This window comes from Methylobacterium oryzisoli, assembly GCF_046557895.1.
GTDB classification, from domain to species: Bacteria; Pseudomonadota; Alphaproteobacteria; order Rhizobiales; family Beijerinckiaceae; genus Methylobacterium; species Methylobacterium oryzisoli.
The window spans coordinates 39,926-95,871 of the sequence record NZ_JBKIBX010000012.1; the positions used below are offsets into that span (position 1 = coordinate 39,926).

At 73.7% G+C, this 55,946-nt stretch carries 46 protein-coding genes and 1 pseudogene (1 of these 47 cut by a window edge); 26 read left to right on the plus strand and 21 right to left on the minus strand.

Translation table 11 applies throughout. From position 1 onward, the window contains the following. Window positions 1-69: 69 nt before the first annotated feature. On the minus strand, window positions 70-756 hold the full coding sequence (locus ACKUB9_RS13765) for a Crp/Fnr family transcriptional regulator (protein ID WP_238239275.1): 687 nt from the start codon (window positions 754-756) through the stop codon (window positions 70-72). 248 nt (window positions 757-1,004) lie between these two features. On the opposite strand from ACKUB9_RS13765, the gene ACKUB9_RS13770 reads away from it, so the two are divergent. Next, a complete protein-coding gene (locus ACKUB9_RS13770; RefSeq protein ID WP_407522843.1) occupies window positions 1,005-1,721 on the plus strand; it encodes an MgtC/SapB family protein in 717 nt (238 codons plus the stop codon). A 13-nt stretch (window positions 1,722-1,734) separates the two neighbouring features. Here the strand turns inward: ACKUB9_RS13770 and ACKUB9_RS13775 are convergent, their stop codons facing one another. The 4 genes from ACKUB9_RS13775 to ACKUB9_RS13790 all read right to left on the minus strand — a co-directional run bounded on the left by ACKUB9_RS13775 (window position 1,735) and on the right by ACKUB9_RS13790 (window position 7,198). Next, entirely contained in the window at window positions 1,735-3,075 is a 1,341-nt protein-coding gene (locus ACKUB9_RS13775) for a nucleotide sugar dehydrogenase (protein ID WP_407522845.1), read from the minus strand. A gap of 123 nt (window positions 3,076-3,198) precedes the next feature. Continuing rightward, window positions 3,199-4,437: a patatin-like phospholipase family protein gene (locus ACKUB9_RS13780; protein ID WP_407522847.1), complete on the minus strand. Its 1,239-nt coding sequence runs from the start codon at window positions 4,435-4,437 to the stop codon at window positions 3,199-3,201. A 263-nt stretch (window positions 4,438-4,700) separates the two neighbouring features. After that, window positions 4,701-6,014 (minus strand): SLC13 family permease, encoded by a 1,314-nt coding sequence (locus ACKUB9_RS13785; RefSeq protein ID WP_407522849.1) that lies wholly within the window; start codon window positions 6,012-6,014, stop codon window positions 4,701-4,703. 215 nt (window positions 6,015-6,229) lie between these two features. Further along, window positions 6,230-7,198, minus strand: a complete 969-nt coding sequence (locus tag ACKUB9_RS13790; RefSeq protein WP_407522851.1) for an AEC family transporter — start codon at window positions 7,196-7,198, stop codon at window positions 6,230-6,232. Between the two features lie 209 nt (window positions 7,199-7,407). On the opposite strand from ACKUB9_RS13790, the gene ACKUB9_RS13795 reads away from it, so the two are divergent. Continuing rightward, a complete protein-coding gene (locus tag ACKUB9_RS13795) occupies window positions 7,408-8,460 on the plus strand; it encodes an HpcH/HpaI aldolase/citrate lyase family protein (protein WP_407522853.1) in 1,053 nt (350 codons plus the stop codon). Window positions 8,461-8,649: 189 nt separating this feature from the next. Further along, on the plus strand, window positions 8,650-9,030 hold the full coding sequence (gene hspQ / locus ACKUB9_RS13800; protein WP_407522855.1) for a heat shock protein HspQ: 381 nt from the start codon (window positions 8,650-8,652) through the stop codon (window positions 9,028-9,030). A 96-nt stretch (window positions 9,031-9,126) separates the two neighbouring features. On the opposite strand, the gene ACKUB9_RS13805 is transcribed toward hspQ, so the two are convergent. Then, window positions 9,127-9,897, minus strand: a complete 771-nt coding sequence (locus ACKUB9_RS13805) for an invasion associated locus B family protein (protein ID WP_407522857.1) — start codon at window positions 9,895-9,897, stop codon at window positions 9,127-9,129. Between the two features lie 210 nt (window positions 9,898-10,107). Between ACKUB9_RS13805 and ACKUB9_RS13810 the strand changes: the two genes are divergently transcribed. Both ACKUB9_RS13810 and ACKUB9_RS13815 read left to right on the plus strand, forming a co-directional pair. Beyond that, entirely contained in the window at window positions 10,108-11,406 is a 1,299-nt protein-coding gene (locus ACKUB9_RS13810) for an AMP-binding protein (RefSeq protein ID WP_407522859.1), read from the plus strand. Between the two features lie 180 nt (window positions 11,407-11,586). Beyond that, window positions 11,587-11,928, plus strand: coding sequence for a response regulator (locus ACKUB9_RS13815; protein WP_407522861.1), 342 nt, complete (start codon window positions 11,587-11,589; stop codon window positions 11,926-11,928). 44 nt (window positions 11,929-11,972) lie between these two features. Here ACKUB9_RS13815 and ACKUB9_RS13820 read toward each other — a convergent pair whose 3' ends face one another. Together ACKUB9_RS13820 and ACKUB9_RS13825 are read right to left on the minus strand one after the other, a co-directional pair. Then, window positions 11,973-13,310 (minus strand): SCP2 sterol-binding domain-containing protein, encoded by a 1,338-nt coding sequence (locus ACKUB9_RS13820; protein WP_407522863.1) that lies wholly within the window; start codon window positions 13,308-13,310, stop codon window positions 11,973-11,975. Beyond that, a complete protein-coding gene (locus ACKUB9_RS13825) occupies window positions 13,307-14,119 on the minus strand; it encodes an SDR family NAD(P)-dependent oxidoreductase (RefSeq protein WP_410824709.1) in 813 nt (270 codons plus the stop codon). The genes ACKUB9_RS13820 and ACKUB9_RS13825 overlap by 4 nt, the downstream gene beginning before the upstream one ends. Window positions 14,120-14,219: 100 nt before the next feature. Between ACKUB9_RS13825 and ACKUB9_RS13830 the strand changes: the two genes are divergently transcribed. After that, entirely contained in the window at window positions 14,220-14,801 is a 582-nt protein-coding gene (locus ACKUB9_RS13830) for a TetR/AcrR family transcriptional regulator (protein ID WP_407522867.1), read from the plus strand. A 19-nt stretch (window positions 14,802-14,820) separates the two neighbouring features. Here ACKUB9_RS13830 and recG read toward each other — a convergent pair whose 3' ends face one another. After that, window positions 14,821-16,935 carry an ATP-dependent DNA helicase RecG gene (gene recG, locus ACKUB9_RS13835; RefSeq protein WP_407523136.1) on the minus strand — a complete coding sequence of 705 codons (2,115 nt, stop codon included), beginning with the start codon at window positions 16,933-16,935 and terminating at the stop codon, window positions 14,821-14,823. 404 nt (window positions 16,936-17,339) lie between these two features. On the opposite strand from recG, the gene ACKUB9_RS13840 reads away from it, so the two are divergent. Beyond that, window positions 17,340-17,636, plus strand: a complete 297-nt coding sequence (locus ACKUB9_RS13840) for an FAD assembly factor SdhE (RefSeq protein ID WP_407522869.1) — start codon at window positions 17,340-17,342, stop codon at window positions 17,634-17,636. Window positions 17,637-17,700: 64 nt separating this feature from the next. After that, window positions 17,701-21,270: a transcription-repair coupling factor gene (gene mfd / locus ACKUB9_RS13845; protein ID WP_407522871.1), complete on the plus strand. Its 3,570-nt coding sequence runs from the start codon at window positions 17,701-17,703 to the stop codon at window positions 21,268-21,270. A 51-nt stretch (window positions 21,271-21,321) separates the two neighbouring features. Here the strand turns inward: mfd and ACKUB9_RS13850 are convergent, their stop codons facing one another. After that, complete coding sequence (locus ACKUB9_RS13850) at window positions 21,322-23,025, minus strand: lysine--tRNA ligase (protein WP_407522873.1); 1,704 nt, start codon at window positions 23,023-23,025, stop codon at window positions 21,322-21,324. Window positions 23,026-23,368: 343 nt separating this feature from the next. Between ACKUB9_RS13850 and ACKUB9_RS13855 the strand changes: the two genes are divergently transcribed. Then, a complete protein-coding gene (locus ACKUB9_RS13855) occupies window positions 23,369-23,857 on the plus strand; it encodes a P-loop nucleotide/nucleoside kinase family protein (protein ID WP_407522875.1) in 489 nt (162 codons plus the stop codon). 108 nt (window positions 23,858-23,965) lie between these two features. Here the strand turns inward: ACKUB9_RS13855 and ACKUB9_RS13860 are convergent, their stop codons facing one another. The 3 genes from ACKUB9_RS13860 to ACKUB9_RS13870 form a co-directional block, all read right to left on the minus strand. Then, complete coding sequence (locus tag ACKUB9_RS13860) at window positions 23,966-24,973, minus strand: LLM class flavin-dependent oxidoreductase (protein ID WP_407522877.1); 1,008 nt, start codon at window positions 24,971-24,973, stop codon at window positions 23,966-23,968. A 116-nt stretch (window positions 24,974-25,089) separates the two neighbouring features. Next, window positions 25,090-25,656: a type II toxin-antitoxin system VapC family toxin gene (locus ACKUB9_RS13865; protein ID WP_407522879.1), complete on the minus strand. Its 567-nt coding sequence runs from the start codon at window positions 25,654-25,656 to the stop codon at window positions 25,090-25,092. Beyond that, window positions 25,646-25,945 (minus strand): hypothetical protein, encoded by a 300-nt coding sequence (locus tag ACKUB9_RS13870; RefSeq protein WP_407522881.1) that lies wholly within the window; start codon window positions 25,943-25,945, stop codon window positions 25,646-25,648. The genes ACKUB9_RS13865 and ACKUB9_RS13870 overlap by 11 nt, the downstream gene beginning before the upstream one ends. Window positions 25,946-26,207: 262 nt before the next feature. Here ACKUB9_RS13870 and ACKUB9_RS13875 point away from each other — a divergent pair, with 262 nt between their 5' ends. Beyond that, entirely contained in the window at window positions 26,208-26,990 is a 783-nt protein-coding gene (locus ACKUB9_RS13875; RefSeq protein ID WP_407522883.1) for an SDR family NAD(P)-dependent oxidoreductase, read from the plus strand. Between the two features lie 12 nt (window positions 26,991-27,002). Then, window positions 27,003-27,791, plus strand: coding sequence for an SDR family NAD(P)-dependent oxidoreductase (locus ACKUB9_RS13880; protein ID WP_407522885.1), 789 nt, complete (start codon window positions 27,003-27,005; stop codon window positions 27,789-27,791). A gap of 440 nt (window positions 27,792-28,231) precedes the next feature. On the opposite strand, the gene ACKUB9_RS13885 is transcribed toward ACKUB9_RS13880, so the two are convergent. Together ACKUB9_RS13885 and ACKUB9_RS13890 are read right to left on the minus strand one after the other, a co-directional pair. After that, window positions 28,232-29,119 carry an MBL fold metallo-hydrolase gene (locus tag ACKUB9_RS13885; RefSeq protein ID WP_407522887.1) on the minus strand — a complete coding sequence of 296 codons (888 nt, stop codon included), beginning with the start codon at window positions 29,117-29,119 and terminating at the stop codon, window positions 28,232-28,234. Between the two features lie 106 nt (window positions 29,120-29,225). After that, window positions 29,226-31,002: pseudogene (locus ACKUB9_RS13890) on the minus strand (ABC transporter ATP-binding protein). Window positions 31,003-31,545: 543 nt separating this feature from the next. On the opposite strand from ACKUB9_RS13890, the gene ACKUB9_RS13895 reads away from it, so the two are divergent. After that, window positions 31,546-33,939 carry a 5'/3'-nucleotidase SurE gene (locus ACKUB9_RS13895; protein WP_407522889.1) on the plus strand — a complete coding sequence of 798 codons (2,394 nt, stop codon included), beginning with the start codon at window positions 31,546-31,548 and terminating at the stop codon, window positions 33,937-33,939. A gap of 127 nt (window positions 33,940-34,066) precedes the next feature. Here the strand turns inward: ACKUB9_RS13895 and ACKUB9_RS13900 are convergent, their stop codons facing one another. Then, window positions 34,067-36,547 (minus strand): PBP1A family penicillin-binding protein, encoded by a 2,481-nt coding sequence (locus ACKUB9_RS13900; RefSeq protein ID WP_407522891.1) that lies wholly within the window; start codon window positions 36,545-36,547, stop codon window positions 34,067-34,069. 6 nt (window positions 36,548-36,553) lie between these two features. Next, entirely contained in the window at window positions 36,554-36,907 is a 354-nt protein-coding gene (locus tag ACKUB9_RS13905; RefSeq protein ID WP_407522893.1) for a hypothetical protein, read from the minus strand. 184 nt (window positions 36,908-37,091) lie between these two features. Here ACKUB9_RS13905 and ACKUB9_RS13910 point away from each other — a divergent pair, with 184 nt between their 5' ends. Continuing rightward, window positions 37,092-37,547, plus strand: coding sequence for a hypothetical protein (locus ACKUB9_RS13910; protein WP_407523139.1), 456 nt, complete (start codon window positions 37,092-37,094; stop codon window positions 37,545-37,547). 74 nt (window positions 37,548-37,621) lie between these two features. On the opposite strand, the gene ACKUB9_RS13915 is transcribed toward ACKUB9_RS13910, so the two are convergent. Then, entirely contained in the window at window positions 37,622-38,317 is a 696-nt protein-coding gene (locus ACKUB9_RS13915) for a 2OG-Fe(II) oxygenase (protein WP_407523142.1), read from the minus strand. Between the two features lie 5 nt (window positions 38,318-38,322). After that, window positions 38,323-39,477 carry a bifunctional DNA-binding transcriptional regulator/O6-methylguanine-DNA methyltransferase Ada gene (gene ada / locus ACKUB9_RS13920; protein WP_407522895.1) on the minus strand — a complete coding sequence of 385 codons (1,155 nt, stop codon included), beginning with the start codon at window positions 39,475-39,477 and terminating at the stop codon, window positions 38,323-38,325. Between the two features lie 182 nt (window positions 39,478-39,659). Here ada and ACKUB9_RS13925 point away from each other — a divergent pair, with 182 nt between their 5' ends. Next, window positions 39,660-40,112, plus strand: a complete 453-nt coding sequence (locus ACKUB9_RS13925) for a DUF3617 domain-containing protein (protein WP_407522897.1) — start codon at window positions 39,660-39,662, stop codon at window positions 40,110-40,112. 19 nt (window positions 40,113-40,131) lie between these two features. Here ACKUB9_RS13925 and ACKUB9_RS13930 read toward each other — a convergent pair whose 3' ends face one another. Together ACKUB9_RS13930 and ACKUB9_RS13935 are read right to left on the minus strand one after the other, a co-directional pair. Beyond that, complete coding sequence (locus tag ACKUB9_RS13930) at window positions 40,132-40,269, minus strand: hypothetical protein (RefSeq protein ID WP_407522899.1); 138 nt, start codon at window positions 40,267-40,269, stop codon at window positions 40,132-40,134. Window positions 40,270-40,398: 129 nt separating this feature from the next. Beyond that, window positions 40,399-40,548 carry a hypothetical protein gene (locus tag ACKUB9_RS13935; protein ID WP_407522901.1) on the minus strand — a complete coding sequence of 50 codons (150 nt, stop codon included), beginning with the start codon at window positions 40,546-40,548 and terminating at the stop codon, window positions 40,399-40,401. Window positions 40,549-40,752: 204 nt separating this feature from the next. On the opposite strand from ACKUB9_RS13935, the gene ACKUB9_RS13940 reads away from it, so the two are divergent. The 12 genes from ACKUB9_RS13940 to ACKUB9_RS13995 form a co-directional block, all read left to right on the plus strand. Next, window positions 40,753-42,198, plus strand: a complete 1,446-nt coding sequence (locus tag ACKUB9_RS13940; protein ID WP_407522903.1) for an amidase — start codon at window positions 40,753-40,755, stop codon at window positions 42,196-42,198. A gap of 197 nt (window positions 42,199-42,395) precedes the next feature. Beyond that, window positions 42,396-43,664, plus strand: coding sequence for a PQQ-dependent sugar dehydrogenase (locus ACKUB9_RS13945; protein ID WP_407522905.1), 1,269 nt, complete (start codon window positions 42,396-42,398; stop codon window positions 43,662-43,664). Between the two features lie 319 nt (window positions 43,665-43,983). Continuing rightward, on the plus strand, window positions 43,984-44,307 hold the full coding sequence (locus ACKUB9_RS13950; protein WP_407522907.1) for a c-type cytochrome: 324 nt from the start codon (window positions 43,984-43,986) through the stop codon (window positions 44,305-44,307). Window positions 44,308-44,418: 111 nt separating this feature from the next. Then, window positions 44,419-45,594: a glycosyltransferase family protein gene (locus tag ACKUB9_RS13955; protein WP_407522909.1), complete on the plus strand. Its 1,176-nt coding sequence runs from the start codon at window positions 44,419-44,421 to the stop codon at window positions 45,592-45,594. Window positions 45,595-45,605: 11 nt separating this feature from the next. Beyond that, window positions 45,606-46,847: a glycosyltransferase family 4 protein gene (locus tag ACKUB9_RS13960; RefSeq protein ID WP_407522911.1), complete on the plus strand. Its 1,242-nt coding sequence runs from the start codon at window positions 45,606-45,608 to the stop codon at window positions 46,845-46,847. Window positions 46,848-47,125: 278 nt separating this feature from the next. Further along, window positions 47,126-48,145 (plus strand): glycosyltransferase family 4 protein, encoded by a 1,020-nt coding sequence (locus tag ACKUB9_RS13965; protein ID WP_407522913.1) that lies wholly within the window; start codon window positions 47,126-47,128, stop codon window positions 48,143-48,145. Continuing rightward, window positions 48,142-50,178, plus strand: a complete 2,037-nt coding sequence (locus tag ACKUB9_RS13970) for a glycosyltransferase (RefSeq protein WP_407522915.1) — start codon at window positions 48,142-48,144, stop codon at window positions 50,176-50,178. Before ACKUB9_RS13965 ends, ACKUB9_RS13970 begins: the two co-directional genes overlap by 4 nt. Continuing rightward, the gene (locus tag ACKUB9_RS13975) at window positions 50,175-52,049 is read left to right on the plus strand and encodes an ABC transporter ATP-binding protein (RefSeq protein ID WP_407522917.1); all 1,875 of its coding nucleotides are present in this window, start codon (window positions 50,175-50,177) and stop codon (window positions 52,047-52,049) included. The genes ACKUB9_RS13970 and ACKUB9_RS13975 overlap by 4 nt, the downstream gene beginning before the upstream one ends. A 1-nt stretch (window position 52,050) precedes the next feature. Then, window positions 52,051-52,944, plus strand: a complete 894-nt coding sequence (locus ACKUB9_RS13980) for a hypothetical protein (protein WP_410825831.1) — start codon at window positions 52,051-52,053, stop codon at window positions 52,942-52,944. Beyond that, complete coding sequence (locus tag ACKUB9_RS13985) at window positions 52,941-54,845, plus strand: ABC transporter substrate-binding protein (protein WP_407522921.1); 1,905 nt, start codon at window positions 52,941-52,943, stop codon at window positions 54,843-54,845. Before ACKUB9_RS13980 ends, ACKUB9_RS13985 begins: the two co-directional genes overlap by 4 nt. 36 nt (window positions 54,846-54,881) lie before the next feature. After that, entirely contained in the window at window positions 54,882-55,907 is a 1,026-nt protein-coding gene (locus ACKUB9_RS13990) for an ABC transporter permease (protein WP_407522923.1), read from the plus strand. After that, window positions 55,904-55,946: the 5' end (the start) of an ABC transporter permease gene (locus tag ACKUB9_RS13995; protein ID WP_407522925.1), read on the plus strand. It continues 1,118 nt past the right edge of the window; only the first 43 of its 1,161 coding nucleotides appear in the window; the start codon lies at window positions 55,904-55,906; the stop codon falls past the right edge of the window. The genes ACKUB9_RS13990 and ACKUB9_RS13995 overlap by 4 nt, the downstream gene beginning before the upstream one ends.

Sequence of the window (55,946 nt, forward strand, 5' to 3'; positions counted from 1 at the left end):
CGCTGCGCTAGGTCTTTGATTTCCCGCATTGTCTGCGACGAACCGGCATCCACTTCGTCGGAAAATGCTCTAACCGTCCTCGCGCAGGGCCTCCGCCACGCGGGCCTCCAGCAGGTCGGGGCGGCGCAGGATCAGCGCGCCGCGGGTGCGGTCCACGAGGCCCTCGCTCGCCATCACGGTGAACTCGCGCGTCACCTGCTCGCGGCGGCAGCCGATGCGGGCGGCCAGCACGTGGTGGTAGGGCGGCGGGGTGACGACCCGCTCGCCGTCCGAGCCCGCCCGCGGCGAGGACAGGCGCAGCAGCTCCGCGTAGAGCCGGTGGCGCAGGTCGAGGACGGCGTGCTCCATCAAGCGGCCGTTGAGGGCGCGCACCCGCTTGGCCAGGAGCCGCAGCAGCCGGTCGCCGATGGCGGGGGCCGCGAAGACGATCTGGCGGAAGACCGCCGCCGGCACCACGCAGAGCTCGCCCCGGGTGAGCGCCGTGACGTTGGCGGAGCGGCTGACGCCGTCGATGGCGGCGAGTTCGCCGAAGAACTCCCCGCCGCGCATCTCGCCGAGGATCACCTCCTTGCCCGACTGCGTGCGGTTGAGGATGCGCACCTCGCCCGCGGCCAGGAAGTAGACGTCGGTCGAGGCATCGTCGAAATCGACCAGCACCTCGTTCGGCTCGAAGCGCCGCCAGATGCAGCGGGTCTCGTAGGGTGCGAGGTCGACGCCCGCATCCTTGAAGAATGGAAAGACCCCCAAGCGGCCCATGTGAACGCCCCCTGCCCGCGCGCGAGCGCCGTTTTGCCACGGCGTGACCGGGCTTGACCAGCGTTGGGGATAACTTTGCGCGGACTTGTCCAGGAATCGGTCTGTCCCGGAGGTTTTCGCAGGGCGAGGTGCCCCGGCGCCGGGCCTGATCGGCCCGTCGTCTTTCGGGCGCTGGCACGCGGCGGCGAATGATGCTTTAGACCAGCCGCGCTCCGCCGCCCTTCCCCAGAGCCACCGGGATCGCCCGCATGACGGCCCTCCAGGCGTTCCAGTCCGGCGCCTTCCTCGACACCGGCCTGAGCCTCGTCGTCGCCTTCGCGCTCGGCACCCTGATCGGGGCGGAGCGGCAGTACCGCCAGCGCACGGCGGGCCTGCGCACGGCGGTGCTGGTGGCGGTGGGCGCTGCCGCCTTCGTGGACCTCGGCATGCGGCTGAACGGCAATCCGGGTGCGGTCAGCATCACCGCCTACGTGGTCTCGGGCGTCGGCTTCCTCGGCGCGGGCGTGATCATGAAGGAGGGCATGAACGTGCGCGGCCTCAACACCGCCGCGACCCTGTGGGGATCGGCGGCGACCGGGGCCTTCGCGGGGGCCGACCTGATCGGCGAGGCCGTCCTCGTGGCGCTCGCCGTGCTGGCCGGCAACACGCTCCTGCGCCCGCTCGTCAACGCCATCAACCGCATCCCGATCGACGAGCGCGCCGCGGAGGCGACCTACGAGGTGCGCCTGACCACCGACGCCGAGCGCCTCGCCACCACGCGCGACCGGCTGACCGAGCAGCTGGAGGCCGCCCACTACCCGGTGCGGGAGGTCGAGGTGGAGGATCGCAGCGAGGGCGAGGTGGAGCTCGTGGCGACGCTGGTGAGCACCGCGGTGGAGCCCGAGGAGATCGACGCGGTGGTGGCCAGCCTCGAAGCCGAGCCGGGCGTGCGGCACGCCACCTGGACCGCCCGCACGACGGAGTGAGGGACGGCGGGCGTCACGCCTTCACGATCGTCGGCCCCGCCAGCCCGTGCCGGGCCATGACGTTGCGGGTGTCCACCACGAGCCGCGCGTGGCGCCCCACCAGCGCGTAGTCGACCCCGTCGTGGTCGGTGGCGATCAGCACCGCATCCGCCCCGGCCAGCGTCTCGGCCGTGAGGGGCTGCGAGCGGCGGCCGGCCAGTTCCGAATGCTCGCGGGTCGGCGGCAGCACCGGCACCAGGGGGTCGTGGTAGAGCGCGGTCGCGCCCCGCGCCTCGATCAGGCGCATCAGGCGCAACGAGGGGCTCTCGCGAGTGTCCTCGATGTTGCGCTTGTAGGCGAGCCCCAGCACCAGGATGCGGGCGCCCGAGACGGGCCGGCCGGTCCGGTCGATCGCGGCGGCGAGGCGCTCGACCACGTGGTGGGGCATCCGGGTGTTCACCTCGCCGGCGAGTTCGACGAAGCGGGCCGGCACGTCGAACTCGCGGGCCTTCCAGGCGAGATAGAACGGGTCGATCGGGATGCAGTGCCCGCCTAGGCCCGGCCCCGGATAGAACGGCATGAAGCCGAAGGGCTTGGTGGCCGCCGCCCCGATCACCTCCCAGACGTCGATGCCCATCGCGTCGTAGACGAGCTTCAGTTCGTTCACGAGGGCGATGTTGACCGAGCGGAAGATGTTTTCGGTGAGCTTGACCGCCTCCGCGGTCGCCGCGGTCGAGACCGGCACCGTCTCGACCGTGAGCGCGCCGTAGAGAGCGCCCGCGAGGCGCCGCGAGGCCGGATCGTCCGCCCCCACCACCTTGGGGATCTGGCTGGTGGCGAAATCCGCGTTGCCCGGGTCCTCGCGCTCCGGCGAGTAGGCCAGGAAGACCTCTCGCCCGACGCGCAGGCCCCCCGCCTCCAGGCGCGGGCGCATCACCTCCGCGGTGGTGCCCGGATAGGTGGTGGATTCGAGCACCACGAGCTGGCCCGGCCGCAGGCGCTCGGCGACCGCCCGCGCCGTCGCCTCGACGTAGGAGAGGTCGGGCTCCCGGTGGCGGGTGAGCGGGGTCGGCACGCAGATCAGCACCGCGTCGGGCTCATCGAGGCGCGCCAGATCCCCGGTCGCCGCGAAGGCCCCGGCCCGCAGGGCCGCGCCCAGCGCCTCGCCTGGGATGTGGTGGAAGGCCCCCTCGCCCCGGTTGAGCGCCGCCACGCGCTCCGGATTGGTGTCGAAGCCCAGCACCGGGAAACCGGCCCGCACCGCCGCGAGCGCGAGCGGCAGGCCGACATAGCCGAGGCCCACGATGCCGATCAGGGCGCGGCGCCCGGCGAGCTTCTCCGCGAGAGTCTCGGCGAGTTCGGTCTCAGGCGCCATCCTCTGCCCCGCTCCGGTCCCCGGGCGGGACTTGCCCAAGCGATCTTGCCCAAGCGATCTTGCCCGGGCGTCTTGCCCGAGCGGGTCTTGGGCGGGCGCCGGCCGCCTGTCAAACGGCCGCGCTCAGCGTATCGCGGCGCGGCGGCCCTCGGTCTCGGCCCGCACGGTGCTGGTGGTGATGGCGTCGGGGCTCCAGTCGAAGGCGGTGCCGGCCTGGCCCACGCGCTCGCCGTGGGCGAACAGCGCCCGCATGAAGTCCCGGTCGAAGGGCGCCTTGGAGGTGCGGGTGAAGCGCTGGTCGATGAGGGCGACGTGCAGCGGCAGCCCGGTGCGCGCGGCGAAGCCCTTGGTGAGCGCGATGGCGCCGGCCGTCTGCGCCCGGATCGCGGCCGAGAGCGAGCGGCCGAGGATGCTCAGCATCGTGCGAGAGGTGACCTGGAAATCCGGGGTGAGCCCGTTGTTGACCACCACGTAGAGTTCGGGCGCGGGCAGCCCCTCGGCCTCCGGATCCTGTCCCAGGATGGTGCGGCCGGGGGCGACGAAGAACGGGGCCGTGGTGCCGCCATCCGCGTGCATCTCCTGGAAGCGCTTGCCCCCGGGCCCCTCGGCGTCGATCATCACCGGCGGAAACACCCCCGGGATCGCCGCGGAGGCGAGCATCACCTCGCGGAAGAGCTTGAGGGCGGACGGCCCGCCCGCGGCCGCGATGGCGCCCATGTCCCACAGGACCGGGCGACCGCTGTCGATCTCGGTGGTGACCACGAGGAGGCGGCGGCCCTTGCGGTGCTCGCCCGCCACGTCGGTGAGGAGCGCCGGCGTGACGCTGCGCTCGATCTGGCGCTTGAGCGGCCAGGTGTCGGTCAGGCTCTCGCCGCTGCCGCCGAACTCGAACACGTCCGCGGCGCTCACCTCGGTGTAGGCCTGCTGCAGGGCGGCGTCGTAGCGGCTCCCCGCGAAGGCGAAGGGTGCGATCAGCGCGCCCGTGGACACGCCCGTGACGACCGCGAAGTCCGGCCGGGTCCCGGCCTGCGACCAGCCCTTGAGCAGGCCCGCCGCGAAGGCGCCGTTCTCGCCCCCGCCCGAGACGGCGAGCCAGGGCGCCGCACCCGCCCGCGGGGCCGCCGCCAGGAAGGCGCGGTAGGCCTGCGGGTCGTCGCCGGCCAGGCGCACGCTCGTGGGCAATCCCTCGGGCTTGGCGGCCGCGAGATCGGCCGCCGTGAACTCCACCCGGGCCGTGCTCCGCGCGCGGTCGGGCGCCGGGCCGATAGGCGCCGGGCCGGCGAGCGCCGGGGTCAGCAGCATCAGGCCGGCCAGAAGGGTTGCGGCGCAGGGCATTCCCCGCCGCCGGAACGATCCGGACATCGTTGTGGTCCTCCGCCACCCGCCTCGCTGCGTCAACGTCGGGTCCCTTGCGCCGTTCCGCCGATCCCGTTCGCAGGTGCGAAAACGCACCCGTCGCCCCTCACGGGCCGGCAGATTGTTCAGATCCCAGCCTCGATGAACCCAGTTTCCACGCAGTTCTAGAGGATACGCCGCGGCGACGGTCAAATCAACCAGCTGCCGCGGCGAGAGGCAAATCTTACGGGGGACTTGACGAGAACTTTGAGCCGGCTGACGGCCCGGGATCAGGGGGTGGCCGGGCCGATCCAGCCGAGCAGGCGGAACCACGCGTAATCGAGGGGCGCCAGGACGAGGAGGGTCACGGCGGCGACCGCGAGGCACAGGCGCAGCCCGTCGCGGGCCGGCACGCCGGCCATGCCCATCGCCACCACGATCGGGGCGGCCTGGTAGGGCATCAGCGGCGTCGCGTAGCCGATCACCTGCGTCATCACCACGGTCGCGAGCGGCAGGCCGGTCGCCTCCGCGAGCACGCGGGCGAGCGGGGTGAACAGCGCCGGGGCGGCGCTGCCGGTGACGACGGCGCTCAGCGCCAGGGCGACCCCGATCAGGGCGGCGAAGCCGAGGGCCGGCCGGGCCGGATCGAGCGGCAGCCCCGCGATCAGGCCCTGCCCGATCGCATCGCCGAGGCCGGAACGGTCGACCATCGCGGCGAGCCCCAGGATTCCCGCGATGTACAGGCAGGTGCGGATGTTGACGCCCGCGGAAAAATCCTCGGCCGTCAGGAAGCCGACCCGCGGCAGCAGGCACAGACAGGCGCCCGCAAGCCCGATCCAGGCCGGCTGGATGCCGTGGAGCGCGTCGCTCGCCCACAGCCCGAGGGTCGCCACGAGCAGGAGGCCGAGGCGGCGCTCCTCCGCCGTGAGGGGCGGCATCGGCTCGGCCGGGACCGGCCGGGGCGCATCGCGGAAGAGCGCGCAGAGGCAGCCCGCCAGCACCGCGCCCTTGGCGAGGCCGAGGATGGGCGCGTGCAGCAGGAGGTAGGACAGGTAGGAGACGCGCAGGTGGTAGGCGCTCTCCGCCGCCCCCGTCATGACGAGATTCGGCACGTTCGCCGGCAGGATGCTGGCCGAGAGCTGGAAGGTGCCGAAGCCGACCGCCAGCGCCAGCGCGATCCGCCCGCGCTCCGAGAGGCCGCAGCGCTCCGCGAGCGCCAGCACCACCGGCATCAGGAGGGCGATCCGGCCCATGTTGGAGGGCATCACGAAGGCGAGCGCGTAGGTGAGCGTCACGGTGCCGCCGACGAGGCGCGGCCAGGAGCCCGAGAGGTGCGGCGCGAGCAGGCGCGCGGCCCGCGCGGCGAGCCCGACCTTGCGGATCGCCGCGCCGATGACGAAGCCGCTCAGCACCAGCCAGAAGGCGGCCGACTGGAAGCCCGCGAACACCGCCTCGGGCGGGCTCGCGTGCAGCACCATCGCGGCGGCGAAGAACAGGAGCGCGGTGAGGTATTCGGGCAGGCGCGCGCTCGCCCAGAGCAGGATCGTCGCCCCCGCGACGAGGGCCGGCAGCAGCAGGCCGCCCGGAGCCAGAGCCGGTCCCATGAGGGGTACCTCCCGAGATCCGCCCCTCCGGGCGGCGCATCCTTCGGAGAGTCGCACGCGGCCGGCGCGGCCGACATGCGTGATTGCGCCAGCCGCACTTCGCGGGGCGCGAAGGCCCCCGCCCTCGTCGGACCCGCCCCGGGGCAGGTCCGACGAGGCTTCCGCTCCCGCCTCGTCTTCGCCGCCGGACCGGTGACCCCTTCGGCGAACGAGGCTCAGAGCCCCGCCACCAGCCAGCCGGCCCGCACCGCGAAGACGAAGCCGGTGAGCGTCAGGATCGAGGCCAGCGTGCCGGCGAGCAGGCAGGCGGAGGCGCGCTCGGTGCCGAGCCCGTACTGCGAGGAGACCACGAAGATGTTGAGGGCCGGCGGCAGCGCCGCCATCAGCACGCCGGCGGCGATCCAGACCGGGGGCAGGCCGCCGATCGCCGTGAGGACGGCGAGCGCCAGAAGCGGGTGGATCAGGAGCTTGATGACGACGAGCGCCGCTACCTCCGGCGGCGGCAGACGGGCGGGCCGCAGAGCCACCGTGAGGCCGAGCATGAACAGGGCGGTCGGGGCCGCGGTCTGGGCGAGCGAGCCCGAGATCCTGTCGAGGACCACCGGCAGCCGCAGGTGCAGCCCTCCCGCCGCGAGGCCCGCCGCCGCCGCGAGGTTGAACGGGTGGGTGGCGATCCGGACCGCGACCGTGCGGGCGGCGGCCGAAAAGCCCTGCCGCTCGACCCCCGCGAGCGCCATCAGCAGCGGCACGAGCGTGAACAGGAAGAGGTTGTCGAACACGAAGACGAGCGCCACCGGCGCGCCCGCCGCCGGCCCCAGCGCCGCCAGCACCAGGGGCGGTCCCATGTAGCCGACATTGGCGTAGGCGCCGGCCATGCCCTGGAGGGTGGCCTCGGCCAGCGAGCCGCGGCTCGCCCGCAGGCCCACCATCAGCGCCAGCCCGAAGGCGAGCGCGGTGACGAGCGTCGTGGCGGCGACGAAGCGGCCGTTCATCACCTCGTCGAGGGGCTTGTCGGCGACGAGGCGGAAGAACAGGCAGGGCAGCGCCACGTAGATGACGTAGAATTGCAGCCACGCGAAGCCCGCCGCGCCCTCCGGCCGCGGAAACAGCCGCCCGGCCGCCCAGCCGACCGCGATGAGCCCGAAGAAGGGCGCCAGCAGATCGAACAATGCCTGGAAGTCCACGTCCCCGTCCCCGCAGGACCGCCGCGCCGGGCGATCGTCCCGTCTCTCGCCCGCCGCGCCCCCGCCGCCCGGACTGGACCATCGGCGGAGCGCCCGCGCCTTTACGCTGACGCAGCCCTTGCACTAACCCTCGCGGCAGAGCCAGGGCAGCGGACGCGCTTCCCCGCCCCGCGCGGCGCAGGGCTCGCCGCCGCCAGGAGACCATCGCCATGAAACTGCCGCGCCGCTTCTTCCAGCCGCTCGCGACGGGCGCGCCCGCCCCCTTCCGGGACCTGCCGGTGCGCCTGGAGCGGATGATCCACTTCGTGCCGCCGCACAACGACAAGGTCCGCGCCCGGGTGCCGGATCTCGCGACCCAGGTCGACGTGGTGCTGGGCAACCTGGAGGACGCGGTCCCGGCCGACCAGAAGCTCGCGGCCCGCAAGGGCTTCATCGCGATGGCGCAGGCCACCGACTTCGCGGCGGCCGGCACCGGCCTGTGGACGCGCATCAATGCGCTCAACAGCCCCTGGATCCTCGACGACCTGATCGAGATCGTCGGCGCGGTCGGCGATAAGCTCGACGTGGTGATGGTGCCCAAGGTCGAGGGACCGTGGGACATCCACTACATCGACCAGCTCCTCGCCCAGCTCGAAGCCCGGGCGGGCGTGGGCAAGCCGATCCTCGTCCACGCCATCCTGGAGACCGCCGAGGGCGTGGCCAACGTCGACGCGATCGCCAGCGCCTCCCCGCGCATGCACGGCATGAGCCTGGGGCCGGCCGATCTCGCGGCCTCGCGCGGCATGAAGACCACCCGGGTCGGCGGCGGCCACCCGGATTACCGGGTCATCGCCGACCCGGTCGAGGGGGTGGCCGAGCGGGCGAGCGTGCAGCAGGATCTCTGGCACTACACCATCGCCAAGATGGTGGACGCCTGCCAGGCCAACGGCATCAAGGCGTTCTACGGCCCCTTCGGGGATTTCTCGGACGCGGCGGCCTGCGAGGCCCAGTTCCGCAACGCCTTCCTGATGGGCTGCGCGGGCGCCTGGACGCTGCACCCGAGCCAGGTCGCCATCGCCAAGACGGTCTTCGCCCCCGATCCCGCCGAGGTCGCCTTCGCCAAGCGGATCCTGGAGGCGATGCCGGACGGCACCGGCGCGGTGATGCTCGACGGCAAGATGCAGGACGACGCCACCTGGAAGCAGGCGAGCGTGATCGTGAACCTCGCCAAGCTCGTCGCCGCCAAGGATCCGGACCTCGCCCGCACCTACGGGCTCGGCTGAGCCGCGCCGCGGCGCGGGGCCCGCGGGCGCTCCGCACCGCCTTCGGCACCGGTCGCCCTGCCTGCGGCGCCTGTCGCGCAGCCTGCGGCGCCGTTCGCGCCGCCTGCGGCGCCTGGACGGCGTGCATTCCCGCGCCGCCGGGACTATGTGGGCGCGATGGAATCCCGTCCGCCCGCCGGTTCGACCGCCATGCCCCCGACTACCATGTCCTCGACCGCCGATCCTTCGTCCGGTCCCGTCGCGATCCGCAGCGCCAAGTTCAACATCGGCGCGGTGGTGCGCCACCGCGTCTACCCGTTCCGCGGCATCATCTTCGACGTGGACCCGGTCTTCGCCAACACCGAGGAATGGTGGCTGGCGATCCCCGAGGAGGTGCGGCCCGCCAAGGACCAGCCCTTCTACCACCTGCTCGCCGAGAACCAGGAGACCGAGTACGTCGCCTACGTGTCCGAGCAGAACCTCGTGCCGGACCATTCGGGCGAGGCCCTGCGCCACGCGCGCATCCCCGAACTCTTCGTGCGCGACGCCGCCACCGGCGCCTACCGGATGCGGGGCGAGAGCGCCAACTGAGCGCCCGCGCGGCGCGGCGCGGCACGGTCCCAGACGCGAAGGGCCGGGCGTCGCCGCCCGGCCCCGGTCTCGCGCGTGTCGGCGGGGAGCCCGCCCTTACTTCGGCGCCGCGTTGGCGGCCGGAGCGGCCGCGCCGCCCTTCTGGGCTTCGAGCTGCTTGCGCATCTCCTCGCTGCGCTTCTCCAGCTCGGCCTGGAGCTTCTTCTGCTGCTCCTCCAGCACCTTCGGGTCGATCGGGGCGCCGTCGAAGGCCTTGCCGAAGCCGGCCAGCGGCACCGCGAAGGTGACCTCGCGCTGCGCCTGGTTCTGCACGCTCACGTTCATGGTCGTGCCCTTCTTCATGGCGGCCACCATGTCGTCCTTGAGGCCGGGCACCTCAGCGAAGCAGCCGTTCGGGAAGCAGACCGCGTAGCGGCCGGGCATCGCCTGGCCCTGGTCCACCCCGAAGCGGATGCCGGGCTGCAGCAGCAGGCCGAGGGGCAGCAGGAAGCGCACGATCTTGGTGCTGCCCTGCGGGCCCCTGAGGTCGTAGACCGCGGCGGCGAGGACCGGCTGGCCCTGCTCGGAGACGAAGTCGCGGGTGGTGTAGCAGACCTCGGCGCTGGTCGCCTGGTCCTTGCCGCAGACCTTGGTCCACTCGGCCTGGGACGGCTCGGACTTCACCTGGACCACCTGCGGGCCGTTCTGCGGGGCGGCCGCGTTCGGCGCCGGCTGGGCCGGGGCGGGCTGGGCCGGCTGCTGGGCCGGGGCGGCCGGCTTCCTGGCCTGGGCGAAGACCGGCCCGGTCGCGAGGCCGAGCCCGAGCCCGGCCAGGGCGAGGCAGGCGGCGGCCTGGTGCGGGCGCGCGGAACGAGTCGCGAAGAACATCAGGTGGAACCCCTCGAAACGGCTTGGTGCTTGAAGCCTCGGCCGCGCGTGCGGCGGTTGGGCGATGTGCGGGGAGCGCGGCCGGCGACCTGGCTCGACCTCCGGCCGCCTGCTTCCCCGCGGATTGAGGCGAAGACATGACCTTCGGACGCGGCCCCATAGCCCAGGAGGCCCCCGCGTGGCGAGACCGATCTTCAGGATCTCTTAACCATGTCGGCCGAGGATTGCCCCGCGGGGATGGGGTGTGCGGTGGCGGCTCTACTGGCGGCGAGACGGGACGGCGCGGTGCCCGGGACGGGCGCGGAGCCCGCGCGGACGCTCGGGCTCTCCGCGCTCCTCGGCGCGACCGCCGACCGCTTCCCCGACCGGGTCGCCTTCATGGACCAGCCCGACAAGCCGGACTGGTGCGGGCGCCCGGCCATCACCTGGACCTTCGCGGCGGCCCGCGAGATCGCCGCCCGCCTCGCGCAGGGACTCGCCGCGCTGCCCCTGCCGCCGCGCAGCCCGGTCGGGATCTGCATGGCCGGCATGGCGGAGAGCCACCTCGCGCTCCTCGCCGTCGAGCAGGCCGGGCACCTGCCCTGCCTCCTGCACCCCGCCTGGGACGAGGCGCGCCTGCTCCAGGCCGTCGAGGCCGCGCAGATGCAGGCGGTGCTCACGCAAGGGCAGCTCGGGGCCGAGCGCCTCGCCGAGCGGCTCTGCCGGGTCGCGGCGCGCTACTTCCCGCTGCGCTTCGTCGCCGCCTTCGGCCCGCACGTGCCGGACGGCGTCATCGGCCTCGACCGCCTCGTCCTCGACCACCGCGGCGAGCCCCGCGGCTCCGGCGAGGCCGCGGGGCTCGTCACCTTCGCGGATCACGGCGACGGGCTCCGCCCGGTCCACCGCAGCGCGGACGCGCTCGCGGCGGCGGCGGCGCACGGCCTCGTGCCCACCCGGATCGACCCGGGCGACCGCATCCTCACCCTGCTGCCGCCGAGCGACCTCAAGGGCCTCGTCACCGGGCTCGCCGCCGCCCTGCTCGCCGGGGCCACCCTGGAATCCCATCCGGTCTTCCGGGCCGATGCCCTGGAGGCCGCCCTGGCGCGCCCGGGGCCGACCCATCTCGTCGCCCCGGCCTGGATGGAGGCCGGGCTCACCCGCGCCGGGCTCACCGCGCGCCTGCGCACCGTCACCTACGTGCACAAGGCGCCCGGGCGCCTCTCCGGGCGCGCCCCCGGGCGGCCGAACACGGTCGACGTGGTGGCCTTCGACGAACTGGCCCTGGTGACCGGACGGCGCGACGCGGGCGACATCGCCCTCGTGCTCGCCGCGCCGGAGCGGGCCGCCGGCGGCGGCCTGATGCAGGTGCGCCGCGAGCCGGACGGCCGGATCGCCTTCCGCGGGCCGGCGAGCGCGGCCGATCCGTTGCGCCGCGGTAGCGCACCGATGGAAATTGAGGATGAGTGGCGGGCCTCCCGCTACCGGGCGACGCTGTTCGCGGGCGTCGCCACCGCCCTGGCCGAAGCCTGACCGCCGGGCCGGCTCGCCGACAACGACCCGTGTCATGCCAAGGAGTTGCAGCCGATCGCTGACACCGCGTCTCATCCCGCGGGAGCGCCCCGGCCCCGGCCTGCCATGAACCTTCGGCGGCTACAGGCGTTATTGCTGCGGTGCCTTCACGAAAGGCGCGCGATGGGCTAACGCTACATCATGGGTGCGCTGCAAAAAGTCCTCGTCGTCGATGACGGCCACCGCGCCGTCGACCGGGCCCTCTCGGCGGAGCTGGCCGAGCTCGGCTATGCCAGCGTCACGGCCTCCCTCGAAGCTGCCGACGACGTGCTGGCGATGATGTCGCGCCCCGCCGCCGTCCTGCTGCACGTGCCGCCGCGGGAGAACAGCACCTTCCGGATGCTGGCCGAGCGCCTGCGCGAGCAGATGCGGAGCGCCGGCGTGCCGGTGATCGTCGTGGACGGCGCCGACATCCAGAGCGGCAGCCCCATCGACCTGCAGAGCCGCATCGGCACCCGCGTCCTCAACGAGCCGGAATTCTGATCCTTTCGGAGGCCGGCCCCGCGGCGGCGCCGGCGTCTCCCCCCTCACGCGGGAAAGCAGCGGCCGAAGGCGGCGAGCAGCCGCGGCGAGCCCTTCAGGCGCAGCCGGCCGGTGGCGATCAGACGGACGAGCCCCGCCTCCCGGTTGAGGAACCGGACCCACTGTGCGCCGTCGGCGGTGATGCGCAGGTCCGGCTCGCCGACATGGCCCTCCGCGACCGCGATCCGCCGGTGACGGATCGTCACCGTGGCCAGCGCCGCCTCGCGGCCCGTGAACGCGAAATGGTACACGGCCGCGAGGTCGCCGGCCCGGCCCGGCTGGAACGACAGCGGCATGCCGGAGAGGAACCCCTTCACGGAGGTCGCGCGCGCACTCTGGCGCACGAAGCGGAGGCGCTTGTGGGGAAAGCGCCGCGCGACGTGATCGGCCGCATCGCTGCCCCGCACGACGTAGACCGGCTCGCTCCTCTCCCGCAGCGGGTCGACGACGGCGCGCAGGTGCCCGGCCTTGTCGGCCAGGTACGGCCCCAGCACGTCCTCGCCGGCCGGGCACACCGCGAGGCAGTAGGCCGCGTTGTAGCTCGGGCCGTAGGCCAGGCTCTGCCAGCGCGCCACCGTCTCGGCGTAGCTCTGCTTCTCCCGGTACGCGGCGACCGAGCCGCTGCCGGCGACATCCTCGACGAAATTGACGAAGCCGCCCATGAACTGCTGGTAGTTGTGGTTGAAGCAGGCGGAGAAATCGAAGAATCCGTCGGGCTTGAGCGCGCCGACCGGGCAGGCCGCCACGCACAGCTTGCAGGTGATGCAGGGATTGCCGTCGAGCGGCGTCGCGAGCGCGTCGACCTCGGCCGCGAGGAGCACCGTGTTCAGGAGCACGAACGAGCCGAACCGGGGATGGATCAGGCTGCGGTGAAGGCCCATCCGCCCGAGGCCCGCCGCCTCGGCCGCGCGCTTGTGCGACACGATCCAGCCGCGCTCGGGAAAATCGTCCATCTCCATCGGGAAGGCCATGGCCGGGTTGAGGGCGCGCACGCCCGCATCCTCCAGCCGGCGGACGATCCGGCGGGCCACCGCATCGAGGTCATGGCCGGACTGGTGGAATTCCAGGTTGGCGACCGAGCGCGCGGGCGAGCGCACCGCCTCGCGGTGCATGCGCCCGACCAGGACGAGCAGCGTGCGCGCCGCCGGAAAGGCCTTCAGGACGAAGGGGCGCTCCTCCCGCACGCCGGGGTCGTCGATCGAGACGAGCCCGCCATCGTCCGCGCCGCAGGCCCGGGCGAGCGCGAGCAGGTCGTCGCTGCGCAGCCGGGGCACGTCGCCCGCCGCGGGGGGCGCGAGCCGGACCGGCATGCCGTCCGGGTCGGGGTGCCGGGCGGCCGTCATCGCGCCGTCATCCCGGCCATGACCCGGCCCATCATGAGCACGCGGCCCACGCGCGGCAGGGGCTTCAGGGACATCTCGAGCGCCTTGGCGAGCAGGCCCGGGCGCACCGTCGCGCCGCGCCCGAGCGCCCTCAGCGTCGCCGCCGCGACCGCGTCCGGCGTCTGGCCGGAGGTGATCCGCATCGCCGCCCGCTGGCCGAAGCCGCTCAGGACCGGTCCGGGGGCCGAGGCCAGCACGTCGACGCCGCGCGGCCGCAGCTCGGCGTGCAGCCCCTCCGCGAGGGTCTGCACGTAGGCCTTGGTGGCGGCGTAGTTGGCCGCGCGCGGCACGCCCTGGAACGCCACGAGCGAGCTCATCAGGACGATGCCGCCGCGCCCGCGCTCGACGAAGCGGCGCGCGAAGGCGTGGGTGAGCTGCGCCAGCGCGCGGCAATTGACGTCGATCATCGCGAGCTCGGTGCCGGGATCGCCGTCCACGAACGGCCCGGAGGTGCCGAACCCGGCCGCGGCGACGAGCAGGCCGACGTCGCGATCCGCCGCGGCGCGGGCGACGCGCTCCACCTGCGCGGCCTCGGCGAGGTTGGCCGCGAGCACCCGCGCCGCGATCCCGTGACGGTCCTGCAGCTCGCGCGCGAGTTCGGCGAGCGCCGCCTCCCGGCGCGCCACGAGGACGAGGTCGAGCCCCGCCGCGGCGAGCTGCCGCGCGAAGGCGCGGCCGATCCCGTCGGACGCGCCGGTCACGAGCGCCACGGGTCCGTAGCGGTCCCGCAGCGCGGAAGAGCCCGCGAGGGCGGATGGGGGGAGCGGCATCGGGATCACCTCCTCGCCGAGTAAGATGTCAAGCGACATCCATTTGCGATGATGTCACCCATCATCTAATTGTCAACGGGGTGGTGCAGCGGAGTCCGGGATGCGCGTGTCCAAGGAAGCGGCGGCGGCCAGCCGCGCCCGCATCGTCGCGGCGGCGGCGCGCCTGCTGCGCGAGCGCGGGATCGAGGCGACGAGCCTCGCCGACGTGATGGCCGCGGCCGGCATGACGCACGGAGGCTTCTACAAGCACTTCCGGTCCAAGGACGACCTCGTCGCCGCAGCGCTGGGGGCGGCCTTCGCCGAGCATGCGGAGCGGTTCGCGCAGCGCCGCGCGGCGCACGGCGTCGAGGCGGCGCTCGGCGCCTACGTGGAAGAATATTTTTCGCCCGAGCACGTCGCCCATCCGGGTCTGGGCTGTCCCGTCGCCGCGCTCGGGGCGGAGACGGGCCGCGGCGCGGCGGAGGTGTCCGCCGCGCTCGCCCGCGGCGTCGAGGAGACGATCGCGCGCCTCGTCGCGGCCGCGCCGCCCGGATCGGACGGCGCCGCGGCCCGGGCGGCGGCGATCCGCCGGCTCACCGCGATGGTGGGCGCCGTGATCGTCGCGCGCGGCGTCGGCCCCGGCGCCCTCCGGGACGAGGTGCTGGCGGCCTGCGCCGGGACGGAGGATCCGCGGGTCCCCTGACCCCGTCCCCGCTGCGGCCCTACCCCGCACCGAGCAGCTTCACGGCGGCGTCGCGCTCGAACAGGTAGAGCAGCGTGCGCAGCGCCCGGCCTCGCTCGCTCTTCAGGCCCGGGTCGCGCTCGACGATCAGGCGGGCGTCGTCGCGGGCGGCCAGCAGCAGGTCGCCGTCCGCCTCCGGCCGGGCGAGCCGGAAGGCCGCGAGGCCGGACTGGCGGGTGCCCAGCATCTCCCCCTCGCCCCGCAGGCGCAGGTCCTCCTCGGCGATGCGGAAGCCGTCCTCGGTCTCGCGCATCATCTCCAGGCGCGCCCGCGCCACCTGGCCGAGCGGGCCGCGGTAGACGAGGAGGCAGGTCGAGGCCCCGGTCCCGCGCCCGACCCGGCCGCGCAGCTGGTGGAGCTGCGCCAGCCCGAAGCGCTCCGCATGCTCGATCACCATGATGGTCGCCTCCGGCACGTCGACGCCCACCTCCACCACGGTGGTCGAGACGAGGATGCGGGTGGTGCCGGACGCGAAGCGCTCCATCGCCTCGTCCTTGTCCCGCCCCGGCATCTTGCCGTGGACGAGGCCGACCGCCTCGCCGAAATGCTGCTGGAGATCCGCGAAACGCTCCTCGGCCGCCGCGAGGTCGATGAACTCGGATTCGGCCACCAGCGGGCAGATCCAGTAGGCCCGGTCGCCGCGGGCGAGTGCCCGCTCCAGCCCGGCCACCACCTCGTCGAGCCGCTCGCTGGAGACGAGGCGCGTGGCGATGGGCTGGCGCCCGGCCGGCTTCTCGTCGAGGACCGAGACCTCCATGTCGCCGAAGCAGGTCAGCGCCAGGGTGCGCGGGATCGGCGTTGCGGTCATCACGAGGATGTCCACCGCCTCTCCCTTGGCCCCGAGCGCGAGGCGCTGGTGCACGCCGAAGCGGTGCTGCTCGTCCACCACCGCGAGGCCGAGATCGCGAAAGGCCACCTCCTCCTGAAACAGCGCGTGGGTGCCCACCGCGATCGGGATGGTGCCGTCGAGGAGGCCCGCGCGCGTCGCCCGGCGCTCGGCCGTGCGATCGCGGCCGGTGAGCAGCGCCAGCCTCAGGCCCGCGGCCTCGGCGAGCGGGCGCAGGCGCTCCGCGTGCTGGCGGGCCAGGATCTCGGTGGGCGCCATCAGGGCGGCCTGCCGCCCCGCCTCGATGGCGGAGGCCATGGCGAGCAGCGCCACCGCGGTCTTCCCCGAGCCAACATCGCCCTGGAGCAGGCGCAGCATCCGCCGGTCCGAGCGCAGGTCGCCGCGGATCTCCGCCAGCGCGCGGATCTGCGCCCCGGTGAGCCGGAACGGCAGCGCCGCCTCGATGCGCCGCGACAGCGCGCCGTCGCCCGCGTTGACGCGGCCGGGTGCCCGGCGCATCCGGCTGCGCACCAGCGCCAGCGCCAGCTGGGAGGCCAGCAGCTCGTCGTAGGCGAGGCGGCGGCGGGTGCCGGGGGGCGGCTCGCCCTCGGCCGGCGGCGGCTTGTCCGGCCGGTGCTCGGCCCGCAGCGCCTCCGCGAAGGCGGGCCAGCGGTGCCGCGCGAGCCAGGCCGGGTCCTGCCACTCGGGCAGGTCGGGCAGGCGCTCCACGGCGCCCTGGGCGAGCTTGCCGATCGCCCGCGAGGTCAGGCCCTCGGTCGCCCCGTAGAGCGGCTCGACGGCGGGCAGCTCCGAGAACCCCTTGTCGTCGAGGATGCGTGCCGGATGCACCATCTGGCGGAAGCCGTCCCACAGCTCGATCCGGCCCGAGACGTAGCGGCGGGCGCCCACCGGCAGCATCTTTTCCAGGCGCGCGCGGGGCATGTTGAAGAAGACGAGGCTGATGTCGCCGCTCCCGTCCTCCACGAGCACCCGGTAGGGGCGCCGCCCGCCGGCCGCCTGCGGCGGGCGGTGCGCCACGACCTGCACGGCGAGCGTCACCGGCTCGCCGGTCGGGGCCTCGGCGATCGAGCCCTTGAGCGCCCGCGCCACGCCCCCGTGCGGCAGGTGGAACAGCAGGTCGACCACGCGCGCCGGGGTCTCGGGCGTGCCCAGCAGCCGGTCGAGCAGCGCGGCCATCTTCGGCCCGGCCCCGGGGAGCACGGTGGCGGGGGCGAAGAGCGGATCGAGGAGCGAGGGGCGCAGCGACATGCCGGGAAGCGGGACGGGATCGATCGGGGCCGTATACACGAGCCCGGCGGGATCGCGGCGCGGCACGGGGCAGCGGCCGGCCCGGCCGTATGCCTGCTCCGCGCGGCATCCCCGCATCCGACGGCCGGTATTCAAGCGACGGTCAGTTCTCTTAATTAGCGACCGCCGCAAGGAAAGCAGGCTTAAATAACGTGTCGCGCACCTGCTCATGGCGGCGGCCGAGTGAGCGTCGCCCTCTCTGCGTCGCACGGTCCGGCGGATGCACCGGCCGCACGATCGGCCGGCGGCGATCCGGGATGGCGCCAGCCCCCCGCGAGCCCATATAGAACCGACGAGATGCGCGGATTCCCGCGGGGCATCGCACCCCGCGGGAATCCGCGCCGTTTCCGCTTGGGACCGACCCGATGACCGGCACGACCCGCAGCAGCGCCGACCTCGACCCGCGCCGCCGCCGCACCCTCTTCCGCTCCTGGCACCGGGGCACCCGCGAGATGGACCTGATCATGGGCCGCTTCGCCGATGCCGAGATCGGCACCCTCACCGAGGCGGACTTGGACGAGTTCGAGCGCCTGATCGAGGTGCCGGACCGCGACCTCTTCCGCTGGATCAGCGGCGAGGAGGAGGCCCCCTCGAACTACGACACCCCCGTCTTCCGCCGCCTGAAGGGCTTCCACCAGCACGGCGCCCCCATCCACACCTGAGGCGTCCGGGGGGCCTTCAGGCCCTCTGGCGCAGCCTCTGCCCCCGGATTCCTGATCGCAGTCGATGGCAACCCATTCCAAGCCGCCGGTCGCCCGGTTCGCGCTTCCCAAATCCGCCGCCCTGACCCAGGCCGTCGAGGCGCTGCGGCGCGGCGACAGCCCGACGCTGGCGCGGGTGCCGGACGGCTTCGACGCCCTCGTGGTGGCCGACCTCGCCCGCGCGCTCGGCCAGACCACGCAGGGACCGGCCGTGCTGGTCCACGTGGCCCGCGACGGCACCCGCTCGGCGGCCTTCGCGAGCGCGCTCGCCTTCGTGGCGCCCGAGATCGAGGTCCTGAGCATCCCCGCCTGGGATTGCCAGCCCTACGACCGGGTCTCGCCGAACGCAGCCATCGCGGCCCAGCGGATGACGGCCCTGTCGCGGCTCGCCCGCTCGCGCTCCTCCGAGGAGCGCCCGCGCATCGTCCTCACCACGGTGAACGCCCTGGTGCAGCGGGTGCCGGCGCGCGAGCGCATCGCGGTCGAGACCTTTTCGGCCGCGGTGGGCAACGCGCTCGACACCGACAAGATCGTAGCGTGGCTGGAGGCCAACGGCTTCCTGCGCACCGGCACCGTGCGCGACACCGGCGAGTACGCGGTGCGCGGCGGCATCATCGACCTCTCGCCGCCCGGCCTGCCGAACCCGGTGCGCCTCGACTTCTTCGGCGACACCCTCGAATCGATCCGCAGCTTCGACCCCGAGACCCAGCGCACGATCGGGCAGTTGCGCTCCCTCGACCTCGTGCCGATGAGCGAGGTCCAGCTCACCACCGAGAGCATCCGGCGCTTCCGCCAGGGCTACGTCACGGCCTTCGGGGCCGCCGGCCGCGACGACCGGCTCTACGAGGCGGTGAGCGAGGGCCGCCGCGCCGCCGGGCTCGAACACTGGATGCCGCTGTTCGCCGACCGGCTCGACACCCTGTTCGACTATCTCGCGGGCGTGCCCCTGGTCTTCGACCGCGACGCGGACGACGCGGCGGGCGAGCGCCTGGGGCAGGTGCAGGAATACTACGACGCCCGCTGCGAGGCGCTGAAGCACCCCCAGGCCGGCGTGGCGCCCTACAAGCCGCTCAAGCCCGACGCGCTCTACCTCTCGCCCGCCGAGTGGGCGCGTCGCGTCGAGGGCGCCACGCTCGTCCGCCTCACCCCCTTCGCGCTGCCCGAGGGCGGCGGGCGGACCGTGGTCGATGCCGCGGCCGAGCCCGCGCGCTCCTTCGCGCCCGAGCGGGCGCAGGAGGGCGTCAACGTCTTCGACGCCGCCGTGCAGCACGTGCGCGACCTCCAGGCCGCCGGCCACCACGTCATCCTGGCGGCGTGGTCGGAGGGCTCGCGCGACCGGCTCTGCAGCGTGCTGACCGACCACGGTCTACCGAAGCCCAAGCCCATCACCCGCCTGTCGGACGTCATGGCGCTCAAGCGCGGGCAGGATGCGGCGGTGGCGGTGTGGGGCCTGGAGGCCGGCTTCACCCTCGACCGCCTCGCGGTGATCGCCGAGGGCGACATCCTGGGCGACCGGCTGGTGCGGCCCAAGCGCAAGGCCAAGCGGCCCCAGGACGTGATCCTGGAGGTGCAGGCGCTCGAACCCGGCGACCTCGTGGTCCATGCCGACCACGGCATCGGGCGCTTCGTCGGCCTCAAGACCGTGACGGCGGCGGGCGCGCCGCACGATTGCCTGGAGATCCAGTACAACGGCGGCCTGCTGCTGCTGCCGGTGGAGAACATCGAGCTTCTCACCCGCTACGGCTCGGAGGATGCCGACGTCCCCCTCGACAAGCTCGGCGGCGGGGCGTGGCAGGCCCGCAAGGCCAAGCTCAAGCGGCGCATCCTCGAGATGGCGGGCGCCCTCATCAAGGTCGCGGCCGAGCGCTTCCTCAAGGCCGCGCCCCGGATGGAGCCGCCGGACGGCACCTACGGCGAGTTCGCGGCCCGCTTCCCCTACGAGGAGACCGAGGACCAGGAGGCCGCCATCGCGGCGACGCTCGGCGACCTCACGGCCGGGCGGCCGATGGACCGGCTGATCTGCGGCGATGTCGGCTTCGGCAAGACCGAGGTGGCGCTGCGCGCCGCCTTCGTCACGGCGATCTCGGGGCGCCAGGTGGCGGTGGTGGTGCCCACCACCTTGCTGGCCCGCCAGCACTACCGCACCTTCGCGGAGCGCTTCAAAGGGCTGCCGGTCCACGTCGCGCAGGCGAGCCGCTTCGTCTCGAACGCCGAGATGAAGAAGGTGCGCGAGGGGCTCAGCCAGGGCACCGTCGACATCGTGGTCGGCACCCACGCGCTGCTCGCCAAGGCGATCGGCTTCAAGGATCTCGGCCTCATCATCATCGACGAGGAGCAGCATTTCGGCGTCGCCCACAAGGAGCGCCTGAAGGCCCTGCGCGCCGAGGTGCACGTGCTCACCCTCTCGGCGACGCCGATCCCGCGCACGCTGCAGCTCGCCATGACGGGGGTGCGCGAACTCTCGATCATCGCCACGCCCCCGGTGGACCGGCTGGCGGTGCGGACCTTCGTGACGCCCTTCGATCCCCTGCTCGTGCGCGAGGCGCTGCTGCGCGAGCGCTACCGGGGGGGCCAAGCCTTCTACGTCGTGCCCCGCATCGAGCACCTCGACGAGGTCAAGCGCTTCCTCGACCGCGAGATGCCGGAGGCCAAGGTCGGCATCGCCCACGGGCAGATGGCGGCGGGCCAGCTCGAGGACGTGATGACGGCCTTCTACGAGGGCCGGTTCGACATCCTGCTCTCGACCACCATCGTGGAATCGGGCCTCGACATCCCCACCGCCAACACCCTGATCGTGCACCGGGCCGACATGTTCGGGCTCGCCCAGCTCTATCAGCTGCGCGGGCGCGTCGGGCGCTCGAAGGCGCGCGCCTACGCCCTGTTCACCACGCCCGAGAACAAGACGCTGACGGTGCAGGCCGAGCGGCGCCTCAAGGTGCTGCAATCCCTCGACACGCTGGGGGCCGGCTTCCAGCTCGCCAGCCACGACCTCGACATCCGGGGCGCCGGCAACCTGCTCGGCGAGGAGCAGTCCGGCCACATCAAGGAGGTCGGCTACGAGCTCTACCAGCAGATGCTGGAGGACGCGGTCGCCGCCCTCAAGGCGGGCCAGGAGGTGCCGGCCGACGAGCAATGGTCGCCCACCATCGCGCTCGGCGCCCCCGTGACCATGCCGGAGGGCTACGTCTCCGACCTCTCGGTGCGGCTCGGCCTCTACCGGCGCCTCGCCACGCTCGACGGCGACGCGGAGCTGGAGAGCTTCGGGGCGGAGCTGATCGACCGCTTCGGCCCGCTGCCGCCGGAGGTGGAGCAGCTCCTCAAGATCGTGACGATCAAGATCCTGTGCCGGGAGACCAACGTCGAGAAGGTCGAGGCGGGCCCGAAGGGCATCGTGCTGCACTTCCGCGACCGGGCCTTCGCCAACCCGCAGAAACTCGTCTCCTACGTCGCCGGCCAGGGCTCCTTCGCCAAGGTGCGGCCCGACATGAGCATCGTGTTCATCCGCAACCTCGACACGGTGGCCGAGCGGCTGAAGGAGACCACCGGCATCCTGCGCGACCTCGCCAAGCTCGCCGCGCGCCGCAAGGCGGCCTGACGGCGCCGGGGCGGACGCCCCGGCGTCGCGCCGACCCGCGCGGTCGCGGCCCTACTCGGCCGCACTCCGCTCGCGGCCGGCCAGGAAGGCGGCGTGCTCCTGCGCGAGCGCGCCCGAGAGCGCCCGGGCGATCAGCGCCCGGGTCTCGGCCACGCCGTAGAGCGCCACGAAGGAGCCGAAGCGGGGGCCGCGGGCCTCGCCGAGCAGCGTGGCGTAGAGGGTCGTGAACCACGTCTGCGCCACGCCGGGGCGCCCGTCCGGGCTCTTGGCCTTGCCGGACAGGTCCGGGTAGTGCCGCCGCCCGACCTCGTAGACCAGGGCCTGCAGCGCCTCCGGGTCGGTCGAGCCCTCGACGGGGGCGAGGGTGCCGGAGAGGTCCGCGAGGGCGGCCGCCGCCGCCTCGTCCGGGGCCCGGTAGGTCTTGGCCGGGCGCACGAAGTCGCGGAAGTAGCGCACGGCGTGGCGCACCAGCCGGTCGAGGCGCGGCTGCGTCTGCGGCGAGGCCTCCGGCGCGTAGCGGCGGATGAACCCCCAGAGCACGTCCGGATCCTCGGTGTTGGCCACCGCCACGAGGTTGAGCAGCATCGCGAAGGTGATCGCGCCCCCGCCCGCCGCGCGCTCCGGCGCGGGCGGCGCGCCCGCATGGATGTGCCAGACCGGGTTGCCGAGCTGCAGCCTCGGCTCCTGGCCGGGATACTTGTCGAGGAACGACAGGTAGTCGTCCACCTGGCGGGGGATCACGTCGAAGTGCAGGCGCTTGGCCTCGCGCGGCTTGTTGTACATGAACAGCGCGAGGCTCTCGGGCGTGCCGTAGGCCAGCCACTCGTCGATGGTGAGCCCGTTGCCCTTCGACTTCGAGATCTTCTGACCCTTCTCGTCGAGGAAGAGCTCGTAGTTGAAGCCCTCCGGCGGCTCGGCCCCGAGCACGCGGGCGATCTGGCCCGACAGCTTGACCGAGTCGATCAGGTCCTTGCCGGCCATCTCGTAATCGACGCCGAGCGCCACCCAGCGCATCGCCCAGTCGGGCTTCCACTGCAGCTTGGCATGGCCGCCCGTGACCGGCGTCTCGTAGCGCTCGCCCGTGGCCGGGTCGCGCCAGACGATCGTGCCGGCCGCCCCCTTCACCTCGTCGATCGGCACCTGCATGACGTGGCCGGTGACCGGGTGGAGCGGCAGGAAGGGCGAGTAGGAGGCCGAGCGCTCGGCCCGCAGCGAGGGCAGCATCACCGCCATCACGGCGTCGTAGCGCTCCAGCACCCGCAGGAGCGTCGCGTCGAACAGCCCCGCCCGGTAGCACGCGGTCGCCGAGCGGAACTCGTAGTCGAAGCCGAAGGAATCGAGGAAGCGGCGCAGCTCCGCGTTGTTGTGCGCCCCGAAGCTGTCGTGGGTGCCGAAGGGGTCCGGCACCCGCGTCAGCGGCAGATTGAGGGCGCGGGCCAGCCCGTCGCGGTTCGGCACGTTATCCGGCACCTTGCGCAGGCCGTCCATGTCGTCCGAGAAGGCGATGAGCCGGGTCGGCACCGCGTCGTTCGTGAGCACCCGGAAGGCGTGGCGCACCATCGAGGTGCGCGCCACCTCCCCGAAGGTGCCGATATGCGGCAGGCCCGACGGCCCGTAGCCGGTCTCGAACAGCACCTCGGGTTTCGGATTCCGCTCCAGCCGGGCGACGAGCTTGCGCGCCTCCTCGAAGGGCCACGCCGCGGAGGTCGCGGCGGCGTCGAGGAGGGTTTGGTCGATGCGGAGCGGGGCGGACATTGTTTCAGGTGACTCAGGCGGTGTCCGAGAAGGCGCGCACCCTATGGAGTGCGTCTGCGCGGGTCAACGAAGCTCATCCGAGCGATGGCGATCCGACGCGTGCAGCCGTTCGACCTCGGCCGGATCGCGTCATGCCCCCGGCAGAGTCCGCTCCTCGCCGTCGGGACACGGTCCGGTCTGGACGACCGGGCCATTCACCGGCACACAGTTCCGATGACCTGTCCCGTTCACATCGCGGTGGCTGCGATCTGCCGTCGAATTAAGCGCCCGGCCTGACTCATCAGGCCGGGTCTGTCGGCATGTGAACACTCAGCGCGCCGCGCGCCACGGAAGGTCTATCGCCATGTGTACCAATGAAGTGATGCTGCATCTCGTATGCGGCAAGATCGCTGCCGGAAAATCGACGCTCACCGCCGCACTCGGAGCCCGCCCCCACACCATCCTCGTGAGAGAGGATCGATGGCTCGCCCGGCTTTATCCTGGCGAACAGAACTCGCTGGCCGATTACGTTCGCAATTCAACTCGCCTGCGCGGCGCGATGGGTCCGCATCTGATCGCGCTCCTGCGTGCCGGCCTCTCCGTCGTCCTGGACTTCCCCGCGAACACGCCGGCCAGTCGGGCGTGGATGCGCACACTCTTTCAGGACGCAGGCGTCGCGCATCAACTTCACTACCTCGACGTTCCGGACGAGATCTGCAAAGCGCGCCTGCGCCAGCGCAATGCTGCCGGCGAGCATGAGTTCACGGTGAGTGACGAGCAGTTCGATCTGTTCACCAGCTATTTCGTGGCGCCGGCTCCCGACGAAGGATTCAACGTGGTTCTTCACCGCTGAAGGGATGGTCGTCACCGGTCGATATCGGGATTCCCGCCCGGTACCGCACCGTCGCGACCTCGTACGACGCGGACCTTCCGGACGGGGACCGCGTGCCCGAGCGCCGCATCAGACCGAAGCCGATTCGAGCACTCGCGCGCCCTGCAACTCCGCCAGGATCTCGTAGGAGCGCAGGCGCGCGCGGTGGTCGTGGATCGCCGCCGCGACCATGATCTCGTCGGCCTGCGTGCGGGCGGCGAGCGCGGCGAGCCCCCGGCGCACCGTCTCGGGGGAGCCCACCACCGAGCAGGCCAGCATGCCGGAGGCCTGCACCTTCTCGTGGCCCGACCAGTAGGTCTCGATGTCGTCGATGGGCGGCGGCAGCAGCCCGCGTGTGCCGCGGAAGATGTTGGTGAAGCTCTGCTGGGCCGAGGTGAACAGGCGGCGCGCCTCGGCATCCGTCTCGGCCGCGATCACGTTGGCGCCGATCATCGCGTAGGGCCGCGGGCATTGCGCCGAGGGCTGGAAGCGCGCGCGGTAGACCTCCAGGGCCTGCGTCAGGGCGTCGGGCGCGAAGTGCGATGCGAAGGCGTAGGGCAGCCCCAGCACCGCGGCGAGCTGCGCCCCGAACAGGCTGGAGCCGAGGATCCAGAGCGGCACCTCGGTGCCGGTGCCCGGCACCGCCTGCACGGTGCGGCCGGGCTCCAGCGGCCCGAGCAGGGTCTGCAGCTCCACCACGTCCTGCGGGAAGGTGTCGGCGGCGGCGGGGTCGCGCCGCAGCGCCCGCAGGGTGCGCTGGTCGGTGCCGGGCGCGCGCCCGAGGCCGAGGTCGATGCGGCCGGGATAGAGCGAGGCCAGCGTGCCGAACTGCTCGGCGATCACCAGCGGCGCATGGTTCGGCAGCATGATGCCGCCCGCCCCCACCCGGATGCGGTGCGTGCCGCCCGCGATGTAGCCGATCACCACGGCGGTCGCGGCGCTGGCGATGCCCACCATGTTGTGGTGCTCGGCCACCCAGTAGCGGGTGTAGCCCCAGCGATCCGCGTGTTGCGCGAGGTCGAGCGCGTTGCGCAGCGCGTCGCCGGGCGTCGCCCCCTGCGGGACCGGCGCGAGATCGAGGACGGAGAGTGGCGGCATGGCCGGAACTCCAAGTTGCGGTCGGGTGCTCCCCTGCGCGTGCGAAGATCCGGTCGCGGGCCCCGCGATGCAAGGCGTGGGCGATCGGGCGTGCCATGCGCGGGCCGCGCAGCCGGTCAGAGATCGAATCCGACGAACCGTCCTTCCGGCACGAGCTGCTGGATCAGGTCGAAATCGCCATGATCGGCCGTGAGCACCGGCAATCCTTCGCGGGCGGCCGTGAGAAGGATCAGCGCATCGTTCAGGCATTCCTTGGCTTGGCCCCGCTGGAAACCCTGGAGGCGCGCCAGCGTGCCGGCGACGAGGCCGGCCTCGGCCCAGATCGCGGCATCGGGCACCAGCAGCCGGTTCGCCGGGATGGCTTCGAAGATCGCCGCGTAATGATCGCGCAGGGCGCGCCATCGCTCGCCGCCCGGGGATGCCTTGGCGATGCCTGCAGCGAGTTCGGATAGGCAAACGGAGCAGTGGAACAGGAGCGCCCGGTCGAGGCAGCCTTCCACCTCGGCCGGGAGGGTTCCGCCGGCATTGCGGATGTAGACGTTGGTGTCGAGGAGCAGCGCGGGCTGCGGCAGCGCGTCGAGATCGGCGAGCGACGGCAGGGCGCTGCGCTGGCGCCGCCGCAGCGGCGTCCGACGCCGCTCGGGCTTTCTCCGCCTCAGGCTCGCGCGAAGATCAAGTGTCAAGCGCGTGGTCTTGGCCCAGGCCGCCGCGGAGCTGCTTCAGGACGCGCCCGACCGGGTCCGGGCAGGCGAGCGCCGACAGGGCCACGACGCCGAGTTCCTCCATGGAGGAGATGCCGGTCTCGCGTTTCGCGGCCTCGACCAGAGCGGGCGGGGCGTGAAAGCTGACGGGCTCCGTGCGCTCGCCCAACAGGCCGGCCCGCCGCGCATCGTCGAGCAGCACGTCGCGCGCCTGGATCGGGCCCTGCGCGGGAGCCGGCGCCGCCCCCACCTCCGTCCGTCCCGGCTTCATCGCTGAAGGTCCTGCCCATGGATGCTGGATCGCCCGGGATGATAGGAGCGCCACGGCGCACAGGCAAGCCTGCCGCTAGGGCAGATACGGTGGCCAGCCGGTTCGACGGGACCGTACCCAAGCTTCCAATCCACCCTCCTCGCCTCGGCCGGCGGCCATGCCGGATCCGCGAAGCCGAGCCCTTGCCGCCCGTGCGGCTTTGCCCGAGGGTGACGGTGCGCCCGGCGGACACGCCGCGGAGCGGGCGTCCCGGGGAGGCAGCATGGCGCAGGCGTTCGATCTCAGCGGCCGGGTCGCGGTGGTGACGGGCGGCAACGGCGGCATCGGCCTGGGGATGGCGGAGGGGCTGGCGCGGGCGGGCTGCGCGGTCTCGCTCTGGGGGCGCGACGCGGGCAAGAACGCGCAGGCCGCGGCCCGCCTCGCGGACACCGGCGCGCCGGTGGACACCCGGGTCTGCGACGTCGCCGACGCGGCGGCGGTGCAGGCCACCTTCGCGGCGGTGCTCGCCCGCTTCGGGCGGGTCGACGGGCTCTTCGCCAACGCGGGCGTGGCGGGCGGCGGGCGCCGCTCCTTCCTGGAGCGCGAGCCCGAGGAATGGCGGCACACCTTCGCGGTCAACCTCGACGGCGTGGTGCACGCCTTCCAGGCGGCGGCGCGCCACATGGCCGAGCGGGCGGCGGCGGGCGACGCCTTCGGGCGGCTCGTCGCCACGTCGAGCGTGGCCTCGCTGCTCGGCGCGGCCCGCAACGAGCATTACGGCGCCACCAAGGGCGCGCTCAACGCCATGGTGCGGGCGCTCGCGGTGGAACTCGCCCGCTACGGCGTCACCGCCAACGCGATCCTGCCGGGCTGGATCGAGAGCGACATGACGGCCAGCCTGATGGCCAACGAGAAGTTCGTGACCCTCAACCTGCCGCGCATCCCCGCCCGCCGCTTCGGCCGGCCGGAGGATTTTGCCGGCATCGCCGTCTACCTGATGAGCGGGGCCTCGGCCTACCACACCGGCCAGGTGCTGGTGATCGACGGCGGCTACACCATCGCCTGAAGGGGGGCCGGCATGACACGCTTCGCGGGCCGCGCGGTCCTCGTCACCGGTGCGGGCAGCGGCATCGGGCGGGCCGCGGCCCGGCTCTTCGCCCGCGAGGGTGCGGGCGTGGCGGCGATGGACCGCGACGCCGCGGCGGTGCAGGCCACGGCGGCCGCCATCGCGGCCGAGGGCGGCCGGGCGCTCGCCCTGCCGGGCGATGCCGGGCGCGAGGAGGACGTGCTCGCCGCCCTTCAGGAGGCGGAGCGGGCCTTCGGGCGGCTCGACGCCATCCACGCCAATGCGGGGATCGGCGGAGGCACGACGCCGTTCCTCGACCAGAGCGTGGCGCTGTGGGAGGAGGTGCTGCGGGTCAACCTGATCGGCGCCTTCCTGGCGATCCGGCACGGCGCGCCGGTCCTGCTGCGCCACGGGGGCGGCGCCATCGTGTGCACGGCCTCGGTGGCGGGCCTGCGGGCGAACGCCGCGGGCGCCGCCTACAGCGCCAGCAAGGCCGGGGTGATCAGCCTCGTGCAGACCGCCGCCGACGCCTTCGCGGGCACGGGCCTGCGCATCAACGCGGTCTGCCCCGGCCTGATCGAGACCGGCATGACCGCCGCCCTGTTCGACGCGGCCCGGGCGAAGGGCCGGGAGGGCCGCATCGGCCAGCTCAACCCCCTGCGCCGGGCCGGGCAGCCGGAGGAGGTCGCGGCCGCCGCCCTTTTTCTGGCGAGCGACGAGGCCGCCTACATCAACGGGCAGGCGCTCGCGGTGGATGGCGGGCTGTCGAGCACGCACCCCTTCGTGCCGCGGGGGCGGTGAGGCCGGGGCGAGCCGCGCCGCCGCCGGCGATCAGCGGTTCTGCCGGCCGCCCTCCCCGGCCGTGTGATCCGTCAGCTTCTTCACCATCTTCCTGACATGAAGGCGGATAGCGAGAGACTGATCTCTCAGGACATCGGCTGGCATGCCCTGTTCTATCCATTCCCGCGCGAACACGATCGATTTCCTTTCCAAATTCATCCCGGATGCCTAATCAGCACTGCGCCAGTCCGGTTCAGTTCATGATTCGCAAACTCTGTCCGTCTTTCAGCACTCTTGCAGTCCGGACCATGCAATCAGGGCGATGCTCTTGTCAAATGTCCCCGAGCTTGACCGTCGAGGCTCACATCATGCGGGCCTTTGAAGCGCGGTAAACTGCGCAAGACTACGCAGGTTGGCGTTCATCCGACCTCTCGGCTCTCGCCGAGGTCGAGGGGGCGCGCTCACGGCCGCCGGTAGGCCGTGCCGTCCTCGGGCCGGGCGGGTTCGTGGACGTAGCGCCCGTCGAGGGGCACGGCCACGATGGCGAAGTCGCGGGCGAGCCGGTCGAGCCCCTCGCGCAGGCCCGGCCCGCGCAGGGGCCGGCCATGCCCCGTGACCGCGGTCTCGGGTCCGAGGCCCGCCAGCGCCTCGACGGAGCGGTGCGCGGCCTCCCAGTCGAGCGTGAGGTATTTCGGCGGCCCGTGCAGCTCGGTCTCCTGCACGGCGACCGCGTAGACGGATTCCTGTGCGGTGGTGACGAAGGCGTCGCCCGCCACCAGCATCCGGTCCTCGGGCCGCCAGAACGAGACGTGGCCGGGGGAGTGGCCGGGCGTGTGCACCCAGCGCCAGCCCGGCAGCGGCGGCACGCTGCCGTCCTCCGGCAGCAGGCGCAGGCGCTCGCCGAGGTCGACGGGCTTGGTGGGAAACAGCGGCGAGAGCAGCGCGAACAGCCCCCCGCCCACGCTCGGGTCCGGCGCCGGATAGGCGGCGCTGCCGTCGAGGTAGGGCTGTTCCAGCCGGTGCGCGTAGACCGGCGCGTCCCAGGCCATCGCCAGGTCCTCGACCACGCCGACATGGTCGAAATGGCCGTGGGTGAGCAGGATCGCGGCGGGCCGGGCCCCCTCGCCGAAGCGGGCGGCAGCGGCCTTCTCGATCGCCCGGCGCGCGCCCGGGATGCCGGCATCGACCAGCACCCAGGCCCGATCCCCCGCCCCAGGCCGGCCGAGAAACACCACGTTGACGATGGCGTGCCGCAGATAGGCGACGTCGGGGCCGAGGGCGTGGGTGCCGTCAGGACCCGCCGGCCCGTCGGCCCGCGCCTCGGGGGAGACCGGGATCTGCTGCGCCATGACGGGACCTCCTCTGACGGGACCGCGCGGTCCGGACCTCCGCGCGAAGGTCCGGACCAATGCTCCCTGGGAGTCCGTGTTCCGGCGGGCGGCGTGAGCGGGGTGCTCAGGCGCTCTCGGCCTGCGCCGCCTGCCGCTCGAACAGCGCCCGATAGGCGCCGTGCGGGCGGCGCATCAGCGCCGCGTGCGGGCCGTCCTCGACGATCCGGCCGCGCTCGAACACCAGGATCCGGTCGAGGGTGCGGACCGTCGAGAGCCGGTGCGCGATGATGATCGCCGTGCGCCCCCGCATCAGCCGCTCCATCGCCTCCTGGATCAGCGCCTCCGATTCCGAGTCCAGGCTGGAGGTCGCCTCGTCGAGGATCAGGATCGGCGCGTCCGCCAGGAAGGCGCGGGCGAGCGCGACCCGCTGGCGCTCGCCGCCCGACAGCTTCACCCCGCGCTCGCCGACCAGCGTCCCGTAGCCCTTCGGCAGGCGGGCGATGAAGTCGTGCGCGTTGGCGAGCCGGGCCGCCCGCTCGATCTCCCCCGCCGTGGCGCCGGGGCGGCCGTAGGCGATGTTTTCGGCGAGCGTGCGGTGGAAGAGCACCGGCTCCTGCGGCACGATGGCGATCTGGGCGCGCAGCGACCCCTGCGTCGCCCGCGCGACGTCCTGCCCGTCGATCAGGATGCGCCCGCCCGCGACGTCGTAGAGCCGCTGGATCAGCTTGACGAAGGTGGTCTTGCCGGAGCCGGAGCGCCCGACGAGCCCCACCCGCTGCCCGGCCGGGATGGCGAGCGAGAGGTCCCGGTAGAGCGGCGTCGCGTGGCCCGCGTAGTGGAAGGTCACGCCCTCGACGCGCACGGCCCCGCAGGGCGCGCGCGTCGGGCGCGTCCGCGACGCCGTAGGGCTCGGCGTCGAGGTCGACCAGTTCCTGCATCTCGCTCACGGCGCGCTGCAGGTGGTTGATGTGGCCGCCGATGTCGCGCAGGTAGCCGTGCAGCACGAAGTAGCTCGTGAGCACCGTGGCGACCTCGCCGGGGCTCGCCGCCGCGCGCCACCACAGCCCCAGCGCCAGCCCGACCAGCGCCGTGCGGAAGACGAGCAGCAGCGCGAACTGGGCGGTGCCGCTCCAGGTCACGCGCATCCAGGTCCGGTGCGTGCGCTTGCGCCACTTGCCCAGGATGCGGGCCAGCCGCTCGTCCTCGCGGGCCTCCGCCCCGAAGGCCTTGACCACGGCGTTGTTGCCGATCGCGTCGCTCAGCACGCCGCCGAGCCGCGTGTCGAGCGCGTTCGAGAGCGCGGCCGCCGGCTCGATCACCCGGGTCGCCAGCAGGCCGGCCGTGACGACGTACAGCACCGTCATCGCGCCGACGAGGGCGCCCATGACCGGCCAGGTCGCGCCCAGCATCAGCATGGTGCCGACGAGCACGACGAGCGTCGGCAGCAGCGAGAGCAGCACCACGTCGTTGAGCCCGTCGAGCGCCCACATGCCGCGCGAGATCTTGCGGACGGTGGAGCCCGAGAAGGTGCCGGCGTGCCAGTCGGTGGAGAGGCGCTGCACCCGGTAAAAGCTCGCGCGGGCGACGTCCCCCATCATGCCGAGCGTCAGCGGCACGACGAGGCTCCACGAGAGGTGCCGGAAGGCGACCGTCGCCACCCCGAGCCCGGCCATGGCCGCGAAGGCCCGCAGCGCGGCGTCGAGCGCGGCCGCGCGGTCCGCCTGGGCGAGCGCATCGACGAGGCGCCCGGCATAGACGGGCAAGAGCACGTCCGCGAGCGTCGCGGCCATCATGGCGGCGAGCAGCGCCCCGACGGTGCCGAGCCGCGTGCGCCAGTGGCGGACGAGGAAGACGAGGACGCGGCGGGTCGCGCCCGCGCGCTTGGGGGAACGGAGAGTCATGAGCCCGTGTCGACGCGGCGGCGCGCATCGATCCCATCGCGGAACGCGGGCCGCGCCCGGTCGGGCGGGCGGCGCGTCGTCGGAGTGTCGGTGGTGGGTGCGGGACCCGCCGCGGCGAACGGGCCGGGGCGGAGGCGCGGCCGTGCGACCTAGCGCGGACGGCCGAGGGAGAAGACGCAGAATGCTGTCATGCAGACCCCTCCCCGATTCGTGGGCAACCGGACGCAGAGGTAGCCGGAACGGCCAGGATTGGCAATCCGGTCGCGTCTCCATTCGACGCCGTGCGCCCGCCGCATCCATTCCCCGCCCGTTCCCTCGCGACAGGAGGGATCCCGAACGCGCGGATCTCCATCCTGGCCAACGGCAGCGCCGGACGGCCGGATACGGCCGGGCGGAAGGATGCGGGCAGGCGGCATGCCCGCGAACTCATCTCACGCTCTTCATCCCCTCGGCCTTCGCGGCCGAGCGTCACACGATCGTTGCACGATGCGCCTACCGCTCGCAATCCATGCCGTTCTGACGTAAGGGCATCTGGAGGTCACGATGGCGCTGAACATCCTTCTGACGAACGATGACGGCTACAACGCCCCGGGTATTCAATCGCTCTACAATTCTCTCGTTGCGGCAGGACACAACGTCCACATCGTTGCGCCTCAGGTGAACCAGAGTGCCCAGGGCAGCTCGCTTGGCGGCACGGCGGCAGTGTCCAGCCCGATCAGCATCACGCAGTTCTCGCCAGGCAACTACTACGTCGACGGCCGGCCCGCGACCGCGGCCCTGACCGGCCTCAATGATCTCTTCGCGGGCGCGCGTCCGGACGTGGTGATCTCCGGGACGAACCGGGGCGAGAACATCGGAACCAGCGAGAACATCTCCGGTACCGTGAATGCGGCGCTCCAGGGATTGTACGAGGGCGTGCCCTCGATCGCCGTTTCGGCCGGATCGTTCAACGGCAGCTACGACGCGGCCTTCGCGAATGCCGGCACGTTCACGGCCGATTTCCTCGCCCGGCTCGAAGCCCAACGCGCCCCCGGGGCGCCGCTGCTGCCGCCCGGCGAGGGGCTGAGCATCAACGTGCCGGGCAACCCGACGCTCGCGGGCGTGGCCGTGACGACCGTCACGCCGGAATCGAGCGGCTCCTTCCCGTACGCCCTGACCGGCCCGAACACCTACGCGGAGGGCTTCGTCGCGAACACCACGCCGTCCGGCAGCACGACCTCCGAGGGCTCGCAGTTCATCTCCAGCCGGATCACCGTCTCGCCGATCGACGGGAACTGGGGATCGAACGCGGCCGACCGGGCCGCCCTGGCGGCCCGCCTGGGCTCCGCGCCCAGCGTCGATCAGGCGGCGACGGGTCCGCTCAACATCCTCCTCCTCAACGAGGACGGCTACGGCGCGGCCGGGATCACCGCGACGCGCGACGCCCTGCTGGCCAAGGGCTACAATGTCACGGTGCTCGCGCCCAACACGGACCAGAGCAACGTCGGCTCGGCCCTGTTCCTCAATCCGATCACGGTCACGACCTACAGCGCGCGCAACTACAGCGCGAACGGCACGCCCGCGAGCCTCGTGTCGCTCGCGCTCGACCCCCAGGGTCTGCTCAACGGCATGCCGCGGCCCGACCTCGTGATCGCGGGCGCCGATGTCGGCAACGCCGTCGGCATCGAGAACGCGAACCATTCGGCGACCGTCGCCGCGGCCGCGACGGCGCTCTTCAACTACGGGGTGCCGAGCATCGCGGTCTCCTCGGCGGGCGGTTCGGCCGCCGACCTCGCGGCGAGCGCCGGCTTCGTGGCGCGGCTGGTCGTGGATCTGCAGGCCACGCAGGGGTCGGATGCGACGATCCTGCCGCAGGGCGTGGGCCTGAGCGTCAACGTGCCGGCCGGAGCGAACGGATCGCGCTACGCCTACACCACCATCGATCGGGCGACCAACGCCAACCTGTCGGTCACCGGCACGGCGACCCAGGCGACCTTCGTGTCGAACGGCGTTGTGACGTCGAACCAGCCCGATTCCGAGGGAACGGCGTTCAACGGCGGCGCGATCACGATCTCGCCGATCGACGGCAATTATTCCAGCAACCAGCTCTCCACCTACCAGGCCCTCGCCGGCGATCTCGGCACCGAGTTCGGCCAGCCCAGCGCGGGCTACACCACCCGCTCCACGGGTCAGGGCAGCACGCAGATCGACCTGATCGTGCCCGCTGCGCTGGTCGACGCAGCCGGGACGAGCGGCGCCGACACCGTCGTCTACTCCGGCTTCGGCACCGTCACGCTGCCGGGGACGATCGAGAATGCGCGGCTCACCGGGCCGGGCAGCAACCTCCTCATCGGCAACGCGCTCGACAACCTGCTCTCGGCGGAAGCCGGCAACGACTCCGTGTCCGGCCTGCAGGGGAACGACACGATCGACGGCGGCGTGGGCAACGACACCCTGTTCGGCGACGCCGGCGCGGATCGGGTCGACGGCGGGCTCGGCGACGATCAGGTGCGCGGCTATCTCGGCAACGACACGCTGTTCGGCAGCGCGGGCAACGACAGCGTGTTCGGCGAAGAGGACGACGACTTCATCGGCGCGGGGAGCGGGAACGACTACCTGTCGGGCGGCCTGGGCAACGATGCGCTCTACGGCGAGGCGGGCAACGACCTCCTGTTCGGCAACGCCGGGAACGACGAACTCGTGGGCGGAGCGGGGTCGGATACCTTCGCCTTCGGCCGCGGCGACGGGGCGGATCTGATCCGGGACTTCGTGACGGGCGGGTCCGAGCGGGATGTGATCGCGTTCAACGGGGGCGTGTTCGCGTCGTTCGCCGCCGTGCAGGCCGCCACCCGGCAGGTCGGGACGGACGCGGTGATCGCCTACGGGTCCGGCGACACGCTCACGCTGCAGAACGTGCAGAGCACCGCGCTCAGCGCTCAGAACTTCACCTTCGCCTGATCCACCGAGGCGCGGTCGGGGCACTTCCCGACCGCGCCGCCGGCCACGGCGTTCACGAGGCCGGGATCCTGGCACCGATCCGACGATACGCGTTTCGGCGCGGAGACCCGGGTGCTCCTGCGGCGGCCTACCGCCGCCAGATCCCGATGCGGTTCGAGCGGGCCTGCTCCTCGGCGGCGCGCAGGTCCGGGGTGGCCTCCGCGCTGGCGCGCCCGCCGCCGTTGAACAGGATCAGCTCCGAGAGGTCGTGGCCGTCGAGGCTGCAGCGATAGGCGCCCTCCGCCGCCGGCTGGCAGGCGACGTCGCGGCGGCGCAGATACCGGCCGAGTTCGCGGGCGTTGCGCCCGCCCAGGCCCTCGACGCCCTGGAGCCGCACGGTCAGCCCGTCGAATTCGAGCGTGCCGGTGTCGATCACCGTCGGCGTGCCGCGCACCCCCCGGCCCGCCCGCGGGTCCTCGGCCTCGGTCGGCACCTCGCGCGGGGGCTCCAGGCGAGCCTCTTGGCGGGCCTCCTGACGGGCCTCTTGGCGCGCTTCCTGGCGGGCCTCCTGCTGGCGCGCCGCCGGCCCGGGCTTCGCCTTCGCCCGCACCGCCAGGGCCTGGGTGACGAAGTCCCGCCAGATCGCCGCCGGCAGGTCGCCGCCGGTGACGCCCTCCATCGACGAATTGTCGTCGTTGCCGAGCCAGACCCCGACCACGAGGTCGGCCGTGAAGCCGATGAACCACGCGTCGCGGTTGTCCTGGGTGGTGCCGGTCTTGCCCCCCGAGGGCACCGCGACCCGGGCGCCCTTGCCCGTGCCCTCGCGCACCACCGCGGCGAGGAGGTCGACCATCCCGGCCCGGGCGGCCGGGTCGCGCATGGGGCTGAGCGCCGTCGCGGGCCGCGTGTAGAGCGTCTGGTCGCGGGCGGCGATCTGGCGGATCGCGTAGGGCTCGACGCTCTCGGCGCCGGCCGCCACCGCCGCGTAGGCGCGGGTGAGGTCGAGGAGCGTCGTCTCGGCGGAGCCGAGCGCGAGGCTCGGCAGGTTGGGCAGGTCGGCCTGGATGCCGAGTCCCTTGGCGGTCGCGATCACGGCCGGGATGCCCACCGCCTCGGCGAGCTGCACCGCCACGGTGTTGATCGACTGCGCGAAGGCGGTGCGCAGCGTGACGGACCCGCGGTAGCGCCCGCCGTAATTCTCGGGCTCCCACTCGCCGACCTGGGTCGGGCGGTCGACCATCACCGAATCGGGCTGGTAGCCGTTGCGCAAGGCGGTCAGGTAGACGAACAGCTTGAACAGCGAGCCCGGCTGGCGCCGCGCCTGGGTCACCCGGTTGAACTGGCTCTCGGCGTAGTCGCGCCCGCCCACCAGCGCCAGGATCGCCCCGTCCGGCGTCATCGCGACGAGCGCGCCCTGCGAGACCTTGCGGCGCTCGCCGTCCTGGTCGAGGCGGCGGGCGAGCACGCTCTCGGCGATATTTTGGAGCGTCAGGTCGAGGGTGGTGCGCAGCGTGGCGTCCGCCGGCCCGGCGCCGATCAGCGCCTTGGCCTGCTCGGCCGCGAGGTCGACGAAGTAGTTGGTGCCCACCGGGGTCTCGGTGGGCACCTGCACGGCGGCCGGGTTCCGGCGGGCCGCCTCGCCCTCCGCCGCGCTGATCGCGCCGGTCTCCACCATCGCGTCGAGCACCTGGGCGGCCCGGCCGCGGGCGCCGTCGAGGTTGCGGTGGGGGGCGAGCTGCGAGGGCGCGCGCACCAGCCCGGCCAGCATCGCGGCCTCGCTCAGGGCGAGGTCCCGGGCGGGCTTGCCGAAGTAGCGCTGCGCCGCCGCGTCGGCGCCGTAGACGCCCGCCCCGAAATAGGCGGTGTTGAGGTAGCGGGTGAGGATCTCGTCCTTGGGCAGCTGCGATTCGAGCCACAGGGCCAGCACCGCCTCCTGCACCTTCCGCTTCAGGGTGCGGTCCTGCGAAAGATAGTTCATCCGCACGAGCTGCTGGGTCAGCGTGCTGCCGCCCTCGCGGGTGCCGCCCGCGGCGAGGTTGCGGAAGGCCGCCCGCATCATGCCGCGCAGGTCGATGCCGTGATGGTCGTAGAAGCGCCGGTCCTCGATGGCGACGATGGCCTGCGCCAGCACCTTCGGTACCTCGCGGGGGCCGAGCTTGGCGCCCTTGATGACGCCGCGCGTGGCGAAGGCCTGTCCCCCCTCCGCCCGCAGCACCAGGGCGGAGGCGGTGGGCTCGACGATGAGGCCGCCGTTCACCGGCAGCGTCGCCAGCGCGTGGACGAGGTAGAGGAGGCCGAAGCCGGCGAGGGCCGCGAGCGAGAGCGCGGCGGCGCGTCCCCAGGGCAGACTCTTCCAAGGCACGCGCGCCCCGAGCGCCCGCACCGGCGCCCAGGCGGCGGCGCCCGCGGCGGCCGCACGGCGGGCCGCCGGATGCGCGCCGAGGCGGCGCAGCCCCGCCCCGGCCCGGGCGGCGCCGGCCCGCGCGCCGCCGAGGACGCGCCGGCCCTGCCCGGAGAGGCGGGCGCCGAGCCCGGGGGCGGGTGCGGGCTCCGGATGCGCGCCGCCCGTGTCCCCGAGATCGAGCCAGTCGCGGCGGGGTCCGGGCGGGTCCGGGTGCGGGCCGGCCACGCCGGATCAGCGCCCGGCCACCGGGCGGGGCTCGATCCAGGTGCGCATCGCCGCCGGGCGGCTGAAGCGCAGGGTCCGGGGAGCGTGCGAGCGATGGTAGTGGCGGCGATGCCAGTGGCGGCGGTGGTGGTAGCGCCGGTGCCAGTGCCGGCGATGGTGCCAGTGGCGCCGGTAATGGTGGTGGCGGCGCCAGTGGCGACGGTGCCAGTGGCGGTGGCGGCGCCAGCGGACCGTCTCGACGGTCGAGGGCTGGTCGAGCGCGAGCGTCGCGGCGGCGCGCGGCATCAGCGGCGAGGCCGCGGCCCAGCCGCAGAGGCCGACGAGGAGGCAGAGGGCCAGCATCAGGGGGCGGACGCGCACGGGCACCTCCAGGGCAGCGACGGTGGATCCGCCGATAACGCCAAGCTCAAGCATCCGTTCCGCGGCGGGAAGCCGTCGCCCGCCTCCGGGACGATCGCCCTGCTCCCGCGCCCGCGGCACCTTGACGGGGCGCGGTTTCCGGCCAGTCTCGGGGGCTCGCGGAGGAGACAGACCTTTGACGACGATGCGACCGTTCCTCGCCGCGGCGGCGCTTGCCGCCCTCGCCGCCCCGGCCGCTGCCCAGCAGCGCCCCGCCCCCAAGGCCCCGCCCCCGCCTAAGGAGGCGCCGCCGCCGGATGCCACCGCGGGCGCCCTCTTCCCCTGCCGCAGCGACAAGGAGGTCTGCTACGTGGGCGTGGCCCGGGAGGGCAAGCTCGTGGTGCTCTTCACCAACGACCCGAAGGGCGAAGAAATCTCCGGCAAGCCGGTCGCGGTCACGGACGGCTCGGCGGACCTCGCCAAGAGCGAGGGCAAGGTGGTGATGCTGGTGGGCAGCCTCGATCCGAAGACGGGCCTCGCCAGGGCCGAGATCGTCGACGTGGCGAGCCCCCTCGTCGCCTTCGCCATCAAGAGCGCGGTGGGCGGCGGCGGCGGAGACGAGCCGCCCCCGCCGCCTGCGCCGCCCCCGAAGCGGCGCTGACGCGCCGCCCGCCTCGCCTGAGAAGCGGCGCTGACGCGCCGCCTGCCCCGCCCTCGAAGCGGCGCCGACGCGGCTCACGCCGCGTCGTGGAAGATCAGGCCGGTCGTGTAGCGCTCGCCCGAGCGCACGCGGCTGACCCCGTGGCGCAGGGCGACCCGGTAGGCGCCGCGCGTGCCCTGCACCGGCCGGTGGCGGACCGCGAAGATCACGCCCTCCCCCTGCGCCAGCGGCACCACCTCGGCCCGCGACTGCATCCGCGGACGCTGCTCGGTGAGCACGAACTCGCCGCCCGTGAAGTCGCGCCCCGGCGCCGAGAGCAGGATCGCCACCTGCAGCGGGAAGACGTGCTCGCCGTACACGTCCTGGTGCAGGCAGTTGTAATCCCCCTCGCCGTAGCGCAGCAGGAGCGGCGTCGGCCGGGTCTGGCCCGCCTGACGGCAGCGGGCGAGGAAGTCCGCATGCGCCGCCGGGTAGCGCACGGGCAGGCCCATCCGGGCGTTCCAGCCATCGGCGAGCGGGGCGAGCCGCGCGTAGAGCGCGGCGCGCAGCTCCTCCAGCGGCGCGGGCAGCGGGTAGGCGTAGTACTTGTACTCTCCCCGCCCGAAGCCGTGCCGGGCCATGACGATCCGGCTGCGGAAGGGCGCCTCCTGCGGGTAGAGCGCCCGCAGCCGCGCGCAGGTCTCGGCATCGAGGAGCGGTCCCGTGGCGGCGCAGCCGTGGGCGTCGAGATCCGCCGCGATCCGGGTCCAGTCGAGGGTTTCCACCGGCATGACGCTCACCGGGGTTCTTCCAGCGGCAGCCGCTCCGGCTCCGCCCGGGCGCCTTCCCGGGCGAGCAGGGCGCGCTTGCGCGCCACGCCCCAGCGGTAGCCCGAGAGCGCGCCGTCGTGGCGCACGACCCGGTGGCAGGGGATGGCGACCGCGAGCGGGTTGGCGCCGCAGGCCTGAGCCACCGCCCGCACGGCCTTCGGCTCGCCGATCGCCCGGGCGATCTCCGTGTAGGTCGCGGTGCGGCCGGGCGGGATCGCCCGCAGGGCCTGCCAGACCCGCTGCTGGAAGGCGGTGCCGTTGATGTCGAGCGGCAGGTCGAAGCGGGCCTGGAGCGGCGTCTCGACGAGGCCGACGACCCGCGCCACCGTGGCCTCGAAGTCCGGTTCGCCCCCGCTCAGCTCGGCCCTGGGGAAGCGGTCCTGGAGGTCGCGCAGCAGGGCCTCGGGGTCGTCCCCGAGCAGGATCGCGCACACGCCCGCCTCGGTCGCCGCGACCAGGATGGCGCCGAGCGAGCACTGGCCGAGGGCGAAGCGGATCCGCGTCCCCGCCCCGCCCCGGCGGTAGGCGGTGGGCGTCATGCCGAGCCGCGCGGTGGCGGAGGCGTAGAAGCGGCTCGACGCGTTGAAGCCGGCCTCGAAGATGGCGTCGGTCACGGTCTCGGCCTCCTGCAGCCCGGCGGCGAGGCGGGCCGCCCGGCGGGCGCCCGCATAGGCCCTGGGGGTGACCCCGGTGATCCGCCGGAAGACGCGGTGGAAGTGGTAGGGGCTCATCCCGGCCGCGCGGGCGAGCGCGGCCAGCGCAGGCGGCGTCTCGGCCGCCTCGATCAGCCGGCAGGCCCGGGCGACGGCCTCGGCCTGGCGCGCGGCCAGCCCCGGCTCGTTCGGCCGGCAGCGGCGGCAGGGCCGGAAGCCCGCGGCCTCCGCGTCGGCGCAGGTCGGGTGGAAGGCGACGTTCTCGGGGTTGGCCGCCCGGGCGGGGCAGCTCGGCCGGCAATACACGCCGGTGGTGCGCACCGAGTAGACGAAGCTGCCGTCCGCGCGCGCGTCGCGGCGGGCGAGCGCCGCCCAGCGCGCCGCCTCGATAGAGGCGGGATCGGGCGAGGTGGCAGGCAAGGGGTCGGACAAGAGGCTGGGCAAGGGACTGGGATCGAGACAACGCATCACGGATCTCCTGGGGGCGGGTTCGGCCGCCGATGCCGCACTCTCGCGCGGCCCACGGCCGGCCCGCATCCCGGCGCTTGCGCTCGAATCCCGGACGATGGGCGCAAGAACCGGGAGGCGCGGGCGGCGCCCCGCGCGCGATCATGCCCGGGCGCGACCGCCGGAAGCGAGGAGGCGAAGCGATGGCGAAGGGTGTGGCAGCCGGGACGGTGGTGCTGGCGCTCGCGGCGGGTCTCGCGGCAGAGAGCGCGGCGGAGGAGCCGGTGCGCCTGCGGCCGGGCGCCTACGAGGTCGAGGTGCGCCTCGACCTGCCGCATCTCGACGGGGCGGGAGGACGCAAGGCGGTGCGCCTGTGCCTCGACGGCCCGCCCGTGCGGGGCCTGCCCGTGCTCGGCGACAACACCCCGCTCGCCGGCTGCCCGGCCTCGGACCTGCGCCAGGAGGGCGACGCCCTCAGCTTCACGATCGCCTGCGAGGGCCGCAACCAGCCCTCGGCCAAGGCCGTCTACCGGCTCGCGCCCGAGGGCTTCGAGGGCCGCATCGCCGTGCGGCTCGGCGGCAAGAACATGACGCTGACCGAGGTGCAGACCGGCCGCTGGCGCGGCGCCTGCGCGGCGGGCGACCTCCGCCCGTGACGGGACCGGAGCGGCGGGCTCAGGACCGCCCGTGCCGCTGGCGGTAGCGGGGGCCGGGACCGCGCATGTAGTGGAGTTCCGGGCGGTAGGGATCGGTCAGGGAGGCGGCGAGGCTGCGCATCGTCTCCGCCACGCGGCCGAAGAGGGCCATCAGCATGGGTTCGTCCTCCTGCGTCGACACGGGTCGCAGGTCCGAGGCACGGATCGTGCCGCGGAGCGGTTGCGATTCCGTTTCGGCAGGATCGCTCCCGCCTCGGGACTTTTCCGAGGCGGGATCGGGGAATCGTCAGGGCAGGATGCCGGCGAGCTGCAGGGCGGCCGCCGCGATGATGAACAGGCAGGCGGCGAGGCACTCGAGCGGCACGCTCTCCCACAGGGCGGGCGCGGCGGGAGCCTGCGAGCCGGTCTCGCGGGCCAGCGGGGAGACAGGAATCATGGGGGGCACCTCCGGGCGGCCCGGGCCGGGCCGGCGCTTCCTCGCGGGCGGCGCCTCTGGCGGGCGGCCGTCCCGGGCTCGAGCCTACAGCATTCCGGCGCGCCGCACAGCCGGAGCGCCGCAGGCTTGCCGCCCTCTTGCCGCAGCGGTCTTGCGGGGGCGGATCGGGACGTGCTCCGTTGGCGCGACATCCAGGAGCCTCCGATGAGCCCGACCCCCGATCTCGTGATGCGGCCCGCCACCGAGCTGGCGCGGATGATCCGCGGGCGCGCGGTCTCGGCCCGGGAGGTGATGCGGGCGCATCTCGACCAGATCGCCCGCCTCAACCCGGCGGCGAATGCGGTCGTGTCTCTGCGCGATCCCGACGCCCTGCTGGCGGAGGCGGACGCGGCCGACCGGGACCTCGCGGCCGGCCGGATGCGCGGGCCGCTCCACGGCCTGCCCCACGCCGTCAAGGACACGGCCGCCGCCGCCGGCCTCGTCTGGACCCAGGGCTCGCCCCTGTTCCGCGACACGGTGCCGACGGAGGACGCGCCCCACGTCGCCCGCCTGCGCGCGGCCGGCGCGATCCTGATCGGCAAGACCAACGTGCCGGAATTCGGCCTCGGCTCGCACACCACCAACCCGGTCTTCGGGGCGACCCGCAACGCCTACGTGCCCGAGCGCAGCGCGGGCGGATCGAGCGGCGGGGCCGCGGTGGCGCTGGCGCTGCGCATGCTGCCGCTCGCGGACGGCAGCGACCACGGCGGCTCCCTGCGCAACCCCGCGGCCTGGAACGGCGTGCTGGGCCTGCGCCCCTCCGCGGGCCGCGTCCCGATGCGCACCGACGAGGTCTTCCTGCCCGAACTCACGGTGGCCGGCCCGATGGCGCGGACCACCGCCGATCTCGGCCTGCTGCTCTCGGTGCTGGCCGGACCCGATCCGCGTCTTCCCAACGCGATCCGGCAGGACCCGGGCGCCTTCGCGGCGCCGCAGCCGCGGGATCTTACGGGCCTGCGCATCGGCTGGCTCGGCGATCTCGGCGGCCACCTGCCGATGGAGCCGGGCGTGCTCGCCCTCTGCGAGCAGGGCCTGCGCCGCTTCGAGGATCTCGGCGCCCGGGTGGAGCCGCTGGCGCCGGGCTTCGATCCGGAGGCGATCTGGCGGGCCTGGACGGTGCTGCGGGCGTGGCTCGCCGGGGCGGGGCTGGCGCCCCACTGGCGCGACCCGGAGAAGCGCCCGCACCTCAAGCCCGAGGCGGTGTGGGAGGTGGAGCAGGCAATGGCGCTCGACGCCTTCGCGATCCACGCCGCGAGCGTCACCCGCAGCGCGTGGTACGCGCAGGTGCTGCGGCTGTTCGAGCGGGCCGACGTGCTGGCGCTGCCCGCCGCCCAGGTCTTCCCCTTCCCGATCGAGGAACCCTGGCCGCGCACGATCGCGGGCCGGCCCATGGACACCTATCACCGCTGGATGGAGGTCGCGATCCCGGTGACGATGGCGGGCTGCCCGGCGATCAGCCTGCCGGTCGGCCGCGATCCGGCCGGGCTGCCGATGGGCCTGCAGCTCATGGCTCCCAACCACGGCGAGGCGGGCCTCCTCGCCATCGCGGCGGCCTTCGAGGCCGCCACGGGCTTCGACCGGGAGTTGTCCCCGCTGATCACACAGGCGTGAGCGGCCCGCCCGCGCGCCGGGCCGGCCACGCGGGAAAATCCAGCAAATCCCTGTCGTTGGGGCGAGTGTCCGGCCCCGGACGGACCGCCCGCCCCCGCGACGGCGCGCAAATCCGCTTGCCGCCGCGCCCGGGCGTCATACATTGCGCGGCAATCAAGCGCGGCCGACTGATCGGCCGACGATCCCGGGAGGACCTCATGAGATCCGTACTGATCGCGGCGCTCGCCGCCAGCGTGTCGTGGATCGGCGTCGCGGCGGCGCAGGACGCCGGTGACACCAAGGCCAAGGTCGACAACCTGGAAAAACTGCAGGGCTTCAAGCACACCGGCGCGGCCGAGCCGGCGCCGATCCCGCAGACCGGCCGGCGCGCCGATGCGGTCAACCGGACGCTCCAGAAGATCAAGCTGCCCGACGGCTTCAAGATCGAGCTGTACGCGCTCGTGCCCGACGCCCGCGCCCTGGCGGTCGGCCCCAATGCCGGCGTGGTCTTCGTCGGCACCCGCAAGTCCAAGGTCTACACGGCCACCGACCGCGACAAGGACCGGGTCGCCGACGAGGTGAAGGTCTTCGCCCCCGGCATCGACTTCAAGATCCCGAACGGCGTCTGCTTCTCGCGCGACGGCGTGCTGACCATCGTGGAGCAGAACCGGGTGCTGGCGTTCCCGGCCGCCGAGTTCTTCTACGAGGGACCGGACGTGGCCGCCGCCGTGGTGGTCAAGCAGGGCGAGCTGATCCCGACCTCGGAAGAGAGCTACAACCACACCGCCCGCGTCTGCCGCATCGGGCCGGACGGCAAGCTCTACGTCTCGCTCGGCCAGCCCTACAACGTGCCCCCGAAGGAGAAGGCCGACCTCTACGCCAAGACCGGCATCGGCGGCATCATCCGGATGGACGCGGACGGCAAGAACCGCGAGGTGTTCGCCACCGGCATCCGCAACTCCGTCGGCATCGACTTCGCGCCCGACAAGACCCTGTGGTTCACCGACAACCAAGTGGACGGCATGGGCGACGACCAGCCGCCGGGCGAGCTGAACCAGGCGACCAAGCCCGGCCAGAATTTCGGCTTCCCGTGGTACGGCGGCGGCGCGGTGCGCACCGTCGAGTACAAGAACGATCAGGTGCCGCCGGACGTGGTGCCGCCGAAGGCCGAGCTGCCCCCGCACGCCGCCGATCTCGGGCTTCTCGTCTACCGGGGCCGGATGTTCCCCGAAAAGTACCGGGCCGGGGTCTTCACGGCCGAGCACGGATCGTGGAACCGCACCACCCCGATCGGCGCCCGGGTGATGTTCGTGCCGGTGAACAAGGACGGCAGCGCGGGCAAGCCCGAGCCCTTCGCGGAGGGATGGCTCACCGAGGGCGGCGAGTATCTCGGCCGCCCGGTCGACCTCGCGACGCTGCCCGACGGCTCGATGCTCGTCTCGGACGACACGGTCGGGGCGATCTACCGGATCTCCTACGAGAAGTAGCCGGACACCCGGCATCGGACCCGCGCCGCCCCGGGTTGGAGGATGCAACGCGGGATCCCCTCTCCCGTGCGGGAGAGGGGTAGGGGTGAGGGTCCCGGGAGTGGGCAGCAAGAAGTCGGGACGCTGCCGCGACCAGCACTGAGGTGGGCGGCTGATACTGCCCCGTTCCGCTCCCCTCACCACGCTCTCCGCCTCACTGCGGCTCCACCTGGACCCTCACGCGGGATCTCCGATCCCCTGCCCCTCTCCCGCACGGGAGAGGGGTTCCCCGCGCCCTTCCTGTCGGATGGGCAAAGGACCTGTAAGCCCAAGGCCCGCCATGCTCCTTCGCTCCGCCCTCCTCGCCGCCCTCGTCCTCCTCCCCGGCGGCATCGCCGTGGCCGGCGACGCGGCCGCCGGGCGCAGGAAGGCCGTGGCCTGCCAGGCCTGCCACGGGCTCGACGGCGTCTCGAAGCTGCCCGACGCCCCCAACCTCTCCGGCCAGGTCGAGCCCTACCTCGTCAAGGCGCTCGGCGAGTTCCGCGACGGCACCCGCAAGAACGAGGTGATGTCGGTCGCCGCCAAGGACCTGACGGATTCCGACATCGCCGACCTCGCGGCCTATTACAGTGCGATCCAGATCGAGGTGATCCCGCCCTCCTGAGCGGGGCCGGGTAGCCGTCCGGGGGGCGGATGCGCTAGGAAGTGGCGGCGCACCGCACCGGAAGGGTCGTCGCAGGATGCCGTTGTCCGAGAGCCGCCCCCGGTGAGGCCGATGCAGGGCCTCTCGCCGCAGCGGGTGCTGATCTACTCGCACGACACGTTCGGGCTCGGGCATCTGCGCCGGGCGCGCGCGATCGCGCACGCGCTCGTGGCCGAGGCGCCGGAGCGGCGGGTGCTGATCCTGTCGGGCTCGCCCGTCAGCCACGCCTTCCGGTTCGCCCCCGGGGTCGCCTGCCGCCGGCTGCCGGGCGTCACCAAGCTCGACAGCGGCGCCTACCGCAGCCACGGGCCGGGCCACGACCTCGACGCCGTGGTGGCGACGCGCGCCGCCCTGATCCGCCACGTCGCCCGGCGCTTCGCCCCGGACCTCTTCCTCGTCGACAAGGAGCCGGCGGGCTTCCACGGCGAGGTGCTACCGGTGCTGGCCCCCCTCAAGGCCCGCGGCTGCCGCCTCGTGCTCGGCCTGCGCGACGTGCTCGACGATCCGGCGCTGCTCGCCCCCGAATGGGAGCGCAAGGGCGCGCTCGGGGTGCTGCCGCTCTACGACGCGATCTGGATCTACGGCCTGCGGGAGATCTACGCGCCGCTCGCCGGGCTCGCGCTGCCGGCGGGCGTGGCCGAGCGCCTGACCTACACGGGCTATCTCCGGCGCGAGGCGCCGCCGGAGGCGGAAACCGGCGCGGAATCCTTCCTGCTCGTCACCCCGGGCGGCGGCGGCGACGGGGTCGACCTCGTCGAGGCGGTGGTGCGGGCCTACGAGGCCCATCCCGTGCCCCACCCGGCGCTGGTGGTGTTCGGGCCGTTCTTCCCGGGCGAGGCGCGGGCGGCCCTGAGCGCGCGCATCGCCCGCCATCCGCGCCTCTCGGCCCTCGACTTCGACGTGCGCCTGGAGCGGCTGATGCGCCGCGCCGCGGGCGTGGTGGCGATGGGCGGCTACAACACCTTCTGCGAGATCCTGTCCTTCGACCGCCCGGCCCTGATCCTGCCGCGGGTGCGCCCGCGCCGCGAGCAGCTGATCCGCGCCCAGGCGGCCGCGCGCCTCGGCCTCGTCGAGACCCTGGCGCCGGGCGAGGACGCGCCCGAGCGGATGGCGGCGGCGCTGGCGGCGCTGCCGGGACGCCCGCGCCCCTCCGCCCAGCCGATCCCCGGCCTGCTGGACGGGCTGCCGGCGATCCGGCGCCTCGTCCAGGCCCCCGGCAGCGGCGTGCCCCGCGTGGCGGCGGAGTAGAGCCCCCGCGCATGCCCGCCCGCCTCGCCGTCCTGGTCAAGGGCTACCCGCGCCTGTCCGAGACCTTCATCGCCCAGGAACTGCTCGGCCTGGAGGAGCGCGGGCTCGCGCTCGCCCTGTGGTCCCTGCGCCGGCCGCACGACGGGACGGTGCACCCGATGCACCGGCAGATCCGCGCGCCGGTCGCCTACCTGCCCGAATACCTCTACCAGGCGCCGCTGCGGGTGCTGCGCGGCGCGCTCGCGGCGCTGGCCGCCCCCGGGCTGCGGCCGCTCCTCGCCCTCGCCTGGCGGGACCTGCGGCGCGACCCGACCCCGAACCGCGGCCGGCGGCTCGGCCAAGCGCTCGTGCTCGCCCGCGAGCTGCCCGCCGACATCGCCCACATCCACGTGCACTACCTGCACACCCCGGCCTCGGTGGCGCGCTACGCCGCCCTGCTCACCGGCCGCACGTGGAGCGCCTCGGCCCACGCCAAGGACATCTGGACGACGCCGGACTGGGAGCTGGCCGAAAAGCTCGACGACCCGCGCCTCGCCTTCGCGGTCACCTGCACGGCGGCCGGCGCGGAGCGGCTGCGCGGGCTGGCGGCGGACCCGGCGCGGATCTCGCTCGTCTATCACGGCCTCGACCTGCGGCGCTTTCCTCCGCCGCCCGCGGCGCGCCCGCCCCGCGACGGCAGCGACCCGGCCGACCCGGTGCGGTTCGTGAGCGTGGGGCGCGCGGTGCCCAAGAAGGGCTTCGACGACCTCCTCGACGCGCTGGCCGGCCTGCCCCCCGGCCTGCACTGGCGCCTCGCCCACGTGGGGGGCGGCGAGGCGCTGGCCGGGCTGAAGGCCAAGGCCGCCGCGCTCGGCCTCGGCGGCCGGGTGATCTTCCTCGGCGCCAAGCCCCAGCCCGACGTGGTGGCGCTCCTGCGCGAGGCGGACCTGTTCGTGCTCCCGGCCAAGCGCGCCCCCTCGGGCGACCGCGATGGGCTGCCGAACGTCATCATGGAGGCGGCCTCGCAGGGGCTCGCGGTGGTCGCCACCGACTTCGCGGGCATCCCGGAATTCCTGCGCGAGGGCGTCGAGGGCCGCCTCGTGCCCCCGGGCGACTGGGCGATGCTGTCGAACGCCCTCAACCTGCTCGCCCGGGACCCGACGGAGCGGGCGCGCCTGGGCGCGGCGGCGCTCGCGCGGCTGCGCGAGGCCTTCGGCGCCGAGGCGGGGTTCGAGCGGATCGCGGGCCTCCTCGCCGGGGTCCGGGGCCGATGATACGAGATCCGGACGATCAGTTCGAATCTCGGATCAGGCAGCCCGCGCGGCGGAGCCGAGGCTCCGCGCACCTGAGCGAAGCCGAAATCCGCATCGCGAAGCGATCAATCGGATTTCGTATGAGTCCGGCGGATCCGGGGCAGGACCCCGGCGGGTCCGGGCACGGCCCGAGGCAAGAGCCCGCCCCCTCGCCGGCCCCCTCTGCCGGCCGCCCCCGGGTCGCCTTCTACGCCCCCCTGAAGAGCCCCGACCATCCGGTCGCCTCCGGCGAGCGGACGATGGCGCGGCTGCTGCTGCGGGCGCTGGCGGCGGCGGGCCTCGCGCCGGAGACGGCGAGCACCCTGCGCACGCGCGACCCGGACGGCACCCGGCACGCGGCCCTGCGCGAGGCCGGGCAGGACGAGGCAGCGCGGCTGACCGCCCTGTGGCGGGCCGACCCGCCCCGGCTGTGGTTCACCTACCACGTCTACTACAAGGCCCCGGACTGGACCGGCCCCCGCGTCGCCGCCGCGCTGGGCATCCCGTACGTGGTGGCGGAGGGCTCGCGGGCGGGCAAGCGCGCGCACGGCCCGCACGCGCTGGGCCACGCGGGCGCCGAGGCCGCGCTCGATGCCGCCTCGCTGATCCTGGTGATGAACCGCCGCGACCGCCCGGCGCTGGAGGCGGCGCGCCCAAAGGGCCAGGTTCTCGCCGACCTGCCGCCCTTCCTCGACCCGGCGGACTGGCCGCTGGCGCCGCGCCGCGCGCAATTGGCCGGCCCCCTGCGGCTCCTCGCGGTCGCGATGATGCGGCCGGGCGACAAGCTCGCCTCCTACCGGCTCCTGGCAAAAACCCTCGGGCGCCTCGGCGATCTCGCCTGGACCCTCGACGTCGCGGGCGACGGGCCGGCGGCGGCGGAGGTCGCGGCGGCGCTCGCGCCCTTCGGCGGGCGGGTGCGCCGCCACGGCGCCCTGCCGGCGCCCACGCTCGCGCGGCTCTACGCCGAAGCCGACCTCCTGGTCTGGCCGGCGGTCAACGAGGCCTACGGTATGGTGCTCTTGGAGGCGCAGGCGCAGGGCTGCCCGGTGGTGGCGGGCGGCTACGGCGGCGTGCCGGACGTGGTGCGGGACGGGCTCACCGGCCGGATCACCGCGCCGGGCGATGCGGGAGCGCTCGCCGGCGCGATCCGGGATCTCGCCGCCGATCCGGCCGCGCGCGCCGCGCTGGCCGCCGCGGCCCTGGCCTTCGCGCGCGAGGAGCGCAGCCTCGCGCGCGCCGCCGCGCGCCTGCGCGACACCCTGGGGGCCTGCCTCGCGTGAGCCGGATCCTGATCGCCGTCACGCACCTGCTCGGCGCCGGCCACCTGACCCGGGCGGTGGCGCTGGCGCGGGCCTTCGCGGGGGCCGGGCACGGGGTGACGCTGGTCTCCGGCGGCATGCCGGCGGCGCTCGCCCTGCCCGACGGCGTGCGTCTCGTGCAGCTGCCGCCGGTGCGCATCACCGGCACCGCCTTCACGGCGCTCCTCGACCCCGAGGGCGAGCCGGTGACGCCCGCCCGCCTCGCGGAGCGCCGGGCGGCGCTGCTCGATGCCTTCGCGGACAGCCGCCCCGAGGCGGTGATCACCGAACTCCACCCGTTCGGCCGCCGGGTGCTGGCGGCCGAGTTCGACGCGCTGGTGGAGGCGGCCCGCGCCGCGGCGCCCCGCCCCCGCCTCCTCGCCTCGGTGCGCGACGTGCTGGCGCGGCCGGGCAAGCCGGAGCGCGTCGCCGCCGCCCACGCGCGGCTCGCCGCCTACGACGCCGTGCTGGTCCACGGCGACCCGGACCTGCTGCCGCTCGACCGCTCCTGGCCGGTCGACGCGGCCATCGCGCCGCTCCTGCACTACACGGGCTACGTCGACGAGGCGCCCGCGCCCTTGCCCGTCCCCTTGACCGTCCCCTTGCCCGTCCCCTTGCCCCCGCCGGGCCCCCGCCGCGGCGTCGTGGTCTCGGGCGGATCGAGCGCCGCCGGCCTGCCGCTGCAGGAGGCCGCCCTCGGGGCCGCCCGGCTGCGGCCGGACGAACCCTGGCGCGTGCTGGTCGGGCGGGGGGTGCCGGAGGCCGCCTTCGCGGCCCTGCGGGATTCCGCCCCGCCGAACGCCGTCGTCGAGCGGGCGCGGCCGGATTTCCGGGCGCTGCTGGCGGGCGCGGCGCTCTCGGTGAGCCAAGCCGGCTACAACACCGTGCTCGACCTCCTGCGCAGCGGCTGTCCGGCCGTGCTGGTACCCTTCGAGGCGGGCCGCGAGACCGAGCAGCGCCTGCGCGCCGACACGCTGGCGGCACGCGGCCTCGCGCGCGTGCTGCCGGAGGCGGCGCTGTCGGCCGAGCGCCTCGCGGAGATGGCGGCGGAGATGGCGGCGGCGCTGCTCGACGGCGCCGCACCGGCGCTTGCCCACGCGGCGCCCCGCGGCACGCCGCCGCCGATCGCCCTCGACGGCGCGGCGCGCAGCGTGGCGATCGTGGAGGGGCTGCTCGCACGAACGCCTTCCCTCCCGCGCCCGGCGCTCGCGGAATCCGACTGGGCCTGCCTGCGCGCCGCCCTCGACCGCCGCGCGGGCGAAAACCGCCCCGTCGCACTCTGGTGGCGCGACGACGACGCGACCGCCCACACGCCCGCCCTCGACCGGCTCCTCGCCCTCAGCCGCACCACCGGCTGGCCGCTGGCGCTGGCGGTGATCCCGGCCGGGGCCGAGCCCTCGCTGTCCTGGCGGCTCGCGGGCGAGGCCGGGATCGACCTCCTCGTGCACGGCCTCGCGCACGCGAACCACGCCCCGCCCGGCGCGAAGAAGGCGGAACTCGCCCACCGTCCCGCCGCGACCCTGGAGGCGGAGGTCGCGCAGGGCCTCGCGCTCGCCCGCGCGCTCAGGCCTGCGCCCCTGCCCGTGCTGGTGCCGCCCTGGAACCGCCTCGCGCCGGACTTGGCCGCCGCGCTGCCGCGGCTGGGCTTTCGCGGCCTCTCGACCTTCGGGCCGTGCGGGCCGGCGGTGCCGGGCCTCGTGCAGGTCAACACCCACCTCGACCCGGTGGCGTGGCGCACAGGCCGGGGGCTCGCCGATCCGCGCGCGCTGCTTGCCCGGGCGGCCGCCACGCTGGCGGCGGGCGAGACGCGGCTCGGCCTCCTCACCCACCACCTCGTGCAGGACGCCGCGACCTGGGCCTTCTGCGAGGCGCTGCTGGAGCGCCTGCGGGCGCACCCGGCGGTGCGCGTCGCCCGCGCCGACGCATTGTTTGCGCCCGAGGCATCGCCCGTGTCACAAACCGACGCTAGGGTCTCCCCGGCGCAGCGCCTGCAGGGACGAAACGGACCAGAATGACGGCTCCGCTCCTGTCGATCCGCGATCTCACGGTCGATTTCTCGGCCGATACCGGGAATTTCCGGGCGGTCGATGGACTGTCCCTCGACGTGCCGGCCGGCCGCACGGTGGCGCTCGTGGGCGAATCCGGCTCGGGCAAGTCCGTCACCGCCCAGGCCATCCTGCGCATCCTGCCGAAGGCGGCCCGGATCAGCGGCGGGCGCATCCTGTTCACGGATCCGGCGGCCGGGCGCAGCATCGACATCGCGCGGCTTTCCGCCGACTCGGCCGAGATGCGCGCCCTGCGCGGCGGGCGCATCGCGATGATCTTCCAGGAGCCGATGACCTCGCTCTCGCCGCTGCACACGGTGGGCGATCAGGTGACCGAGGCGCTGCTCCTCCACGCCGCGGTCTCGCGCGAGGAGGCGCGGCGGCAGGCGGTGGCGGTGTTCGAGCGGGTCGGCTTCCCGGACCCCAAGCGGGCGCTCGTCACCTACCCGTTCGAACTCTCAGGCGGCCTGCGCCAGCGCGCGATGATCGCCATGGCGCTCATCACCAAGCCCGACCTCCTCGTCGCCGACGAGCCGACGACCGCGCTCGACGTCACCACTCAGGCCCAGATCCTCGACCTGCTGCGCGACCTCCAGGCCGAGACCGGCATGGCGATGCTGCTCATCACCCACGACCTCGGGGTGGTCGCCAACGTGGCCGACACGGTGGCGGTGCTCTACCGCGGCCGGCTGATGGAGGCGGGCTCGCGCGAGGACGTGTTTCGCCGCCCCGGCCACCCCTACCTCAAGGCCCTGATGCGGGCGGTGCCGCGCTTCCACATGCAGGAGGGCGAGCGCCTCACCCCCATCCGCGAGGTGAGGAGCGCGGTGCTCGCGCGCAAGGCCGGCGAGCCGCACCGGCCCGACCCGCCGGGGCCGCTCCTGGCGATCCGCGACATCGCCAAGTCCTACACCCTGCGGGCGGGCTGGTTCAGCGGCACGGTCCGGCGCATCGACGCGGTCAAGGGCGTCAACCTGGAATTGTGGCCGAACCGCACCCTCGGCCTCGTGGGCGAATCGGGCTGCGGCAAGACCACCCTGTCGAAGATCGTGATGCGGGCGATCCGGCCGGATGCCGGCAGCGTCACCTTCGACGACGGCGGGGGCGCCGGGCCGCGCGACGTCTTCGCCCTCAAGGACCGCGAGCTGAAGGATTTCCGCCGCGCGGTGCAGTTCGTCTTCCAAGACCCGTTCTCCTCCCTCAACCCGCGCATGACGGTCTACGAGATCCTGACCGAGCCCCTGCGCATCCACGGGGTCGGCACCCCGGACGAGCGCTACGAGCGGGCCAAGGAACTCCTCGACATGGTGGGGCTCGACGCGCGCTCCCTGCGCCGCTACCCGCACGCCTTCTCGGGGGGCCAGCGCCAGCGCCTCGGCATCGCCCGGGCGCTCGCCCTCAAGCCGCGGGTGCTGCTCTGCGACGAGCCGGTCTCGGCGCTGGACGTCTCGGTGCAGGCGCAGGTGCTCAACCTGCTCAAGGACCTGCAGGCGAGCCTCGGCATCGCCTACATGTTCGTCTCCCACAACCTCGCGGTGGTGGACTACATCGCCGACACGATCGCGGTGATGTGCCGGGGCCGGATCGTGGAGGAGGCCCCCAAGGCGGCCCTCTTCCGCAACCCGGCCCATCCCTACACCCGGGCGCTGCTCGCCGCCGTGCCCGAGCCCGACCTCGACCACCCCCTCGACCTCAAGCTCCTGATGAGCGACCGCTTCTCCGACCCGGCCGCCTGGCCCGAGCCGTTCCGCCTCGTCGGCGCCGAGACCGGCACCATGCAGGAGGTCTCCCCCGGCCACTGCGTGCGGGTCGCCGGCTCCTCCCTGCGGCAGGCGGCCTGACATGCCGGTCGGCGCTCTCCCCCGCCCCCACCCGCTGCTGGAGCGCCTGCGCCGCCGCCTGCTCGGGCCGCTGTTCGACCGGCTCGGCTACGACCTCGTCCCGGCCGTGTCCGACTGGACCCACCGCCCGCTCTCGGCCCGCGAGACCGAGGCCCTGATCGCGGCGGCCGCCGCGCGCCTCGACCGCGACCTCGCCGCCTGCGGCCTCGCGCTCCCCGAGGGGGCACAGGCCGCGGTCGCGGCGTTCTGGGACCTGATCGGCAGCGCCCCCGTGGCGCAGCGCCGGGGCGGCAACGGCTTCAACGGCGCGCTGCAGCTCTACGTCCTGATGCGGGCGCTCAGGCCCGCCGTGGTGATCGAATCGGGGGTCTTCCGGGGCCTCACCACCTGGATCACCCGGCAGGCCTGCCCGGAGGCCGAGATCCTGTGCTTCGATCCCGACCTCTCGGGGCTCCGCTACCGCGACCCCCGGGCGCGCTACCACGCCCGCGACTGGTCGGCCTGCGACCTCGGCGGCCTGCCGCTGGACCGGGCGGTCGGGTTCTTCGACGACCACATCAGCCAGGCGCGCCGGGTGCTGGAGGCGCGCGCGCGGGGCCTCGACCGGCTGATCTTCGACGACGACGCGGCGGCCCACCGGCTCCACGCCCATGGCGGTCCGGCCTTCCCGACCATCGCCATGCTGATGGATGCCGCGCACGGCCCGGAGCCGGTGCGCTGGACCCGCAACGGGCGCGAGTTCGTCTACCGGCCCGACGGCCCCGAGGCCCGGGGGGCCCGCGCCCTGATCGCCCGCGCGCACCCCTTCGACGACCTGCACGCGGCCACCGGCTACTCGCCGGCCCGCATCACCTACGTGACCCTGCGGGCTCCGGATACGGGAGATGCGGCATGAGATGCGGCAGAGCAAGGATCTGGCGGGCGCGACGCGCGGCCCTCGCCTTCCTCCTCGCACTCCCCGCCCTCGCCCATGCGGCCGAGACCCCCGCCCCCGGCCCGCCGGCCGAGCCCCTCGTCGTCGACCTCGCGGCGGAGGGGCGGCAGGTCGGCAAGCCCGGCGGCGAGATCGTCACGCTCGTCGCCAAGCCGCGGGACATCCGCTACATCTCGACCTACGCCTACACCCGCCTCGTCGGCTACGACACGCGCCTCGCCCTCAAGCCCGACCTGCTGCTGCGGGTCGAGAACGAGGACGACCGGGTCTACACCTTCACGCTCAGGGCCGGGCACCGCTGGTCGGACGGGCACCCCTTCACGGCGGAGGATTTCCGCTACTGGTGGGAGGACATCGCCCTCAACAAGGAGCTGAGCCCCTCCGGCCCGCCCGAATTCATGATGGTCGAGGGCCGGCTGCCGCGCTTCGAGGTGCTGGATCCCCAGCACGTGCGCTTCACCTGGGAGCGGCCGAACCCGCGCTTTCTGCCCGAACTCGCCTCCCCGCGCGACCCCTTCATCTACCGGCCGGCGCATTACCTGAAGCGCTTCCACCCCCGCTACGCCCCCAAGACCGACCTCGACGCCGCCGCGAAGGCCCAGAAGGTCAAGAACTGGGCGGCCCTGCACAACCGGCTCGACGCGATGTTCGAGCAGACGAATCCCGACCTGCCGACCCTGCAGCCCTGGCGCGTCACCAACACCGCGCCCGCCGCGCGCTTCGTCTTCGTGCGCAACCCCCACTACCACCGGGTCGACCCCCAGGGGCAGCAGCTCCCCTACATCGACCGGGTGCTGATGGACACCGCGGCGGCGAGCCTCTTCGCCGCCAAGGCCAATGCGGGCGAGACCGATCTCCTGTTCCGCGGCCTGACCATGGAGGACATCCCGATCCTGCGCGAGGGCGAGCGGGCCAAGGGCTACCGCACCCGCCTGTGGCCGACCGCGCGGGGCTCGGAGATCGCGCTCTACCCCAACCTCACCACCACGGATCCGGTCTGGCGCGCGCTGAACCGCGATCCGCGCTACCGCCGGGCGCTCTCGCTCGCCATCGACCGGCGCACCCTCAACAACGCGCTGCTGTTCGGGCTCGGCACCGAGGGCAACGACACGGTGGTGGAGAGCAGCCCCCTGTTCCGGCCCGAGTACCGGACCCTCAACGCGGGCTACGACCCCGACGAGGCCTCCCGCCTCCTCGACGCGGTGGGGCTGGCCCAGCGCAACGGCGCCGGCATCCGGCTCCTGCCGGACGGGCGGGAGCTGGAGATCGTGGTCGAGACCGACGGCGAGAGCAACCTCCTCACCGACGGCCTGACGCTGATCGCCGAGTTCTGGCGCGAGGTCGGCGTCAAGCTGTTCGTCAAGCCGCAGGACCGCACGGTGCTGCGCAACCGGTCCTACGCGGGCCTCACCGTGATGGTGGCGGCCCAGGGGCTCGACCTCGCGATGCCGACCGCCGAGATGCCGCCGGACGAACTCGCCCCCGTCCACCAGGACACCTACGCATGGCCCAAATGGGGCCAGTACGTCGAGACCAAGGGCAAGGAGGGCGAGGCCTGCGACATCCCGGCGGCGCGCGCCCTCATCGACCTCAACGCGCGGTGGATGGCCACGGCGGACACGGCCGAGCAGGCGCGGATCTGGGGCGAGATGCTGCTGAACCGCGCCGAGCACCAGTGGGTGATCGGCACCGTGGCGGGCGCGCTGCAGCCGATCGTCGGCAAGGCCGGGCTCACCAACCTGCCCGACAAGGCGATCTATTCCTGGAAGCCCACCGCGATGATCGGGATCTACCGGATCGACCAGTTCTTCTGGACGCCCGAGCGCAAGCGGGAAGCGGCCACCCGGGACCCGCTCCGGTGACGGCGGTCAGGCTCCAGCGATGAAGGGCAGGCTCCGGTGATCCGCTACCTCGCGCGGCGCACGCTCACCATGGCGGTGACGCTCCTCGTCATCTCGGCGCTGATCTTCTTCATCATCAAGCTGCCGCCCGGGGACTTCCTGTCCAACCAGATCGCCGAGCTGCGCTCGCAGGGCGAGGCGGCCTCCGTCGCCAAGGCGCAGTTCCTGATGCAGCAATACGGCCTCGACCGTCCGGTCTGGGAGCAGTACCTGCGCTGGATCGGCCTGTGGCCGAACCCGGAGGGGGCCTTCAACGGGCTCCTGCAGGGCAATTGGGGCTGGTCCTTCGAGTACGACCGGCCGGTGCGCGAGGTGGTGGGCGACGCCCTCTGGCTGACGCTCGTGGTCAACCTCGCGGTGGTGGTCTTCGTCCACGTGGTCTCGATCCCGATCGCGATCTACTCGGCCACGCGCCAGTACTCGCTCGGCGACTACCTGGCGACCTTCGTCGGCTATATCGGGCTCGCCACCCCGTCGTTCCTGCTCGCGCTGGTGATGCTGTTCTACGCCAACCGCTGGTTCGACGTCTCGATCGGCGGGCTCTACGACAGCGCCTATGCGGGCCAGCCCTGGACCTGGGACAAGGTGAAGTCGCTGCTCGCCCACCTCGTCGTGCCGACCCTGGTGATCGGGCTCGGGGGCACCGCCGCCATGATCCGGCGCATGCGCGCCAACCTCCTCGACGAACTCGCCAAGCAGTACGTCGTCACCGCCCGGGCCAAGGGGCTGCCGCCGACCCGGGCCCTGCTGAAATATCCTTTTCGGATGTCGCTCAACCCCTTCATCGCCGATATCGGCAACCTGCTGCCGCACCTCGTCTCGGGCTCGGTGCTGGTCTCGCTGGTGCTCAGCCTGCCCACCGTCGGGCCGATCCTGCTCGCGGCGCTCAAGAGCCAGGACCAGTTCCTGGCGGGCTTCATCCTGATGTTCGTGGCGCTGCTCACGGTGGTCGGCATGCTGGTCTCGGACCTGCTGCTCGCGTGGCTCGACCCGCGCATCCGGTTCGGAGGCTCCGCCCGATGAGCATCGAGATGCGCCCGGGCCATTTCGTCGATCCCGCGC

Excerpts from the sequence above, each read along its gene's own strand:
- ACKUB9_RS13955 (WP_407522909.1), top strand. The coding sequence starts at position 44,419 with ATGCAGGGCCTCTCGCCGCAGCGGGTGCTGATCTACTCGCACGACACG.
- ACKUB9_RS13915 (WP_407523142.1), bottom strand. The coding sequence starts at position 38,317 with ATGCCGGTGGAAACCCTCGACTGGACCCGGATCGCGGCGGATCTCGAC.
- ACKUB9_RS13925 (WP_407522897.1), top strand. The coding sequence starts at position 39,660 with ATGGCGAAGGGTGTGGCAGCCGGGACGGTGGTGCTGGCGCTCGCGGCG.
- ACKUB9_RS13975 (WP_407522917.1), top strand. The coding sequence starts at position 50,175 with ATGACGGCTCCGCTCCTGTCGATCCGCGATCTCACGGTCGATTTCTCG.
- ACKUB9_RS13795 (WP_407522853.1), top strand. The coding sequence starts at position 7,408 with ATGAAACTGCCGCGCCGCTTCTTCCAGCCGCTCGCGACGGGCGCGCCC.
- ACKUB9_RS13935 (WP_407522901.1), bottom strand. The coding sequence starts at position 40,548 with ATGATTCCTGTCTCCCCGCTGGCCCGCGAGACCGGCTCGCAGGCTCCC.
- mfd (WP_407522871.1), top strand. The coding sequence starts at position 17,701 with ATGGCAACCCATTCCAAGCCGCCGGTCGCCCGGTTCGCGCTTCCCAAA.
- ACKUB9_RS13860 (WP_407522877.1), bottom strand. The coding sequence starts at position 24,973 with ATGCCGCCACTCTCCGTCCTCGATCTCGCGCCGGTCCCGCAGGGGGCG.
- ACKUB9_RS13960 (WP_407522911.1), top strand. The coding sequence starts at position 45,606 with ATGCCCGCCCGCCTCGCCGTCCTGGTCAAGGGCTACCCGCGCCTGTCC.
- ACKUB9_RS13940 (WP_407522903.1), top strand. The coding sequence starts at position 40,753 with ATGAGCCCGACCCCCGATCTCGTGATGCGGCCCGCCACCGAGCTGGCG.
- ACKUB9_RS13895 (WP_407522889.1), top strand. The coding sequence starts at position 31,546 with ATGGCGCTGAACATCCTTCTGACGAACGATGACGGCTACAACGCCCCG.
- ACKUB9_RS13785 (WP_407522849.1), bottom strand. The coding sequence starts at position 6,014 with ATGGGACCGGCTCTGGCTCCGGGCGGCCTGCTGCTGCCGGCCCTCGTC.
- ACKUB9_RS13945 (WP_407522905.1), top strand. The coding sequence starts at position 42,396 with ATGAGATCCGTACTGATCGCGGCGCTCGCCGCCAGCGTGTCGTGGATC.
- ACKUB9_RS13780 (WP_407522847.1), bottom strand. The coding sequence starts at position 4,437 with ATGTCCGGATCGTTCCGGCGGCGGGGAATGCCCTGCGCCGCAACCCTT.
- ACKUB9_RS13815 (WP_407522861.1), top strand. The coding sequence starts at position 11,587 with ATGGGTGCGCTGCAAAAAGTCCTCGTCGTCGATGACGGCCACCGCGCC.
- ACKUB9_RS13840 (WP_407522869.1), top strand. The coding sequence starts at position 17,340 with ATGACCGGCACGACCCGCAGCAGCGCCGACCTCGACCCGCGCCGCCGC.
- ACKUB9_RS13910 (WP_407523139.1), top strand. The coding sequence starts at position 37,092 with ATGCGACCGTTCCTCGCCGCGGCGGCGCTTGCCGCCCTCGCCGCCCCG.
- ACKUB9_RS13830 (WP_407522867.1), top strand. The coding sequence starts at position 14,220 with ATGCGCGTGTCCAAGGAAGCGGCGGCGGCCAGCCGCGCCCGCATCGTC.
- ACKUB9_RS13805 (WP_407522857.1), bottom strand. The coding sequence starts at position 9,897 with ATGTTCTTCGCGACTCGTTCCGCGCGCCCGCACCAGGCCGCCGCCTGC.
- ACKUB9_RS13765 (WP_238239275.1), bottom strand. The coding sequence starts at position 756 with ATGGGCCGCTTGGGGGTCTTTCCATTCTTCAAGGATGCGGGCGTCGAC.
- ACKUB9_RS13965 (WP_407522913.1), top strand. The coding sequence starts at position 47,126 with ATGGCGCGGCTGCTGCTGCGGGCGCTGGCGGCGGCGGGCCTCGCGCCG.
- ACKUB9_RS13810 (WP_407522859.1), top strand. The coding sequence starts at position 10,108 with ATGTCGGCCGAGGATTGCCCCGCGGGGATGGGGTGTGCGGTGGCGGCT.
- ACKUB9_RS13825 (WP_410824709.1), bottom strand. The coding sequence starts at position 14,119 with ATGCCGCTCCCCCCATCCGCCCTCGCGGGCTCTTCCGCGCTGCGGGAC.
- ACKUB9_RS13980 (WP_410825831.1), top strand. The coding sequence starts at position 52,051 with ATGCCGGTCGGCGCTCTCCCCCGCCCCCACCCGCTGCTGGAGCGCCTG.
- ACKUB9_RS13770 (WP_407522843.1), top strand. The coding sequence starts at position 1,005 with ATGACGGCCCTCCAGGCGTTCCAGTCCGGCGCCTTCCTCGACACCGGC.
- ACKUB9_RS13875 (WP_407522883.1), top strand. The coding sequence starts at position 26,208 with ATGGCGCAGGCGTTCGATCTCAGCGGCCGGGTCGCGGTGGTGACGGGC.
- ACKUB9_RS13930 (WP_407522899.1), bottom strand. The coding sequence starts at position 40,269 with ATGCTGATGGCCCTCTTCGGCCGCGTGGCGGAGACGATGCGCAGCCTC.
- ACKUB9_RS13775 (WP_407522845.1), bottom strand. The coding sequence starts at position 3,075 with ATGGCGCCTGAGACCGAACTCGCCGAGACTCTCGCGGAGAAGCTCGCC.
- ACKUB9_RS13885 (WP_407522887.1), bottom strand. The coding sequence starts at position 29,119 with ATGGCGCAGCAGATCCCGGTCTCCCCCGAGGCGCGGGCCGACGGGCCG.
- ada (WP_407522895.1), bottom strand. The coding sequence starts at position 39,477 with ATGCGTTGTCTCGATCCCAGTCCCTTGCCCAGCCTCTTGTCCGACCCC.
- hspQ (WP_407522855.1), top strand. The coding sequence starts at position 8,650 with ATGCCCCCGACTACCATGTCCTCGACCGCCGATCCTTCGTCCGGTCCC.
- ACKUB9_RS13880 (WP_407522885.1), top strand. The coding sequence starts at position 27,003 with ATGACACGCTTCGCGGGCCGCGCGGTCCTCGTCACCGGTGCGGGCAGC.
- ACKUB9_RS13870 (WP_407522881.1), bottom strand. The coding sequence starts at position 25,945 with ATGAAGCCGGGACGGACGGAGGTGGGGGCGGCGCCGGCTCCCGCGCAG.
- ACKUB9_RS13855 (WP_407522875.1), top strand. The coding sequence starts at position 23,369 with ATGTGTACCAATGAAGTGATGCTGCATCTCGTATGCGGCAAGATCGCT.
- ACKUB9_RS13850 (WP_407522873.1), bottom strand. The coding sequence starts at position 23,025 with ATGTCCGCCCCGCTCCGCATCGACCAAACCCTCCTCGACGCCGCCGCG.
- ACKUB9_RS13985 (WP_407522921.1), top strand. The coding sequence starts at position 52,941 with ATGAGATGCGGCAGAGCAAGGATCTGGCGGGCGCGACGCGCGGCCCTC.
- ACKUB9_RS13950 (WP_407522907.1), top strand. The coding sequence starts at position 43,984 with ATGCTCCTTCGCTCCGCCCTCCTCGCCGCCCTCGTCCTCCTCCCCGGC.
- recG (WP_407523136.1), bottom strand. The coding sequence starts at position 16,935 with ATGTCGCTGCGCCCCTCGCTCCTCGATCCGCTCTTCGCCCCCGCCACC.
- ACKUB9_RS13820 (WP_407522863.1), bottom strand. The coding sequence starts at position 13,310 with ATGACGGCCGCCCGGCACCCCGACCCGGACGGCATGCCGGTCCGGCTC.